The 57,671-nt window shown below is 41.3% G+C and carries 50 protein-coding genes (2 of these 50 cut by a window edge); 29 read left to right on the top strand and 21 right to left on the bottom strand.

Going from position 1 to position 57,671, the window contains the following annotated elements:
* The 4 genes from ACSX1H_RS14005 to folE form a co-directional block, all read left to right on the top strand.
* Positions 1-1,351: the 3' portion of a serine hydrolase domain-containing protein gene (locus ACSX1H_RS14005; RefSeq protein ID WP_439184814.1), read on the top strand. 1,187 nt of this gene lie to the left of the window's left edge; only the last 1,351 of its 2,538 coding nucleotides appear in the window; its start codon lies off the left edge, out of view; it ends in the stop codon at positions 1,349-1,351.
* Positions 1,352-1,501: 150 nt separating this feature from the next.
* Positions 1,502-3,484 carry a glucosamine-6-phosphate deaminase gene (locus tag ACSX1H_RS14000; protein ID WP_439184812.1) on the top strand — a complete coding sequence of 661 codons (1,983 nt, stop codon included), beginning with the start codon at positions 1,502-1,504 and terminating at the stop codon, positions 3,482-3,484.
* A gap of 726 nt (positions 3,485-4,210) precedes the next feature.
* Entirely contained in the window at positions 4,211-4,927 is a 717-nt protein-coding gene (locus ACSX1H_RS13995; RefSeq protein ID WP_439184811.1) for a peptidase associated/transthyretin-like domain-containing protein, read from the top strand.
* Between the two features lie 103 nt (positions 4,928-5,030).
* On the top strand, positions 5,031-5,654 hold the full coding sequence (gene folE, locus ACSX1H_RS13990; protein WP_439184809.1) for a GTP cyclohydrolase I FolE: 624 nt from the start codon (positions 5,031-5,033) through the stop codon (positions 5,652-5,654).
* A 69-nt stretch (positions 5,655-5,723) separates the two neighbouring features.
* On the opposite strand, the gene ACSX1H_RS13985 is transcribed toward folE, so the two are convergent.
* The 6 genes from ACSX1H_RS13985 to menA all read right to left on the bottom strand — a co-directional run bounded on the left by ACSX1H_RS13985 (position 5,724) and on the right by menA (position 12,649).
* Positions 5,724-6,278: an outer membrane beta-barrel protein gene (locus tag ACSX1H_RS13985; protein WP_439184807.1), complete on the bottom strand. Its 555-nt coding sequence runs from the start codon at positions 6,276-6,278 to the stop codon at positions 5,724-5,726.
* A gap of 178 nt (positions 6,279-6,456) precedes the next feature.
* Entirely contained in the window at positions 6,457-7,641 is a 1,185-nt protein-coding gene (locus ACSX1H_RS13980) for a C1 family peptidase (protein ID WP_439184806.1), read from the bottom strand.
* 159 nt (positions 7,642-7,800) lie between these two features.
* Positions 7,801-9,552 carry a glycoside hydrolase domain-containing protein gene (locus tag ACSX1H_RS13975; protein ID WP_439184804.1) on the bottom strand — a complete coding sequence of 584 codons (1,752 nt, stop codon included), beginning with the start codon at positions 9,550-9,552 and terminating at the stop codon, positions 7,801-7,803.
* 62 nt (positions 9,553-9,614) lie between these two features.
* Positions 9,615-10,691 carry an AMP-binding protein gene (locus ACSX1H_RS13970; RefSeq protein ID WP_439184803.1) on the bottom strand — a complete coding sequence of 359 codons (1,077 nt, stop codon included), beginning with the start codon at positions 10,689-10,691 and terminating at the stop codon, positions 9,615-9,617.
* Entirely contained in the window at positions 10,675-11,736 is a 1,062-nt protein-coding gene (locus tag ACSX1H_RS13965) for an o-succinylbenzoate synthase (RefSeq protein ID WP_439184802.1), read from the bottom strand. Before ACSX1H_RS13965 ends, ACSX1H_RS13970 begins: the two co-directional genes overlap by 17 nt.
* 10 nt (positions 11,737-11,746) lie before the next feature.
* On the bottom strand, positions 11,747-12,649 hold the full coding sequence (gene menA, locus ACSX1H_RS13960) for a 1,4-dihydroxy-2-naphthoate octaprenyltransferase (RefSeq protein ID WP_439184801.1): 903 nt from the start codon (positions 12,647-12,649) through the stop codon (positions 11,747-11,749).
* Between the two features lie 294 nt (positions 12,650-12,943).
* On the opposite strand from menA, the gene ACSX1H_RS13955 reads away from it, so the two are divergent.
* From ACSX1H_RS13955 to ACSX1H_RS13930, 6 genes are all read left to right on the top strand, one after another.
* Complete coding sequence (locus ACSX1H_RS13955) at positions 12,944-14,947, top strand: methyl-accepting chemotaxis protein (protein ID WP_439184800.1); 2,004 nt, start codon at positions 12,944-12,946, stop codon at positions 14,945-14,947.
* Between the two features lie 126 nt (positions 14,948-15,073).
* Complete coding sequence (gene murB, locus ACSX1H_RS13950; RefSeq protein WP_439184799.1) at positions 15,074-16,087, top strand: UDP-N-acetylmuramate dehydrogenase; 1,014 nt, start codon at positions 15,074-15,076, stop codon at positions 16,085-16,087.
* 37 nt (positions 16,088-16,124) lie between these two features.
* Positions 16,125-17,192 (top strand): endolytic transglycosylase MltG, encoded by a 1,068-nt coding sequence (gene mltG / locus ACSX1H_RS13945; protein ID WP_439184798.1) that lies wholly within the window; start codon positions 16,125-16,127, stop codon positions 17,190-17,192.
* A 104-nt stretch (positions 17,193-17,296) separates the two neighbouring features.
* Positions 17,297-17,929 carry a hypothetical protein gene (locus ACSX1H_RS13940; RefSeq protein WP_439184797.1) on the top strand — a complete coding sequence of 211 codons (633 nt, stop codon included), beginning with the start codon at positions 17,297-17,299 and terminating at the stop codon, positions 17,927-17,929.
* 22 nt (positions 17,930-17,951) lie between these two features.
* Positions 17,952-18,392: an SPOR domain-containing protein gene (locus tag ACSX1H_RS13935; protein ID WP_439184796.1), complete on the top strand. Its 441-nt coding sequence runs from the start codon at positions 17,952-17,954 to the stop codon at positions 18,390-18,392.
* A 249-nt stretch (positions 18,393-18,641) separates the two neighbouring features.
* Positions 18,642-19,760 (top strand): FprA family A-type flavoprotein, encoded by a 1,119-nt coding sequence (locus ACSX1H_RS13930; protein WP_439184795.1) that lies wholly within the window; start codon positions 18,642-18,644, stop codon positions 19,758-19,760.
* A gap of 153 nt (positions 19,761-19,913) precedes the next feature.
* Here the strand turns inward: ACSX1H_RS13930 and pheT are convergent, their stop codons facing one another.
* Entirely contained in the window at positions 19,914-22,367 is a 2,454-nt protein-coding gene (pheT, locus tag ACSX1H_RS13925) for a phenylalanine--tRNA ligase subunit beta (protein WP_439184794.1), read from the bottom strand.
* A 448-nt stretch (positions 22,368-22,815) separates the two neighbouring features.
* Here pheT and surE point away from each other — a divergent pair, with 448 nt between their 5' ends.
* From surE to ACSX1H_RS13890, 7 genes are all read left to right on the top strand, one after another.
* The gene (gene surE / locus ACSX1H_RS13920) at positions 22,816-23,598 is read left to right on the top strand and encodes a 5'/3'-nucleotidase SurE (RefSeq protein WP_439184793.1); all 783 of its coding nucleotides are present in this window, start codon (positions 22,816-22,818) and stop codon (positions 23,596-23,598) included.
* Between the two features lie 301 nt (positions 23,599-23,899).
* Complete coding sequence (gene lpxB / locus ACSX1H_RS13915) at positions 23,900-25,051, top strand: lipid-A-disaccharide synthase (protein ID WP_439184792.1); 1,152 nt, start codon at positions 23,900-23,902, stop codon at positions 25,049-25,051.
* Positions 25,052-25,055: 4 nt separating this feature from the next.
* The gene (gldF, locus tag ACSX1H_RS13910; protein WP_439184790.1) at positions 25,056-25,787 is read left to right on the top strand and encodes a gliding motility-associated ABC transporter permease subunit GldF; all 732 of its coding nucleotides are present in this window, start codon (positions 25,056-25,058) and stop codon (positions 25,785-25,787) included.
* 16 nt (positions 25,788-25,803) lie between these two features.
* Entirely contained in the window at positions 25,804-27,498 is a 1,695-nt protein-coding gene (gene gldG / locus ACSX1H_RS13905; RefSeq protein ID WP_439184788.1) for a gliding motility-associated ABC transporter substrate-binding protein GldG, read from the top strand.
* Positions 27,499-27,702: 204 nt separating this feature from the next.
* The gene (dnaN, locus tag ACSX1H_RS13900) at positions 27,703-28,830 is read left to right on the top strand and encodes a DNA polymerase III subunit beta (RefSeq protein ID WP_439184786.1); all 1,128 of its coding nucleotides are present in this window, start codon (positions 27,703-27,705) and stop codon (positions 28,828-28,830) included.
* 144 nt (positions 28,831-28,974) lie between these two features.
* Positions 28,975-30,177 carry a tRNA 2-thiouridine(34) synthase MnmA gene (gene mnmA, locus ACSX1H_RS13895; RefSeq protein ID WP_439184784.1) on the top strand — a complete coding sequence of 401 codons (1,203 nt, stop codon included), beginning with the start codon at positions 28,975-28,977 and terminating at the stop codon, positions 30,175-30,177.
* Positions 30,178-30,179: 2 nt separating this feature from the next.
* Positions 30,180-30,623 carry an alanyl-tRNA editing protein gene (locus tag ACSX1H_RS13890; RefSeq protein ID WP_439184782.1) on the top strand — a complete coding sequence of 148 codons (444 nt, stop codon included), beginning with the start codon at positions 30,180-30,182 and terminating at the stop codon, positions 30,621-30,623.
* 342 nt (positions 30,624-30,965) lie between these two features.
* Here ACSX1H_RS13890 and ACSX1H_RS13885 read toward each other — a convergent pair whose 3' ends face one another.
* Together ACSX1H_RS13885 and ppk1 are read right to left on the bottom strand one after the other, a co-directional pair.
* A complete protein-coding gene (locus tag ACSX1H_RS13885) occupies positions 30,966-31,469 on the bottom strand; it encodes a SixA phosphatase family protein (RefSeq protein WP_439184781.1) in 504 nt (167 codons plus the stop codon).
* Between the two features lie 23 nt (positions 31,470-31,492).
* A complete protein-coding gene (gene ppk1, locus ACSX1H_RS13880; RefSeq protein ID WP_439184779.1) occupies positions 31,493-33,574 on the bottom strand; it encodes a polyphosphate kinase 1 in 2,082 nt (693 codons plus the stop codon).
* Between the two features lie 96 nt (positions 33,575-33,670).
* On the opposite strand from ppk1, the gene ACSX1H_RS13875 reads away from it, so the two are divergent.
* Positions 33,671-34,165, top strand: a complete 495-nt coding sequence (locus ACSX1H_RS13875; protein ID WP_439184777.1) for a metallophosphoesterase family protein — start codon at positions 33,671-33,673, stop codon at positions 34,163-34,165.
* A 78-nt stretch (positions 34,166-34,243) separates the two neighbouring features.
* Positions 34,244-34,675 (top strand): OsmC family protein, encoded by a 432-nt coding sequence (locus ACSX1H_RS13870; RefSeq protein WP_439184775.1) that lies wholly within the window; start codon positions 34,244-34,246, stop codon positions 34,673-34,675.
* Between the two features lie 151 nt (positions 34,676-34,826).
* Here ACSX1H_RS13870 and ACSX1H_RS13865 read toward each other — a convergent pair whose 3' ends face one another.
* The 3 genes from ACSX1H_RS13865 to queC are packed head-to-tail and all read right to left on the bottom strand — an operon-like array spanning position 34,827 to position 37,295.
* Entirely contained in the window at positions 34,827-35,696 is an 870-nt protein-coding gene (locus ACSX1H_RS13865) for an NADPH-dependent 7-cyano-7-deazaguanine reductase QueF (protein WP_439184774.1), read from the bottom strand.
* A gap of 55 nt (positions 35,697-35,751) precedes the next feature.
* A complete protein-coding gene (locus ACSX1H_RS13860; protein ID WP_439184772.1) occupies positions 35,752-36,696 on the bottom strand; it encodes a 7-carboxy-7-deazaguanine synthase QueE in 945 nt (314 codons plus the stop codon).
* Positions 36,630-37,295 carry a 7-cyano-7-deazaguanine synthase QueC gene (gene queC, locus ACSX1H_RS13855; protein WP_439184770.1) on the bottom strand — a complete coding sequence of 222 codons (666 nt, stop codon included), beginning with the start codon at positions 37,293-37,295 and terminating at the stop codon, positions 36,630-36,632. The genes ACSX1H_RS13860 and queC overlap by 67 nt, the downstream gene beginning before the upstream one ends.
* 387 nt (positions 37,296-37,682) lie before the next feature.
* Here queC and ACSX1H_RS13850 point away from each other — a divergent pair, with 387 nt between their 5' ends.
* Entirely contained in the window at positions 37,683-37,883 is a 201-nt protein-coding gene (locus ACSX1H_RS13850; RefSeq protein WP_439184769.1) for a hypothetical protein, read from the top strand.
* 201 nt (positions 37,884-38,084) lie between these two features.
* Positions 38,085-38,939 carry a hypothetical protein gene (locus tag ACSX1H_RS13845; protein WP_439184768.1) on the top strand — a complete coding sequence of 285 codons (855 nt, stop codon included), beginning with the start codon at positions 38,085-38,087 and terminating at the stop codon, positions 38,937-38,939.
* Between the two features lie 379 nt (positions 38,940-39,318).
* On the opposite strand, the gene ACSX1H_RS13840 is transcribed toward ACSX1H_RS13845, so the two are convergent.
* From ACSX1H_RS13840 to ACSX1H_RS13830, 3 genes are all read right to left on the bottom strand, one after another.
* Entirely contained in the window at positions 39,319-39,996 is a 678-nt protein-coding gene (locus tag ACSX1H_RS13840; protein ID WP_439184767.1) for a fibrobacter succinogenes major paralogous domain-containing protein, read from the bottom strand.
* A gap of 45 nt (positions 39,997-40,041) precedes the next feature.
* Positions 40,042-40,494: a JAB domain-containing protein gene (locus ACSX1H_RS13835; RefSeq protein ID WP_439184766.1), complete on the bottom strand. Its 453-nt coding sequence runs from the start codon at positions 40,492-40,494 to the stop codon at positions 40,042-40,044.
* Between the two features lie 111 nt (positions 40,495-40,605).
* The gene (locus tag ACSX1H_RS13830; protein WP_439184765.1) at positions 40,606-41,832 is read right to left on the bottom strand and encodes a tyrosine-type recombinase/integrase; all 1,227 of its coding nucleotides are present in this window, start codon (positions 41,830-41,832) and stop codon (positions 40,606-40,608) included.
* Between the two features lie 192 nt (positions 41,833-42,024).
* Between ACSX1H_RS13830 and ACSX1H_RS13825 the strand changes: the two genes are divergently transcribed.
* Together ACSX1H_RS13825 and ACSX1H_RS13820 are read left to right on the top strand one after the other, a co-directional pair.
* Entirely contained in the window at positions 42,025-42,882 is an 858-nt protein-coding gene (locus ACSX1H_RS13825) for a DUF7946 domain-containing protein (RefSeq protein ID WP_439184763.1), read from the top strand.
* Positions 42,857-43,630 (top strand): hypothetical protein, encoded by a 774-nt coding sequence (locus tag ACSX1H_RS13820; protein WP_439184762.1) that lies wholly within the window; start codon positions 42,857-42,859, stop codon positions 43,628-43,630. The genes ACSX1H_RS13825 and ACSX1H_RS13820 overlap by 26 nt, the downstream gene beginning before the upstream one ends.
* A gap of 13 nt (positions 43,631-43,643) precedes the next feature.
* Here ACSX1H_RS13820 and ACSX1H_RS13815 read toward each other — a convergent pair whose 3' ends face one another.
* The 4 genes from ACSX1H_RS13815 to ACSX1H_RS13800 form a co-directional block, all read right to left on the bottom strand.
* On the bottom strand, positions 43,644-44,819 hold the full coding sequence (locus tag ACSX1H_RS13815; protein WP_439184761.1) for a tyrosine-type recombinase/integrase: 1,176 nt from the start codon (positions 44,817-44,819) through the stop codon (positions 43,644-43,646).
* Between the two features lie 273 nt (positions 44,820-45,092).
* Positions 45,093-46,139, bottom strand: a complete 1,047-nt coding sequence (locus tag ACSX1H_RS13810) for a type I restriction endonuclease (RefSeq protein ID WP_439184759.1) — start codon at positions 46,137-46,139, stop codon at positions 45,093-45,095.
* A 117-nt stretch (positions 46,140-46,256) separates the two neighbouring features.
* Positions 46,257-47,432, bottom strand: coding sequence for a PP2C family protein-serine/threonine phosphatase (locus tag ACSX1H_RS13805; RefSeq protein WP_439184757.1), 1,176 nt, complete (start codon positions 47,430-47,432; stop codon positions 46,257-46,259).
* Positions 47,433-47,532: 100 nt separating this feature from the next.
* Positions 47,533-49,974, bottom strand: coding sequence for a TonB-dependent receptor (locus ACSX1H_RS13800; protein WP_439184755.1), 2,442 nt, complete (start codon positions 49,972-49,974; stop codon positions 47,533-47,535).
* A 177-nt stretch (positions 49,975-50,151) separates the two neighbouring features.
* On the opposite strand from ACSX1H_RS13800, the gene ACSX1H_RS13795 reads away from it, so the two are divergent.
* Entirely contained in the window at positions 50,152-50,319 is a 168-nt protein-coding gene (locus ACSX1H_RS13795; protein WP_439184754.1) for a hypothetical protein, read from the top strand.
* On the opposite strand, the gene ACSX1H_RS13790 is transcribed toward ACSX1H_RS13795, so the two are convergent.
* Positions 50,309-50,911 (bottom strand): Fic/DOC family protein, encoded by a 603-nt coding sequence (locus tag ACSX1H_RS13790; protein ID WP_439184752.1) that lies wholly within the window; start codon positions 50,909-50,911, stop codon positions 50,309-50,311. The genes ACSX1H_RS13795 and ACSX1H_RS13790 overlap by 11 nt on opposite strands.
* Positions 50,912-51,139: 228 nt before the next feature.
* On the opposite strand from ACSX1H_RS13790, the gene ACSX1H_RS13785 reads away from it, so the two are divergent.
* The 4 genes from ACSX1H_RS13785 to ACSX1H_RS13770 all read left to right on the top strand — a co-directional run bounded on the left by ACSX1H_RS13785 (position 51,140) and on the right by ACSX1H_RS13770 (position 54,965).
* The gene (locus ACSX1H_RS13785; protein WP_439184750.1) at positions 51,140-52,093 is read left to right on the top strand and encodes an NAD(P)-dependent oxidoreductase; all 954 of its coding nucleotides are present in this window, start codon (positions 51,140-51,142) and stop codon (positions 52,091-52,093) included.
* Positions 52,094-52,171: 78 nt separating this feature from the next.
* Positions 52,172-52,582 (top strand): secondary thiamine-phosphate synthase enzyme YjbQ, encoded by a 411-nt coding sequence (locus ACSX1H_RS13780; RefSeq protein WP_439184748.1) that lies wholly within the window; start codon positions 52,172-52,174, stop codon positions 52,580-52,582.
* A gap of 110 nt (positions 52,583-52,692) precedes the next feature.
* A complete protein-coding gene (locus ACSX1H_RS13775) occupies positions 52,693-54,306 on the top strand; it encodes a thiamine pyrophosphate-dependent enzyme (protein WP_439184747.1) in 1,614 nt (537 codons plus the stop codon).
* A gap of 65 nt (positions 54,307-54,371) precedes the next feature.
* The gene (locus tag ACSX1H_RS13770) at positions 54,372-54,965 is read left to right on the top strand and encodes an indolepyruvate oxidoreductase subunit beta (RefSeq protein WP_439184746.1); all 594 of its coding nucleotides are present in this window, start codon (positions 54,372-54,374) and stop codon (positions 54,963-54,965) included.
* 289 nt (positions 54,966-55,254) lie between these two features.
* Here ACSX1H_RS13770 and ACSX1H_RS13765 read toward each other — a convergent pair whose 3' ends face one another.
* Positions 55,255-55,446 (bottom strand): cold-shock protein, encoded by a 192-nt coding sequence (locus ACSX1H_RS13765; RefSeq protein WP_430809361.1) that lies wholly within the window; start codon positions 55,444-55,446, stop codon positions 55,255-55,257.
* 290 nt (positions 55,447-55,736) lie between these two features.
* Here ACSX1H_RS13765 and ACSX1H_RS13760 point away from each other — a divergent pair, with 290 nt between their 5' ends.
* Positions 55,737-57,671, top strand: the 5' portion of a protein-coding gene (locus ACSX1H_RS13760) for a type IA DNA topoisomerase (RefSeq protein WP_439184745.1). It continues 423 nt past the right edge of the window; 1,935 of the gene's 2,358 nt are visible here — the first part of the coding sequence; its start codon is at positions 55,737-55,739; its stop codon lies off the right edge, out of view.

Here is a 57,671-nt window from a genome sequence, read left to right as displayed (position 1 = left end):
GAACCAGCATGATGAGTTTATTCGAAACAATTTCGAGCGATTGAACTTGTCGCGGAGTCGATTGGGCTTTAGTGTGAATGCGAGTGTTGTTCTTTCGCCTGACTCAGTAGCTAAAATCGACAGTATTGTTTACGATGCTATTCGCAGGCAGGCCACACCTGGTGCTCAATTGCTGGTGGCTAAAGACGGCGAGGTGCTGTTGCAGAAGTCATACGGGTACCACACCTATAAGAAATATTTGCCAGTTAAGGATAGTGACTTGTATGATGTTGCATCGGTTACCAAACTGGCTGTTACTTTTCCTCTGGTAATGCAATTATATGACCAGGGAACACTTAATTTAGATGCTGCTTTGAAGGAGTATATTCCCGATATTGATACAACTGATAAGGCGAACATCACAGTAAAAGAGTTGCTCGTCCATCAAAGTGGTTTAGTAAGCTATATCCCTTTTCATACCAATGCTTTGGATAGGGAATCGCTTCGTAAGCGCCCGCTCTATAGTCGTCATTATTCGCGTATTTATAATTTAAGAGTGGATACCCGGCTCTATCAGAATAAGCAGGCCCGTTTCAGGAAAGAGATTTTTTCAAATGAGGTGAGCGAAGTCTTTAACAGGCAATTGACAGGTAATATGTTCATGAATCAGGCTTATGTAGACTCTATGTACGCAGCTATCTATTCATCGACTTTAAATAAAAAGAAAGAATACAGGTATAGTGATTTGGGATACTATCTCTTGCAAAAAATTTTCGAAAGGGAAGAAGGCGAAAGCCTTGATTCGTTATATTATCGCCGGGTTGCCTCTCCATTAGGGGCTGATAAGCTTTTATATAAACCACTTAAACGATATACTGCAGATGCGCTTGTACCAACCGAAAATGATATGGCTTTCCGGAAAACCTTATTGGATGGCTATGTGCATGATCAGGGAGCTGCTATGCTAGGTGGTGTGGCTGCCCACGCCGGACTTTTTGCAAATGCAGGCGATTTGGCAAAGCTCTCTCAAATGTTGCTTAACGAAGGCCAGTACGGCGGTGTACGGTTTTTTAAGCAGGAAACACTGGGTTTTTTCACGCAAACAGTAAACCATGGTAATCGGCGAGGTTTAGGTGTTGACAAACCCGAATTAAGCCCATCGGAAAACAGCCATGTATCCAGGTTAGCCTCGCCCTCTTCCTATGGGCACACCGGGTTTACTGGTACTATCGTTTGGATTGATCCTGAGCATGAATTGATATATATCTTCTTATCGAACCGTATTCATCCACACGCCTATAACAAAAAATTGATAGAGATGAACGTACGAACTAAGATCCAGGATGTCATTTATAACTCAATGGAATATTAGGTAAATGTTAAACAATTATGCGAAAGCTTCGCTAACTTTTAAACTATTCTAAATTGGTTATTAAAACTTTCTATTTTTTTTATTTTTAATCATTATAAATTGTAAATTTGCAACTATTCTATAACCAAAAAACTTCAATTTAGAGTAGTTATGATAGAAAAATTCAATCAAAAAATTTCGCCAGCAGGGAAATTTAAGAATGAAGGTTATCACGATGATCCTTATTTAAGAGCTTTGATTACAAAGCATGAGAAAATTTCAACAAAAATTTATGGTTCATCAACCGAAGGTTCAGAAGCTGTTGCTGCCGAAATCGCTTCAATTATCAAAATTAAGGAACTCGAAGGAGGGAAGTGTGTTCTTGGGCTAGCTGTAGGGTCAGCACCTAGTGAAGTTTACTCTGAGTTGATTCGTTTGCATAAGGAAGAAGGTTTAAGCTTCAAAAATGTGGTGGTGTTCAATGTAATGGAGTACTATCCAATCGCTCCTGAAGCATTACAAAGCTTCAACCGCAATATCCGTGAGAAATTTTTGAAGCACGTTGATATCTGCGAAGAGAATATCAATTATTTGGATAGCAGCCTGCCTCAGGAAAAGATTTATGATTTTTGCCGCACTTATGAAGAGAAAATTCAGAAAGTTGGGGGCATCGACATGCAAATCCTGGGTATTGGCCATACCGGTCATATTGGCTTAAATGAGCCTGGTTCATCAGGTAACTCATTAACACGCATTGTTTCACTGGATAACATCACCAGAACCGAAGCAGCTTCAGATTTCTTTGGTATCGACAATGCGCCCCGCAAGGCCATTACCATGGGAGTAAAGACCATTTTGAGTGCTAAGCGCGTACGTGTTTTGGCTTGGGGTGAGGGCAAAGCAGCCATCTTGAAGAAAACGGTTGAAGGCCAGATTACTGAAGAAAATCCGGCTTCATTCCTCCAAAACCATGAGAATTGTAAGATGATTGTGGACGAGGCGGCAGCTGCCGACCTCATTCGTGTACAAACACCTTGGTTAATCGATAGCGTGGAATGGGACGATCGTTTAATCAAAAAGGCAGTGCTATGGTTATGCCAGAAAGTGCAGAAGCCAATTTTGAAACTGACTGATCGCGATTACAATGATAACGGGATGGGTGATATTCTGGCCGAAAGAGGTTCTGCATATCAAACCAATATTCGCATATTTAACGAGTTACAACATACTATCACCGGATGGCCGGGAGGAAAACCCAATGCGGATGATACCAATCGTCCGGAGCGTCAATCTCCAGCTAAGAAACGGGTGATTATTTTTAGTCCACACCCTGATGATGATGTAATTTCGATGGGAGGTACCATGTTGCGCCTGGTTGATCAGGGACATGAAGTACACGTGGCTTATCAGGTATCGGGTAGTATTGCCGTGTCTGATGATGACGTTTTGCGTTATCTGGATTTTATTAGCGATTACGCCACTGGGCTGACTGAAGATGATAAGAAAATTCGCGCAGAGTATGACAAAGTGCGTAAGTTCTTAGCTAACAAGAAGCCTGATCAGATTGATTTACCCGAAGTACGTCGTATTAAAGGGCTGATTAGAGTTGGTGAAGCTAAAGCCGGATGTCGTTACGCGAATGTGAAGGATGAAAATGTACATTTCCTGAATTTACCATTCTATGAGTCGGGGAGTGTTGAGAAACACCCAATGGGTAAAGCTGACGTGAAGATTGTAGCCGACCTGATTAAGGAAGTGAAACCACATCAGATTTTCGCAGCAGGTGATTTATCTGACCCACACGGAACGCACCGTGTATGTTTGGATGCCATTTTTCAGGCCATTGATGTGTTGAAGAAAGAAGAGTGGATGAAGGATTGTTGGGTTTGGTTGTACCGTGGTGCCTGGCACGAGTGGGAAATCCACAATATCGAAATGGCGGTGCCAATCAGCCCGGATGAGCTAATGCGTAAGCGAAATGCCATCTTCAAGCACCAGTCGCAAAAAGATGGTGCGATGTTCCTGGGCGGTGATAACCGTGAATTCTGGCAGCGTGCTGAGGATCGTAACCGTGGAACAGCTCAACTTTATAATGAATTGGGTATGGCTGAATATGAAGCTGTAGAGGCCTTTGTCCGTTACGAGTTTCTATAAAGATTAAAAGTCTAAAAGTAAGGTGTCTATTAAGACACCTTGCAAAAATAAAAAGAGGCTACCTTTTGGGGTAGCCTCTTTCTTTTCCTTCTAACCTTAACTCAAATCCAAATCTATGAAAAATCTTAACTCTTATCTATAACATATCAAGATTTAAATAGTTCATTTTGATATAAAAAAAGAGGAATGTTTGACTTTTCAAACATTCCTTCTTCAACCTAACCTTAACCCTAACTTATGAAGAAAGCTTCATAAATCTTTATACTCAATTCGCATTAATAAAGTTCAGTATTAATTAAATCAAATGCAATGATTTAAACATTTTTAACGCGAGTTCGTACTTCTAAACAACAATATGTATTTCCCTAATTGTTTATTCACACATTTTAACAAATACAAATATGCCGCTTTTTTGATTAATTCAAAAGTTTTTCTCTAAAAAAACTTGTTGCACCAATGCTAAACCATTGGTCACTTTTACGAAGATTGACTTAAGAAGTTAGGCATTAGTTCTTTGTCGATAATTGGTGTGGTTTCTTAGTGAGGCATAGTGTTGGAGTTAGGGGAAGTTGTGAGTGAGAGTTTTTATGTAGCAGCTTTATACAGTCCGTTTTAATCTAGTGGGATACACTGTAATGTGAGTCAGGGATCAGTTATTATCCAACCAAATGGACTTTAATTTGTTAGATAGAAAGAGTAATAATTACTAACCTATTTTTTGTTACTATGAAAATCGCTAGGCTCATTATAATGCTACTTGTGGTTCCCTTTTGTTTGCATGCCCAGGAGGAAAGGCAAGATTCAATAAAAATTACCGGTGTCGTTTTTGAAAAAGATAGTCTTACCATCTTGCCGTATTCCCGATTTAATTTAGAAATGAAGGATTATGCTTCTGATGAGAGAGGGCAGTTCTCGTTTTGGGCGCATCAGGGTGAAGTTGTTCGTTTCTCATATATGGGGTTTAAAGACACCTATATTCAAATTAATGACTCTCTGAAACACAAAAACTATCTTCTCGGTGTGTTTCTTTCTCGCGATACCATACAGATTAGTGAGGTGATTGTAACTCCACGTTTCGAGCGCCTCTCTTTAGAAGCTAAAACCATGCCGCTGGTGATTACTCCTGAGATGGCCTATGCCACCAACAATGTGAGGTCGTCAACCCGGCAGGCGCTGACACAGGCGCCATTAAAAATGGACGCAGAGATGAATCAGCGCATGGTGCTGCAGGAGCGCACCTGGAGTACTGTGTATAAAACTCAGATACCACCGAGCCAAACAGTGGGTGTAACCTCCGAAAACCTGGCACTTATGCGTTTATTTATGCCTCAGGATGAACAGAAAATACAGGAGATAACCCCAAGGCCCCTCAATCGGAATGAGCTGGAGCTGATACTGCGTATATACGAGCAACGGACGCAAAAAGCGCTCCCTATCCCATAAAGGACCAAAATGATTATATAATTCAGATAAAAATCAGTTATAATTTAAAAGAAAATAGGCAATTTTGCAGCTCGCAAGAGTATGCTCTATCAAAAATCGCATAATGGAATTTACTTTAAACGGAAATAAAGGGTATTCAAAAGTTGAATCATATGACGATGACACAACCAATGAACTGTCTGTGCATTATCATAAAATAATAGAATCGTTAGGCGAAGATCCATCTCGTGAAGGCTTAGAAAAGACGCCTTTACGCGTTGCTAAAGCCATGCAGTTTTTGACGCAAGGTTACCACATGGATCCTGAGGAAATTATCAAGTCGGCTATGTTTCGCGAAGACTATCAGCAAATGGTGGTGGTTAAGGATATTGAATTGTATTCGATGTGCGAGCATCACATGCTGCCATTTTTTGGTAAAGCGCATGTGGCCTATATTCCCCGGCATCATATTACCGGGTTGAGCAAGCTGGCTAGAGTAGTGGAGGCATTTGCCCGTCGCTTGCAGGTGCAAGAGCGCTTAACTACGCAAATAAAGGAGTGTATTCAAAATACACTTAATCCTTTGGGAGTGGCGGTAGTGATCGAAGCGCAGCACATGTGCATGCAGATGCGAGGTGTTCAAAAGCAGCATTCTGTTACAACCACCTCCGATTTTACAGGAGCTTTTCAAAAGAATCTGGCTACACGGGAAGAGTTTATGAAAATCATTAGTGCCAACCTGCATTAATAAAATACGGAACAAAGAAAGCCCTTCAATATGAAATTGAGGGGCTTTTTTTAAGTTATGCTGTTGGGTTTAAAAAAACAGAACAGCTCCCAGTTGCAGATACTCTGAGCGAAAGTCAGCATCGGTTTGATTAACCAGACCCCAGGTATAGCGGGCCTCAACACCAAGCATCAGAAACTTAAAGCCAATGCCCAAATGTGCTCCTGCATCTATAGTAGAAAAATCGCTTACATCGGTTCCTGGTTCTTTAGTATCAGAGGAACCACCAAGCTTGAGTGCTCCATTAACGCCCCCTAAGGCGTACACTGGACCCAACTTTAGTTTTAACGAAAGAGGGATGCTTAGATAGTGTAATTTTAGTTCTTCATCGCCACTTTTGCCACCTAATTGGAAATATTCAATACCTGAATCCCACTTCAGCAAGGGCACGATGTTATTACTTCTAAAAAAGCCTACATAGAAGCCGTTAAGGGGATCGTCAAAAACTTTACTTCCATCGAGCATGAATATGCTGTTTTGATAACCAGCGCGAATCCCTTTCCCATCCGGGCCATCGTCAGCTTTAAGGTCGAAATTGATGCTCATAACCAGAAGGGTTAGGCAGATAATGTACAAGCGTCTCATAGCAGGTGATTTAAAGTTTGTAAAAAAAAAAGACTAATTTACTCAAAGCTGTTTAGAAAGTAAACCTTTAGTGCTGCATGGTTTCAAATTTAGGAGCTGAGAGCTGCCTTCTGTGAGACAAAAAAAAGGGCTGTCCGGATGAAAACGGACAACCCTTTTTATTAATATCTTATAAAAACTATTTAATACCTAGTTTCTTTTTCAACTCTTTTGTAAGTGCATTTTTATTAATCATGATGGACATTGTTTTGTACTTCACAAAAGCTTCTGAGGCATAGAAGTAGCCATCGTACTTGTTGTTGGTATTCCATGAGTTTTTCACTTTGAAATACTTTGTGCCGTTTTGGTCTTTCACCATGCCGGTAATTTGCATGCCATGGTCATCGGTTGTTTGATAGTTGTCAAACGCTTCCTGACGCATTTCAGCAGTAATTTCTTTTTCTTTTACAGGCTTGTCAAAGCTATACAGCATTTTATTTCTGTCGGCACGCGACATGGTTTCCCAGCGAGAACGTTCTGATCCAGACATTTCTTTAGCATCGCTTTCCGGTACAATGGCAACCCCGTTGGTGTGGGAGAATCCTTTCTCACTCACGTCAGCCGCCCAACCAATCGTGTATCCGTTTTCGAGAGAGTGCTCAAAAATAGTCATCAAATCATCAAGTGTTACATTGTACACTTCGCCCCACAACCAGTTATCGGGCACCTCAATAATAAACGATTCGTAGGTAGGGTGGTGTGTATAGGAGCTTACCTGAATGTAATCATCCATATCCAGTCCTACCTTCTCCTTCATATAGGTTTGAGGCGTGTATGTTTTACCCTCTACCTCAAATGATGCAGGCTCCTCGCCCAGATAGGCATCCAAAACGCCGTTAAAGCCTTTTTTCCAGGCTGTACTTAGTTTTTTGTTTTTATTGGTGATAACTGCGTCAACATAATTTTTTAGCACTGCGTCCATTTCACCATGCACGTGAGATTCTTCGCCATATGCTAATCCATTATAGGCGCTCTCTGGCACCATGCCGTATTTTTTCATTACATACACCACATCCTGAAAGGCACCACCTGGACCAAAATTAAGTGAACCATGCAGACGCACATACTTTTCCGCTTTGTCAGCATAGCAGTGACGCACGACAAACATTTCAGAAAGGTTGCTTGGCTCTTTGCCAATACGAATCATTTCTGATTCGAAAAAACCCAAAGCAGAGAAGCTCCAGCACGTTCCTGAGCGGTGTTGATCCTTCACGCTTGTTGCTTCTAAATCATAAATAGTTTCAAACTGATAGCCTTTTGTTTGGTCTTGCGCTGATAACGACAAACAAACCAGGCCTAATAGCATTGTTGATAGTAGTTTCATAAGCTTATATTAATTGCAAAAATTATCTTGAGATGTGCATATGTTATAGTTATCACTGAAATTCATCAGGACACAAATAAAACAAAGATGCACCAAAAGAATAATGACATAATTCATCCGGAACAAGTTTATTGCAGTGATGTACTTGTTGCTATTGCATTAGTTAGCGGATAGCTGGTAGATTAATCTTTGCCCATCGAAAATCATCTGGCTGGCACTCTCGCGTGGGATACGATCAATCACAAAATCACTTAATACTTCATCGAGTAAATCAAGGTTCTGACGACTTTCTTCTGTATCAATAGCCTGCTCTTGCTCGCGGATCAGCATTATTTTTTCAAAATCCTGTATGCCTTCAATCAGGCGCTCAAACCTTATGGAGCTGCGGGCTCCGGGATAAACGAGGTAGTTGCTGCCTGATGAGCGTTTTTTTTGCCGCGCTTCGGTGAGCGCATGTACGTTCCAGTTGTTAAATTCTTCAATATGGATGCCATCAATTCCCTGTGCTGCGGCATACCAACCAAACCAGGTTGCTTCGGCCGATGGAGAATGTAAAAAGATGTTCGGAAAGCTGCTGGAGGCTTCCAGTTCATAAGACGTTTCGTACCCTTGCTGGTGCCTGATTCTGAACCATTCTTTTAAGTTACTGAACTGAGATGGCACATTGGCTGCATACACATCTTTTAGAAGTCCGGTTGTCCATTCATGGGCCAAAAGCTCCAGCTTAATTTGGTTGTTAATTGAAAAGAGGAGTTCTTTTAGACTGCTAACTTCCTCCGTTTGTCCTTCGTTAACCACAAAAACAGTTTTGCCAAACCAACCGTTTTGAGTCAGGTGGTTGATGATTGTGCTATAGCATTCTTTTAGTATATTTTGGTCACTCTCCATTGAGAGGTTTCTAGTCACCCTTTCGTTGGTAGTTGGGTTCCAAAATGTGATGCTGTTATCAATATCCGGTTCATAGGCATAGCAGTCAATTTGCGATGTGATGCCATTGTTTAAGAGGAAATTCATCCAGCGATCAAAATTGGTAAAATCAGCACTTATTCGGCCATCTGCTTTTTGCACCCATTGGACAAGAGGAGTGTTTGTGTCGTTGTTATGATCAAAAAGATAGGCAGTTATGTTTTTTTGTCCGGCCCGTTTCATTAAGTCAATATATGGCTGTAATGCATCAAAGTGCTGTTTTGTCCACAGAGGCGTATCGTGCCACTGCGCCACCGCTAACGGGTTGATGCACATGTTTGTCTGAAAACGCCATGCTTCCGGGGCTGGTAAATGCTTATCAATAATATTAAGCTCTAGCCTCAGTTCCTGTGGCGGATTTTCTTTGGAGTATACTTTAAGAGCCGTTTTGTAGAGGCCGGCATCCGCATCATGAGGTACATTAATTGTTATCCAAAGGGGTCTTACTGTCTGTTCAGCCATGTCCATGCACGGTAATTCGTCCAGCATATCGGGCAGTAAGGTGGAATCTCTGTCCGTCAAATTCTGAGACTGCTCATTGACAAAGGCCGCATCACTCATGATGTAACGAACAAATCGGGTTTGTATAATCTCTTTATCAATGGTATTGCCTTCTTTGGTCGTAAAGTCACTCCACTCGCACTCCACCTGTTTCACATCGTAAGAACTCCACAGCACCACTTGTAAAGAGAGGCTTTCGCCTTTCCAGGCATTGATGCGTCTATCTTTAATTACTGCCTGCATGGGTACTTTCCCTTTAGGGTACTTGCTGTCCCTTGAGCCAAACGAAAGGTGCAAACCACGGCCGGTAGCCTGCCACATTTCCAGGTTCTTTTGGTCGGGATCAGATGGCTCTTTAAAAGTGGAATAACTAATAGGTGGCCTCTGGTTAAAACATGCTGCCGTTAAAATACCTAATAAACTAACAATCAAGTACCTTCTCATTCTTCAGATAATTCAATAAATACAAACAACAAATATAGCATTTTGGCGGGAGCAAGGCTGCTTCAGCACAATAGTTCGTGTAATTTTACTCGCTGGATTTTTCCGGTTTCAGTAAGTGGCAGCTGTGGCAATGTGATAAGCTCCTTAGGTACCTCATATTTTGACAGCATTGAGAAGTTAAAGTCATTTAAGCGAAGGGGCAAATCGGTTTCTATGACTAAAACGACTTTTTGGCCCAGAAGTCTATCCGTTTTCCATGATATGGCAAAGTTGTGGCTGATGTATGGGGTGAGTTTGCTCTCAATACGTTCGGGCATTAGTTTAATGCCGCCAGAGTTAATGATATTGTCATAGCGTCCTAAAATACGAAATTCATTAGCATGGACCTGTTCAACAAGATCGTTGGTACATAACAGTTGTTCATTAATATCTGAAGGCAATATGCACAAGCACCCCCGCTCATCAACATCGATGTTTAGGCCGGGTAATAGCTTAAATAGATTATTATCATTTTTAAGGTTGCGAAGCGCAATATGCGAAACGGTTTCGGTCATTCCGTAGGTTTCCCATATTTCTGTCTGCAAATTATTTAGCTGGTTTGTGGTTGAAGGATGAACACTGCCTCCGCCAATAATGAGTTTCTTAATGGCGTTAATTTTTGAGGGGGAGTTTGCTAGGGCAATTTGCAACTGCATGGGCACCATGGCTGCAAAGTCAATTGACTGGTTGTGGTTTTGCAATGGATTAACAGAAACATCGCCCAAAAAGAGGTTCAAGCCACCCACTAGTGCTCGTATCAACATCATTTTACCTGCAATATACTTGGCCGATAGGCATAGCAAAGCGCTGTTGCCTTTTTGGAGATCGAAAAATTCAATCGTCCGTTTGGCCGAGTGAATCATCGCCTGTTTCTTAACTTCAATTCGTTTGGGCTGTCCTGTACTGCCCGACGTTTGGATGCTGATGAATTCACGTTCATCAAACCATTCCTGAAGGAATTGTCCAATGTGGTGGTTGGCTTCACTATCTGTTCGTAGTAGGTGCTCCGAAAAGCGTATAATAGATTGAATGCCCGACAACACCTGTCCCTCAACAGTTAGAGTGTCATATGTTTTATGGAGGTTAGAGTTCGTCTTCATGGTCATTGAAAATAGTGTCCCAGCATTTATTGGGATCATAATATAATCCTTCTCCTTTCAAATACAAAGGCGAGAGGACGTTATTGCTAAAAACCTGACCGGTACCTAATCCCTGACGGAGCGGATTGTCTTTGGTGGCCACCCAATGCGCAATGGCGTTGAGACCCACATTGGCTTCCAGTGCAGAGGTTGCCCACCACTGTATATTATTGTCTTCGGCAACCGTGATCCATTCATCAGCAGCTTTCAATCCACCTACTAGGCTTGGTTTTAGGATGATGTATTGTGGTTGGATGTCATTAATAAGGGCTGCTTTGGCCTGTGTGCTGTGCAGTCCAATGAGCTCCTCATCCAGTGCAATAGCCAAGGGCGTCTGCCGGCACAGCTGGTACATGGCTTCGTGCTGACCGGCTTTTATGGGTTGTTCAATCGAATGTAACTTAAACTTCGCAAGAGCATCTAACTTGCTCAAGGCCTCACCTGGTGAAAAGGCTCCATTGGCATCCACGCGCAATTCCAACTCATTTTCGGAGTAGCGTTCCCGTATAAATTTAAGCAGCTCCAGCTCCCTGGCAAAGTCAATAGCTCCCACTTTTAATTTGAGACATGAAAAGCCCGACTGTAGCTTTTCCTCTATCCGTGATAGCATTGTGTTGGCATTGCCCATCCATATGAGGCCGTTAATAATTATGGGCTGGTTTCCTTTGCAGAATTCACCTTGGCTCAACTCGAACGGGTGGCCTTGTTCAATACCCATAAAGGCTGTTTCCAAGGCGAAACGCAGAGCAGGAAAATCTTTTAAGGTCGAATGGTAGTTGGTGACGTAATCGTTAATGTTTTGACATACCTGTTTAATCTTATTCTCCAGTTCTGGTGTATCATCAATGCTTAAGCCAGGAATAATTGAGCATTCACCGATGCCAACTGCACCGTCTGCATCCTGTACTTTTATAAACCAGCTGGGTTTTGATGTAAGAATTCCTCTGGAGGTGCCTCCGGCTTCCTTAAACATCATGTTTTGTTTCTTTAACCAGGCTTTCATCATAGTTAGGCTATTACATTATTAGTCCTGTGCCAAACAGTAGTACAAACGCAAGCGTTGATAGCGCTAATTTTTTTAACTCAGGGTCCAGGGCATCAGCTGTGGTAGCTTTACGCACAACAATGAGGTGCCGAACGAAAAGGGGAATACTTAATATAAACAGGAATCTGTATGCATGGGCGCCATTCAGAATTACAAAGGCTAATGAAAGAAGCAAGGCGCCAATAATTAGAACATAATGGTAGCGTTTTGCCCATACCAAGCCATTTTGTACTACGAGTGTGTTTTTATTTGCCAGCTTATCACTTTGCTCATCGCGCATGTTATTAAGATTTAGTACGCCGGTGCTTAATCCACCAACGGCCAGAGCTGGAAAGATAACGGTCCATTCCCATAACTGGCCATGTAAATAAAAGGAACCGGCCACTCCTACGATGCCAAAAAATATTAATACAAAAATGTCGCCTCGTCCTTTATAGCCATAAGGGTTTTTGCCCATTGTATATTTCATAGCGGCAACAATAGAGGCTATGCCAAGCATCACAAACAGGAGGCTCTTAAAGTTGTGAGCATTTCTAAATGCCGAAAAAATTAGCAATAATCCTGATACTAAGGCTAAGGCAGAGAAGCTGCCAATGGCCACTCGCATGCTCGCTGCTGATATTGTTCCGGATTGAACCATGCGTTGTGGGCCCAGCCGTCCCTCGTGGTCGGCCCCGTTGATTGTATCGCCATAATCGTTGGCCAGGTTTGATAAAACCTGTAAGAACAAGGTGGTTATCGAAGCCAAAAGCAATATCGACCAGTTAAATACATTAAAAAACTGAGCTAAGAAGCCACCCATTATTATTGTTGAGAGTGCCAGAGGGAGTGTTCGTAGTCTGAAAGCACTAACCCAAGCGCGAATGTTTGCCATAATACCATTTTAGCACAAAAGTAAATATTTGGAATTAAACAAAGCGATTTCGGCCTCTGAATTCCCATTGGTGAATAGGGGAGCGCTTGGTAGAACAATAGCTGCTTAATGGAAACATCTGAAACTTAACTGGTAGTATTTTTATTTTGCTCATAAGGTACTTGGCGGATGTCAATAAGTTCTTTAACACATAAAAACAAAATTTCATCAAAAAATACAACATGCCTTGTATTATTTACGTAATATAGATTTGAAAATGTGGGAATCTTTAACATAACCGTAAAAGATTTAACTATGAAATGGAATGACTTAAAGCTAAGTAAGAAGTTTTTCCTTGCTTTTGGTGTAATTATTTCCTTATTGCTAGCAACAGGCATGTGGGCTATTTGGGGAATTAATGGAATTGTAGATAATGCCTCTGAGTCAATTGATGGCAATAAACTGCGCAGCGATCTGGAAGGGAAATATGTTGATCACCTTATCTGGGCAAAAGAAGTAAATCGCTTATTAACGGATAATACAGTTAAAGAGCTGAATGTGCAAACCGACCATCATCTTTGTGCTTTTGGTCAGTGGTATTACGGAGATGGTCGTGCGGAGGCGCAGCGTTTAGCACCAGAACTCACATCTTTTTTTGATGAGTTTGAAGAGCCTCACAAACACCTGCACGCTTCGGCCATTAAGGTTGAAGATGCGTTTACGCAAATGGATTGGCATTTGTCGCTGCAGCTAAAGCAAGCAGAGCTCGACCATATTAATTGGATGAATAAGGTAAAGGATGCCATCTTCATCAAAAACAGCCGAAGCATAAATGTGACTAAAGACCCTGCACAATGTAATTTTGGTAAGTGGCTGGCTTCCGATGAGCTCAGGCAGTTGATAAAAGATCATCCCGATATCCAAACGTTTATTAATAGCATAGTTGAGAAGCACGACAAGTTACATACCAGTATCTATGTGGCCGAAAACATGCAGCGTAAAGGAGATAATGCGGGGGCGCGTAATTATTTCAATGCCACAATTATGCGAAATACTGAAAGCGTGCTGGCTGAGTTGAACCAATTGGGGCAATGGAGTGCCGAACACCTGGAAGGGATGGATAAAGCCAATTACATTTATCAGAATGAGACAATGGCGCATTTGGAAACAATGGGGCAGCTCTTCGATAAAACCATTGAAGAATCCAAGAAATATATTCTCACCGATAATGTTATGCTGAGTAAGGCCGAAGGGACACAAACGGTTGTGATGATATTTATTATTGTGGCAGTTATACTTGCCATAGGTTTGGCACTTTTTATTACAGATAGTCTGGTTAAACCCATTAAAAAATCACTTCATTTTGCCAATACTGTGGCTAAAGGGGATTTAACAGCAAAAGTGGATATTGAACAGAAGGATGAGATTGGGCAGTTAGCCAGTGCCTTGGTGAATATGGCAACGCAGTTGCAAAGCATCATCACAAATATCAAAACAGGCTCTGATAATCTGGCTGTAGCCAGTCAGCAGCTAACAGCTGGTGCTCAGCAGATTTCCAGTGGAGTAAACGAGCAGGCGGCTTCAGCCGAAGAAATTTCCTCCTCGATGGAAGAAATGACCGCCAATATTCAACAAAACTCAGCCAATGCCCATCAAGCGATGAAGATGTCGAAAAAAGCATCGGATGCTATGAGTGATGTAGCAGCGGCTTCGGAAAATAGTGTAAATGCGTCGGTTAATATTAATGCTAAAATTAAAGTGATTGTTGAGATTGCGCAACAAACAAATATACTCGCGTTAAACGCTGCCGTTGAAGCGGCTCGTGCCGGCGATAGCGGCAGAGGATTTACAGTTGTTGCTGCCGAAATACGAAAACTGGCTGAGAAAAGTAAGGAAGCCGCCAGCGAAATTGTCAGCCTTGCTAAAACAGGTGCTGAAATATCAGAAAGTTCCAATTCGCTGTTGAGGAAGATCATTCCTGACATTAATAATACTTCCAATTTGGTACAGGAAATAGCCAGTGCCAGCATTGAGCAGGAACAGGGTGTTAATCAGGTTAATGCAGCCATTCAGCAGTTTAGTATGGTCACTCAGCAAAACGCCACGTCAGCCGAAGAAATGGCGGGCAGCTCAGAAGAGTTATCCAGCCAGGCAGCGGAGCTGGACGATTTGATTAAGTACTTTAAAGTTGAAGAAGCGTCTTCGATAAAACTAAATGATGACAGTCAGCAATACAGAAATTACAGCGCTCCCAAGCCGGAGTCGAGTATTGATGAGTTAAGCAAAGCTGTTAAAGAAGAGGAGTATGTTAGTATGTAATTCGAGTTTTTAGTTGATAAGAATAGTTGGGAGGGCATTGGTAGCGCTCCCTTTTTTTGCGATTTTTTTTAATCAAAAATTCCCTCTCTGGTAATTCTTTTATCTTTGCCTTTTCAACTTCAAAATATGATTCAAATACAACAAAACTTTAATCTAAAAACCTATAACACCTTTGGATTTGATGTAACGTGTAGCCACTTTTTGGCTTGCCAGACTGCAGATGAGGTGCAAGAAGCTTTGGTTTACCTGAAAGAAAAAGGCCCGAATTATTTGATTTTGGGCGGGGGGAGTAACGTTTTATTTCGTAACAATTTTGATGGGCTAGTCATTCACCCTGTTATGGATAGCATACAGGTGGTGAGAGAGGACGAGGAACACGTTTGGCTTGAGGCAGAAGCAGGGGTGGAATGGGATCGGTTTGTTGAGTTTTGTATTGATAATCAATGGTATGGTCTTGAGAATTTGTCATACATTCCCGGAAATGTTGGTGCGTCGCCTGTTCAGAATATTGGAGCATACGGTGTGGAAGTAAAAGACTGTATCGAATCAGTAAAAGGGTATTTTATAGATGACATTGTGCCTTTTGAGTTAGACAATAAGGCGTGTCGGTTTGCTTATCGGCAAAGTATTTTCAAGGCAGACTTAAAGCATAAAACCATTATCACTTCGGTTGTATTTAAGCTCAATAAAAAGGCTTCATACAATCTCAATTACGGTCCTGTTAAAGAGGAGGTGCAGAAAAGAGGAGCAATTACTCTGCAGAACCTTCGCTCAGCGATTATTGACATTCGGAAGAGTAAGCTCCCCGAGCCTGATGAGTATGGAAATGCCGGTTCTTTTTTTAAAAATCCGGTGATCGCCAATGAGCAGTTCACCCTTCTTCAGAAACAATATCCAACAATTCCCGGTTATCCTATGGAGCCGAGTCTTGTTAAGGTGCCGGCGGGTTGGTTGATAGAGCAGGCCGGATGGAAAGGGAAATCATTTGGTCCGGCTGCTGTTCATAACAAACAGGCACTGGTGCTCATTAACATTGGAGGCGCCAGCGGGGATGACGTGATGCAGCTGGCAGAAAAAATTATTGGTGAAGTGGCTGATAAATTTGGCATCACCATCGAACCGGAAGTCAATATTGTTTGATTTGTAAATAATTGATATACACCATTAAGAGAAAGTTATGTCTATTAAGCAACGAAATAAAAAAGCCCGATCGAATAAGCTATTTTTACGCCTGTTCTATTTGCTTATTCTGGTAACTCTTGGTGCTCTGCTGCTGGGGCGCTCGTTTTACAATAAAATATTCGACCCTAATGTGATAGTTAAAGAAGGACATGAGTATTTCTATATTCCAAGCGGCTCTGATTTTGAAGACGTTTATGTCGCTCTTGAAGATGGCGGTTACCTAAAAGATGCCAGCTCCTTTAAGTGGGTTGCACAAAAAAAGAATTTCACGGCCGTTAAGCCAGGCAAGTATAAGTTGATTGATAATTGGTCGAACAATCAGTTGGTTAACACATTGCGTTCCGGAAATCAGGTGCCGGTGAGAGTTACTTTTAACAACATCCGAACAATGCCTGAACTGGCCGGTAAAGTAAGCCAATATCTGGAAGCGGACAGTGTGAGCTTTTTAGCTGCTCTTTCTAATGAGCAATTGTTTAAAGATTTGGGTTTTGACAAGGCCACGGCGCCCGCACTTTTCATCCCTGATACCTATGAGCTTTGGTGGAATACAACGCCCGAAAGCTTTATTAAGCGGATGCATAGTGAGCACAATAAATTTTGGACCGAAAAACGGCGCCAGAAGGCTAAGGCGGCGGGCTTAACACCGACAGAAGTAAGCACGCTGGCTGCTATTGTGGATGAAGAAACCATCAAAGCTGATGAAAAGCCAATGGTGGCAGGGTTGTACATTAACCGACTGAATAAAAATATACGTCTTCAGGCTGACCCGACTGTAAAATATGCCTTGGGTGACTTTAGCATTCAACGGGTTTTATCCAAGGATTTAAAAACTGATTCGCCATACAATACATACATTTATGCAGGTCTGCCTCCGGGACCGATTCGTATTCCCTCAGTATCGGGTATTGAGGCGGTCTTGAATTATACCCAGCACGATTATTTATATATGTGTGCCAAAGAAGACTTTTCGGGCTACCATAATTTTGCCAAAACCTTGAAACAGCATAATATAAATGCAGCGAAGTTTCGTCGGGCCCTTAATGCACAACGCATCTATCGGTAATATAATATCCGCCAACTCACTTGTGGTTGATGGGTTAAAGGCTTGATTTTTTATCTATAAATTGCCTACCTTATGTCGATTGAATGTCATATAAAAAAGGCACTATGGAATCCGATAGACGTAAATTACTGATGGCAATTCGTGACCACCTTCAGGTGTGTTTACCAGCTACATTGCAACTGTCAGAAATAGCTGAGGCTCTTAGTTATCAGCAGGAAGACTTTTTGAAATGGATACCAACAACTGATGCACTCTTGATTAATTTGCTTGAACTGCAGAGCGATGAGCTTCGTGAAGTTATGGATTTTGATAAATACGATTCAAGAAGTGCCGTTGATAGCATGATCATTAGCGGACAGGAAATTTATGAGCGATTTGAGCAGCTATCGCCTGCTAAATACCTCTTTGTCCTTAAAATGAATCCGGATTTATACAAGCGTTGTCAGGCCAAAAACTTTATGCTTATTGAGCAGCATTTGCGCAATAATCTGGAAAAAGGAATTGAAAGTGGCGAGTATCGCAACGATGTTGATAATAACGAAATCATTGACAAGTATATGCAGCGAATTAAAGCAATTCATTCACCGGATTATTTAAAATCAGAGCATTTTACATTTGCCAATATTTTTACAAACATTTTTGAAGATTACTTAAAAGAAGTGGCAACAGAAGAAAATTGGCACTATTTTCGCAAAAGAAAGCAATTTTATGAGGCCATCAGCTTTGTTAATAGGTAGTAACATTAAAAATAGTAAACACATGCAATTATTAAAAATCTTAACACTAACTGTTCTTTCTGCTTTTGTAATGTCGTGTGCGTCGCTCAACGGCGGTTCGTCAAGTTTTGATGATAGTGACAGCCCATATGTTAAAGAAGAAACCACTCCGGTTGTTAAGAAAAAGGAGTCGAAAATAGTTGTAAAGGAAGAAAAAGTTAAAGTGGTTGATGAGCAAGAGCATGAAGTTTTTAAATATTATGTTATAATTGGCTCATTCCGTGTATTGGAAAACGCTCAAAATTATAAGCGTCAGCTGCTCAATGAGGGGTTTCTGCCCGTTTTGCTCGAAAATGAAAATGGCTTGTACCGCGTGTCTGTATCGGCTTATAACGAGGAAGATCCTGCTCGTAAACGAATTGGTGCAATTCGCACAGAGTATGACAAATATGATGATGTGTGGCTTCTGATACGCCGCATATAACCATGGCAGTAAAAAGGATAAAAGCCGATACTTTCGTGTCGGCTTTTCCGCGCTCAACAATGATTTAATCATCAGATAAGGTGCATTTTATTCTTTCTACTCAGCAACTTTTTCTATTTTTGCGCATTCAAATACCGAAATAAATATCATACAACATAAACCAAACAAGAAATGTACAAACCGGTAAATCTCTCGGAAGATATTTTTTATGTGGGTGTCAACGATCGACGTACAAATTTATTTGAAAATATGTGGCCACTCGAGCGTGGAGTATCCTACAACTCTTATGTTATTGCCGATGAAAAAGTAGCGATTATCGATACTGTTGAGGCTGGTCATTTTGAAAAATGGATTGCTAAAGTCAGAGCCATTCTAAAGGGTCGTAAGGTTGATTATTTAGTAGTTAACCATATGGAGCCGGATCATTCTGGTGCTATTCGTATTCTCACAGAACTGTATCCTGAAATGAAAATTGTTGGTAACAAAAAGACTGTTCCAATGATTGAGGGGTACTATGGAATTACCGGGAGCTTTGAGATTGTAAAAGAAGGCGATTCTATTGATTTAGGGAAAAATAAACTGACTTTCTATACTGTTCCGATGGTGCACTGGCCCGAGTCAATGGTCTGCTTTGAAGAAAGTAATCGTATTTTATTTTCATCAGACGCATTTGGTAGTTTTGGTACCTTAGATGGTGGTATTTTTGATGATGAGTTGGATTTTGAGCACTATACTGACGAGATGCGTCGTTACTACTCTAATATTGTTGGCAAATATGGCAATCCGGTACAGAAAGCTTTGCAGAAACTCGAAGGTTTAGATATCAGTATGATTGCTCCGTCTCACGGACCTATCTATCGTGAAAATATAGCTCGAATGGTGGAGATGTATGACCAGTGGAGTAAATATGAAGGCGAAGAAGGTGTAGTGATAGCCTATGCATCTATGTATGGTAACACAGAGGAGATGGCTGAGGTTACTGCCCGAGCTATTGCAGAAAACGGAATAAAAAATGTGCGCGTTTATGACGTAAGCAAGACACATCCATCCTACATTATTTCCGATGTTTTTAAATATAAAGGTATAATTCTAGGTAGCCCGACATACAGTAACGAACTGCATCCTAATATGGAAGCGTTGGCTCTTAAACTGGAGCACATGGGAGTGACTAATCACTACTATGGCGTTTTAGGCTCGTTTACATGGGCGGGTGCATCAGTTAAAAAATTGCGCGAGATTGCTGAGACTCTTAAGTGGGAAGAGGTCGCAGAGGCTGTAGAAGAGAAGCATGCCTTGAAAGAAGATAAATATGAAGCTTGCTGGCAACTGGGTGTTGCTATGGCTGAAAAGCTAAAGGCGGACAAATAATAGTGTCGTAGTGAAAATATAAGATAGGCTGCTCAATATTGTTGAGCAGCTTTTTTTTGAAATAAATAGAGAGAGGAATAGAATTGATTAACTAAAAAAGGGTAGCGACACTGTCGCTACCCTTTTTTAGTCAGTTCGAAATGAACGAGTATGTTATTTTCTAATCAAAGCACCTAATTCTTTTTCATATGTGCTCATTAGTTTATTCATAATCTTATCAATTTGCTTGTCATTCAGTGTTTTAGTTTCGTCCTGAAGGATAAAGCTAACCGCATATGACTTCTTGTCAGCACCAAGCTTTTCTCCCTCAAATACATCAAACAGTGAAATGCGTTTCAGTAATTTTTTTTCTGTTTTTTGAGCAATGGCTTTTACCTGCTCAAATTTAACATCTTTATTAAGCACGAGCGCCAAGTCTCTTTTTACCTCAGGGAACTTAGATATTTCTTTATAGGTTACCGTCTTCTTGCTGCTTTTCTTCAGGATAATGTCCCATTTTATTTCAGCAAAATAAACTGGCATGTCAATATCAAATGATTTGAGCAGTTTGCTGTTAACCAAGCCAAAATCAATGACTGAACTATCTCCCTGCATCAGGCTGATGCCTTCTGTAAACAGGTCTGATTGCGTCATTTCCTCTTTAAAGTCGGCAAATGAGAGCCCAAGACGCAGGAGTAGATTCTCAAGCAGATTCTTAAGGTCAAAGAAGCTAACCTGTTGCTCAGGAGTGTTCCAGTTGCTTGCCGCCTTATTTCCTGTCATAAATAGCGCCAGTCGCTGCTCTTCACTGTAATTATTTAAATCTGTTTTATCGCCACCGGTATTGAAATGGTAAGTATTGCCAAATTCAAACAGTTTTAAATCGCTGTTGCGGCGGTTAATATTGTGAGCGATAGACTCCAGAGCTCCAAACAGCAATGTTTGACGCATGCCGTTCAGATCGTTGCTTAGCGGGTTAGCCAGTTCCACAACACTTTGGCGTGGGTAGCTTTCCAGCGATTCGTAGTAAGCTGCTTTGGTGAGTGAATTACACATGATTTCCGAAAAACCCTGGGCAATTAACTGGTTAGCCAATTGATTTTTTAATTTGTGGTCGTCAGGCTTTTGCGAGTATACAATTGTGCTGTTTACGGTGGAAGGCATTTCTATGTTGTTGTAGCCATATACCCGCAGTATTTCCTCAACTACATCGGCTTCGCGCTGCACATCTACACGGTAAGGCGGCACCGATAACTTCAGACCTTCTTCAGTTTCGTTGATTATCTCAATCTCCAATGCACTTAAAATGTTTTTGATCGTATCATTGGAAAGTGTCTTGCCAATCAGTCTGGCAATGTTGCGATAGCTCACGTCTACCGTGAAATTTTCAATCTTTGTTGGGTAGATGTCAATAACCTCACTCGATATACTGCCTCCTGCCACTTCTTTGATTAGCAAAGCTGCTCGTTTAAGTGCGTACACCGTCATATTTGGGTCAACTCCTCGCTCAAAACGGAAGCTGGCATCGGTGCTTAGAGTATGGCGTTTCGCCGTTTTTCGCACCCAAACAGGGTTGAAATAGGCACTCTCAAGAAATACTTTATTCGTTTTTTCACTAACGCCGCTTTTGATGCCTCCAAAAACGCCAGCTATGCACATGCCTTCGTTAGCATTGCATATCATCAGGTCTTTGTCTGACAGCTCACGTTTCTCCTCATCAAGTGTTTCAAAAAGGGTCCCGTCGGGCAATGTTTTTACAATCACCTCGTTGCCGGCTATCTGATCACCATCAAACGCGTGCAGTGGTTGACCCAATTCATGCAGTACAAAGTTGGTTACATCAACAATGTTGTTAATGGGGTTCAGGCCAATTGCTTTTAAGCGGTTCTGTAACCATTCGGGCGATTCTTTTACTGTTACATCGCTGATTGTTACACCACAGTAGCGCGGACATGCTTCAGTGTTTTCAACCGTTACTTTTACCGGATAACTGTTGTTGTCGGCTTTGAAAGCATCCACCGCCGGCAGGCTTAACTCCACATCATCCTGATGCTGCTTCAGATATGCGGCCAGATCGCGTGCTACCCCATAGTGAGATGCCCCATCAACGCGGTTAGGCGTAAGGTCAACTTCAATGGCGATGTCGTTTTCAATTTGGAAGTAATCTTTTGCCAAGGTGCCAGGCACTGTATCCTCGGGGAGCACCATTATGCCATCGTGGCTGGCACCAAGTCCAATCTCATCTTCGGCGCAAATCATGCCCATCGATTGTTCGCCCCTGATTTTAGATTTTTTGATGGAAAAGCTTTCGTCACCGCTATACAATACCGTACCAACCGTGGCAACCACTACTTTCTGACCGGCTGCAACATTGGGCGCACCACATACAATAGGTAATGGTTCGTTAGCTCCAATGTTAACGGTAGTAACACTTAACTTATCGGCGTTAGGGTGCTTTTCGCAAGTTAAAACTTCACCAATTACCAGGCCTTCTAATCCACCTTTAACTGATTGAACTTCTTCCATGCCACCAACCTCGAGTCCTAAGTCGGTTAGAATTTCAGATACCTTTTCCGGTGCTAAATCAATATTGAGGTAGTTTTTTAGCCAGTTGTATGAAATATTCATTCGTCTAAAATCATTATAGGTTGAACATCAAAATGATACATTATGTGTATCGGCAGCCTCTTTTTTAAGAGCAAACAAAAGTAATGATTTTGAGGGCTGTAAACTAATTATTAGTAGGTGTTTTTAGGATTGAAACAGGAGATTATTAGCATTAGGTCTTTTTATGTGTTAGATTAGTTGCCACTAAAAAATAGCAATCTTTGATAGAGTAAGGTCCGAAATATGGGTAATTTTACCTGTTCGATACGGATTGTTTTTGTCTGTATTTTTCCAATAATCTATTGGGCCGAATGTTGTAGTTAAATTACTGAGGATGTGAGGTGAGTGTAGACGCGCTTCATGCATGTTATTCTGTGGTATTGCCGGCAGAATCGAACTAATTAGACTGCATAGTTTATTGGATATTGTTGATTATATCTATCTTTGATAGGCTAAAATTAATCTATATATGTTGAAAACAGAGAAGGAAAAACCATTGATTTTGGTGACCAATGATGATGGAATTAAAGCGAAGGGGCTGGAAGCACTAGTGAAGATGTTAAAGCTTATTGCCGAGGTGGTGGTAGTGGTGCCCAACGAATCGTATTCGGGCATGTCGCATGCCATAACGGTTAAAACCCCATTGTATGCCAAGCTGGTTAAAGAAAAGGAAGGGCTGAAGTTATATAAGGTTAATGGGACGCCGGTAGACTGTGTTAAGTTGGCGCTCAATGTGTTGCTAACTAAGAAACCAGATTTGTTAGTTTCGGGCATTAATCATGGAACAAATTCCAGCATTAGTCTGCACTATTCAGGAACTGTTGGAGCAGCGCGAGAGGGCGCCCTTAATCAGATACCTGCAGTTGGCTTTTCCCTGCTGAATTATCAGCATGATGCTGATTTCACAGAGGCAGTGAAAGTGGCCGAACATGTTGTGAAGTCAATGCTTTCTGACAAGCTCCCTCAAGGAACGTATTTGAATGTCAATATTCCCGACATCAACCCTGTAAAAGGAGCCCGGGTAGCGCGTCAGAGTAAAGGTCGTTGGGTAGAGGAGTTTGTTTCGCGACAAGATCCGCGGGGACGAGACTATTATTGGTTGACCGGTCATTTTGAAAACTTGGAGCCAGAAGCTAAAGATACAGATGAGTATATGCTCAATAAGGGATATGCATCAATCGTTCCCTGTCAGTTGGATGCTACCAACTTTAACCTTTTATCATACATGAAGGAGCAAAGTTATGAATTGTAAGTGTAACAAGTTGTATGTCGGGATGCTGGTGGGACTTATACTGCCCATTGTTATGTCATTCGCTTTGTATTATTTTCTATATCGGGGCGATTTAATGTTTTGGCCATTTGTGCATCAGATGGTTAAAATGGGAAGTATTGGCAAGCTTTTAAGCATCAGTGTGCTGCCAAATTTAGTGGTCTTCCTTATTGCCATAAATAAAGAGCGATTGCTGGCGGCCCGGGGCATTGTTACAGCCACAGTATTGTATGCAATTCTTGTGATTGTCCTTAGATTTTTATTATAAAAAACACAACACCGTATGCGTTATTATATCATTGCGGGTGAAGCTTCAGGCGATTTACATGCTTCTAACCTGATGAAAGCTTTTAAAGCTCAGGATGCCAATGCCGATTTCAGGTATTGGGGAGGCGATTTAATGAAAGAGCAGGGGGGAATCCTTGTTCGTCATTACAAGGACACCGCTGTTATGGGGCTTTGGGATGTATTGATGAACCTGAACTCGATAAAAAAGAATTTCAAGCTGTGTCAGGATGATTTGCTAAACTACCAGCCCGATGTGCTGATACTTGTTGATTATGCCGGCTTTAACCTGCGGATGGCAAAGTTTGCTCATGCACACAATGTGCTGGTTTATTATTATATCTCTCCAAAAATTTGGGCCTGGAACCAGAAACGCGTTAAAAAGATCAAAGCAACCGTTGATCGGATGTTTACCATTCTGCCTTTTGAGACCAAGTTCTTTGAAGAGCACGGCGTAGAGGTACAGTATAGTGGGAATCCGGTATTGGATGCGATTGATAACCGGGCCAATAAAGGGGAGTCTTTCGAAGCTTTCATAGAACGCAACCAGTTGGATAGTCGGCCAAAGGTGGCATTGCTTGCCGGAAGTCGAAAGGGGGAAATCAGCTATAACTTGCCCGATATGTTGCAAATGGTCGAAAAGTTTCCAGATTATCAGTTTGTAATTGCAGGCGCTCCCTCTTTTTCTGTGGAAGAGTATCAGCCCTATATTAAAAACAAAGACGTAGCGGTTGTTTCTGGGCAGACCTATCAGCTGCTGCAGCAGGCTCGCGCAGCCTTGGTTACATCAGGTACTGCAACGCTGGAAACAGCATTACTCGACTGTCCACAGGTTGTGTGTTACAAAATGTGGGGCGGTGGATTTACCGATTTTGTGGCCAAAAAGATACTCATCAAAGTGCCCTATATTTCATTGGTTAATCTGGTGCTCGATAAGGAAGCGGTTCTTGAATTGTTTCAGAGCGATTTTTCATTGGATAAGCTGGAAAAAGAGCTCGGTTTGTTGTTGCAGGATGGGGAACGTCGGCAGCAGATGCTGGCAGATTATGCCGAGTTGCATCAACGGATGGGTGGTCCCGGTTCCAGTGCGCGCACTGCGCAGCTAATGCTCGAAGCCTTAAAGGAAGATAAACCGTTGAATAAAAGTTAAACAGATGTTAGCACTATTTAAAAAAGAATTGGTTACTTTTTTTAGTTCTATCACCGGTGCTCTGGTTGTTTCAGTCTTTCTACTCGTCACCGGTTTGTTTTTATGGGTAATTCCCAATGATTTAAACATCCTATATGGTGGTTATGCCACACTGGACTCCTTGTTTTATTTGGCACCTTGGGTTTATCTTTTTCTTGTACCGGCCGTGTGCATGCGCTTGTTTGCCGATGAGAAAAAGATGGGTACATTGGATGTGCTGCTCACGCGCCCTATATCGACTATGCAAATAGTCATTGGTAAATTTATGGCGGGTTTGGCCGTTGTGTTAATTAGTTTGTTGCCTACGCTTATCTTTGTGTATAGCGTATATCACCTGGCCAACCCTGCTGGTAACCTGGATATGGGAGGAACCTGGGGATCTTATATTGGCCTTGCTTTTCTGGCAGCTGTTTATGTTGCGATTGGCCTGTTCGCTTCGTCACTCACCGATAATCAGATAGTTGCTTTTGTGTTGGCGGTGTTACTGTGTTTTATGTTCTATTCCGGATTCGATTCTTTGGCTGTTCTCCCTGGTTTGGGGGCTTATCGCGAACTCATCAGCTACATTGGTATTGATAGCCATTACCGTTCTTTAAGTCGCGGGGTAATCGATTCACGGGATGTTGTGCATCTGTCGTCGCTCGTTTTTTTCTTTCTGTATATCACCAAAATGTCATTACGGCCTTCAAGGCGATAAATTCTGATAGTATCCTATGAGTGTAAGTCTAAATCATTCTAATAAAGCGGTTCAATTGCTGATTGTTTTTTTCGGTATGGTTGCAATCGCCTGGTTAAGTCATCAAGTGTTTTTTCGCATCGATCTCACCTCCGAAAAACGCTATACGCTCACTAATACAACGCGGCAGTTTATGCAGGATCTTGATTCAGAATTATACGTCAAGGTTTACCTCGAAGGCTCTTTAAACAGTGGGTTTAGTCGTTTATCCAATGCCTCCAGAGAAATGCTGGAGGAGCTAAAAGCTGAAGCCGGTCGCAGTATGCAGTTTGAGTTCATTAATCCGGATGAAAAAAGTGCTAAAGAAAAGAAAGCATTGCTTGAGGAACTGGCTGAATATGGGTTTGAAGCGCAAACAGTTTTTGAAACAGCAGAAGATGGTCGTCAGATACAGTCCTTTGTGTTTCCATACGCATTGGTGTACTACAAAGAGCGAATTATTGGCGTCAACTTACTGGAGAACTTGCCATCACGCAGCGGATTAGAGAATATCAATATATCTATCGAAAGTCTGGAGTACAAGTTTACGAACGCCTTTAAGCGATTATCTGTTGAAGATAAGCCGCGCATTGCTTTTTTAGAAGGTCATGGCGAATTGGATGAGCTGGATGTAATTGAAGCCACCGATGCGCTCTCTGAATACTATCAGGTAGAACGGGGGCAAATCGGTAATGATGCTTCGGTTCTGGATCCTTACGAATTGGTTATTATTGCCAAACCTTCCAAAGCATTTTCAGAAAAAGATAAATTTGTTCTGGACCAGTACCTCATGCGGGGTGGCCGCTTGTTATACCTGATTGATGCGGTGAATGTAACGCTGGATAGCTTGCGAAAGGCTCCTCAAACCATTGGGTTGTATAACGACGTGAATTTGGATGACCAACTTTTTAAATATGGAGTAAGGGTAAACCCGGTGCTTATTGAAGATGTTCAAGCCGGTCGCATTCTAATGAATGCCCGTCCGCAAGGGCCACCTCAGCTAGTGCCTGTTCCGTGGCTGTATAGTCCTTTATTGGCCTCAGCACAAAATCATCCGGTCACGCGCAATATTAACTTGGTAAGAGGCGGTTTTACCGGAACGATAGATACGGTGGGAGTGGGCTTAAAACTGCAGCGACAGGTTTTATTGCGTTCCTCTCAATATACTAAAGTGAATCAAACTCCCGTGTTTATTACGATGGCTGACATTAATAAACCACCCCGCCAGGAGGCGTTTAACGCGCCTTACCAAACCGTGGCTTTGGTTCAGGAAGGTGTCTTTCCATCGGTTTTTACGAATCGACAGGTGCCTGAAGGCTTATCGGCCGTTAAGCGCGTACTAACCGAAAGTAAAGCGACGCGGCTAATGGTAGTGGCCGACGGAGATATTATTAGAAATCAGGTGCGCTTTAAGTCTGCCAATCCTCAAATTTTACCCTTGGGCTTCGATGAAGGCTCCGAGCAGGTGTATGGCAACAAAGACTTTATTATCAACGCGGTAAATTATTTGTGCGATGATGAGGGGTGGATGCAACTAAGAGGTCGTCACCTCACATTGCGTTTGCTGGATAAGCAGAAGCTGGCTGAGGGCACCCTTTGGTGGAAATCTTTAAACGTAGCCGTGCCTGTTTTACTCGTAATTGTGTGTTGTGTTTTATTCATTTATTTCCGCCATCGGCGTTATGGGAGATAGGTGATATTAGCACGCTGAAGCAAGATAAATTATTTTAAAAGGCTGTTAATAACTACTGAAAAGTTAGTTGGAAGACTATTTTGATAAGCACTGTTTTTTAGTATCTTGCAGCTTATGAATCGTTTCATCTAAAAGAACAGGTGAAAACGTTTAATTAGCTGTTTTTTTGATATATTTGATAAAAACTAATAACTGAATAATCATATGAAATTTGTTGTTTCCAGTACAGAATTACTAGCGCACCTGCAAGCTATTAGTCGTGTGATTAGCAATAAAAGCACATTGCCTATCCTCGATAACTTTTTATTCGACCTGAAAGACAATAAGCTGGTACTAACGGCATCGGATCTTGAGGTTACTATGGTAACTTCGCTGGAACTGGACAACGCCGATGGAGAAGGAATCATCGCCTTGCCATCACGCATATTGTTGGAAACATTAAAGAAATTTCCTGAGCAGCCTTTGAACTTTGATATTAACATGGATACTTTCGGGGTTAATATCATTACGGAAAAGGGTAAATTCAGTATTGTTGGGCAGGATGGAGCAGATTTCCCTGAGCTGCCGCAGCTGGATGTTGACAAAAGTTCAAACCTGCAGGTGCCTGTTGATCTACTGGAGGCAGGTATCAATAAAACCCTCTTTGCCACCGCCGATGATGAATTACGTCCGGTAATGAATGGCATTTTGGTGGAGTTGTCGCCAGAAAACTTAACGTTTGTGGCTTCTGACTCTCATAAGCTGGTTCGTTACAGGCGGCTAGATGCGAAAACTGATTTTTCGGCTTCATTCATTCTGCCTAAAAAACCAGCAGGGTTATTAAAAAATGTGTTGCCAAAAGAAAGTGGTGAAGTGGTTATCGAATTTGATGATAAAAATGCCTTTTTCACCTTGCCAAATTATAAATTGGTGTGTCGCTTGGTAGAAGGTAACTACCCAAGTTACAATGCAGTTATTCCGCAGGATAATCCTTATAAAGTGATCATTGATCGTAATGAGTTTCATAATACCTTAGGGCGCGTGTCCATTTTTTCCAACCAAGCCAGTAACCTCGTTAAGCTAAAGCTAACGTCAGGCGAGATGGTGGTGTCGGCACAGGACATCGATTTCAGTATTTCGGCTCACGAGCGTTTAAGCTGCCAGTACGAAGGAGATGACATGGAGATTGGTTTTAAGTCAGGGTTTTTAGCTGATATTTTAGGTAACTTAAACTCAACAGATGTCATTCTGGAACTTTCGGATCCATCGAGAGCCGGTATTCTTTTACCGTTTGAAAATGGGGAAGATGAAGATGAACTGATGTTGCTTATGCCAATGATGATCAACGTATAATATTTGTTTGTACTAAATAGAAAGGCCGCTGTATTTTGTATGCAGTGGCTTTTTTTGTGCTATTTAAATAGAGTTAATGGGTTCTGCTTAGTCAATAAAAAATCGTATTTTTGTGCGCTAATTTGCAAGAAAGGAGATTATTAGATGCAGAAAAAGAAAGTCGTAATTGGCCTGTCAGGGGGTGTTGATTCCAGTGTTGCAGCTTATGTCCTGAAGGAACAAGGGTATGACGTGATAGGTCTGTTTATGAAAAACTGGCACGATACAACCGGCGTGCTAAAGGCCGATTGTCCATGGCTCGATGATCAGTTTGATGCCAAGGCCGTAGCAATGAAACTGGGAATTCCGTTTCACACGGTGGACTTAAGCGATTTCTATCGTCAGCGGGTAGTGGATTATATGTTTGCTGAATATGAAAAAGGCCGTACTCCAAATCCGGATGTGCTTTGTAATCGGGAAATTAAGTTCGATGTCTTTATGGATAAAGCTCTGGAGCTGGGTGCTGATTATGTGGCGACCGGACACTACTGCCGTAAAGAAACCGTTGAGATTGACGGTAAAGAGGTGCATCGATTACTGGCCGGAAGTGATGATAATAAAGATCAGAGCTATTTCCTGTGTCAGCTAAGCCAGGCTCAACTGGCCAAAGCTTTGTTCCCGATTGGCGACATTGTTAAGCCCGAAGTGAGGCGCATTGCCAATGAGCTTAATTTAATTACAGCGCATAAAAAGGATTCGCAAGGCATCTGTTTTGTTGGCAAGGTAGACCTGCCCGTTTTTCTGCAACAAAAACTCGAACCTAAGAAAGGACGTGTTTTTATTATTGATAAAGAGAGTGAACTGTTTGAGCGCGACTGGAGCAAAGCGGAGGGGGCTCATCCTGCTGATTCTGATTTGGAAGAGTTATCGCAAGCTTATGCCTTCCATCCTAAATATGGAAAGAAAATCGGCGATCATAATGGCGCTCATTTTTATACCATTGGTCAGCGTAAAGGACTAAATATAGGTGGTTTTCCCGAGCCGTTATTTATTATTGGCACAAATGTGGAATACAACCAGGTGTATGCCGGAATGGGTAAAGAGCATCCGGGTTTGTTTCGAAAGGTATTACGTATTTTGCCCGATGAAATTCATTGGGTTCGCGAAGATTTGGCCATGCAGGTTGGCGAATCGCGGCGATTAAATTTGAGAATCCGCTACCGTCAACCTCTCCAAAAAGGTGTATTGCACCTGCGTGAAAATGGCATGTTTCTGGTTTTTGATGATCCGCAAAGGGGTATTACGGCCGGGCAGTTTGCGTCCTGGTACGATGGTGATGAACTCATTGGGTCTGGTGTAATTTCTTAATCATGAAGAGTTATAATCCAGAAATGCATACCGCAGAGCATGTGCTGAATCAGACCATGGTTCAGCTATTTGCTTGTGATCGCTCTTTTTCCAATCACCTGGAACGTAAGAAATCGAAGTGCGACTACCATTTTAAGCGGTCTTTAACGGCCGATGAGGAGCAGGCAATACACCAAAAAGTCAATGAGGTACTCTTGCGGCAGTTAGATGTTACAGAGGAGGTGGTGACGCGTGAAGAAGCTTCTGTATGGTTTGATTTAAGCAGGTTGCCAGATGTTCCTGAAGGCGATAAAATTAGAATAGTAAGAGTAGGTGATTACGATGCGTGTCCATGCATAGGCGAGCATGTAGGTAATACGAGAGAAGTAGGAGAGTTTATAATGGGCTCAACTTCATTTGCTGAAGGCGTATTACGTATACGTTTTAAGCTGAAAAGGCCTCAGTGAGTTATTCTGAAGACATTCGATATAAAAATAAAAAATGCCGTTCACATTGAACGGCATTTTTTTGTTCATTATGGCTATTGCAATTGTAAGTACTGGTAATATGGGCAAAAATATGCAAATATTTTATTTAGACAAAATAAAAATAACGCCCAATCAGCTGTGTTTCATCGACACTTTAAAAGCAGGGTGTCGACGTATATTAGAAAGGGAAGGTGGCGCACCAAAGATTTGTTTTGTTCCTTTTTTTGCGCAGACAGGTTGTTAGTTTTGTGAGTCCAATGGTTCTAAAGTTAGGATAGACAACTACAGACTCTGTAATTTGGAGGTTTTAGAAACGGTGATTTATTTGAGTAGTTTCGGACTGGTAAACCACTTTATTTTACCTTCCCGTGCATTGATATCTTCCCAGTTAATCGCATCAAATGCGATAGCAATGGTACCAGTAGTAGGAAAGTGCAGGTAGTCGCTGTCTGTTAAGGTGATGGCAGACATGGCAATTTCCGGGTTATGCCCAACAATCATGATGCATTCATGCTGGTCGCGGAATTGTGCCAAATAACTAAGCAGTTCTGATGTTGTGTAGCCGTCGTATAAAAATTGTTCGTGCTTAACGCTGCTTTTATCAATGTGAAAAGCAGCGGCGAATATTTCTGTGGTTTGTTCTGCTCGTTTGGCCGTGCTTGTAATGAGTAAATCGGGTTTAATAAGGCGTTGCACCATGTCGCTCGCTACTATGGTGGCATCGTTAAAACCTCTGGGTTTTAAAGCCCGTTCAAAGTCGCTTTTGGAACTGTTATAAGCAAGTTGCTCCGTTTTGGCATGTCTGGTTAATATCAGTGTTTTCATGGCTGCGTTCGTTAATGTCTGTTTTATGAATTTTTGCGCACAATCTTATCAAGTTGCAGTAAATATTGGTAAAATGCCTGTTGAGCTCTCAATGGTTTTTTATTGCTTTCAACGCGCACGTTATTAAGGTGCTCGTCGATGTTTCTAACTTTTACATTGTCTCTTAGTTGCATTTCCAGCATGGTTAGTATTTCTGCTTTTAGTTCCGGCTGTTCAATCGGAAAGGCTGTTTCGATGCGTCTGTTGATATTGCGATTCAGCCAGTCGGCCGATGATAAAAACATTTCGGTATCATTGTTATTGCCAAATACCCAAATGCGGGCGTGCTCCAGATAGCTGTCTACTAATCGCAAAACCCGGATGTTGGCGCTGTAGGGTTGATTGGGAACCAAACAACAGATGCCTCTGACAATTAAATCAATTTTAACGCCGGCCTGGCTCGCCTCATAAAGCTTACTGATAAGGTTTTTGTTCTGAATGCCATTCATCTTCAAAAGGATATAGCCTTCCCTGCCACTTTTGGCCAGTTCAATTTCGCGGTTAATGCGTTTCATTATCTGCTTGCGCAGGTTGATTTGCGTTATTAACAGCTTATTGAGCTTAGGTTTCACACTTTGGTCCTCGAGGTAATTAAAGAGGGCTTCCATGTCATCGAGGTAGGCATCATTACACGTAAAAAAGCCATGATCGGCATATAGCCTGGCCGTTTTCTCATTAAAATTACCCGTACTTAAGTAGGCAAAAGAACGTTTGCGTACGCCATTGGATCGGCGAATGGCTAAGGCCATTTTAGCATGTACTTTCAGTCCGGGTATACTGTAGATTATCTTGATGCCGGCTTTCTCCATTTGGCGGGCAAAATACAGGTTGTTTTCCTCGTCAAACCTGGCTTTCACCTCCACAAAAACGGTGACCTTCTTTTTGTTATGGGCCGCAAAAATTAATGCACCAACTACCTCTGAGTTACTGGCAACACGGTACTGCGTCACCTTAATCTCATCCACTTTGTCATCGGTGGCAGCCTCTCTTAAAAACTGGATGACATAGTCAAACGAGTGGTAAGGGTAGTGCAACACGCGCTCTTTTCGTTTGATGGCCTCAAACATTGAACCGGCCTCTTCGAGCTCAAATGGCTTAATGGGCTTCGGTGCCTGCCACTCAAGATTTGGTGCATAGGGGTTGGGAAAGGAAAAGAAGTCGTGCAGGTTTTGGTAACTGCCTGTTTCAACCAGTTCTATGGGCTTAATATCAAATGATTTCATTAAAAAATCCAATACATCCAGAGGGATCGCCCGGTCGTGGTGTAATCCAGCTGGTGTACCTGTTTTGCGTAATGCCAGGTTCTTTCTTATTTTTTCTACCAAATCACCCCAAAATTCATCTTCAATACCTAAATCGGCGTTGCGGGCAATTTTCACGCCCCAGCTTCCCACTACGTCATAGCCGGGGAATAATTCTGGTAAACCATACCTCAAGGCATCATCCAGAAACATGAAGTGGTGCTGGTTATCAACCTGAGGCAGTTTGATAAAACGGGGATGATCATTTGTGGGCACTTTAATAAGGGCATAGCGCGCCTTTCGTTTTTTGTATCTATCTGCGTCTTTCTTCTTTTTTCGATACAGTTTAACAGCCAGGTAGAGACGGTTATCCCGCATGAAGCTCTTGGTGCCCTTATTGAGCAAAACAGGCTGACAGTAGGGGATGAGTTCCGTGTTGAAAAAATCATCGATAAACTGCATGTGCTCGGGTTTATTGGAGTACCCGTCCAGGTGCAGCACAATGCCTTTTTCTTCCATCAATGGCAGTATCTGGCCTTTAAAGACATGGCTGTATTCCATCCAGTGTTGCCCAACAATGGTATTGATTTCCTCCAGCACTCCTTTGGCATCGGGAATGTCCGGATAGCTTTCAGGGTGCAGCGTTGCATTGCGATATTCGGCAACACGCACTTTATAAAACTCATCCAGGTTGTTGGAGTAGATTGCCAAAAACTTTAGCCTTTCAAATAAAGGTAAATTTGTATCTTTTGCCTCTTCCAGTACCCTGTGGTTGAAAGAAAGCCAGCTGATATCACGATTGAAAAACTGTTGTTCGAGTGGCATAGTCTATTTCATCTTCTTGCTTAAAAATATTAAAAATAGGGTAGATTTGACAATGATTTATCACATTTCAGAAGGACTATGATCAGAATAGGATTAATGTCAGATACGCATTCGTATCTGGATGAGCGATTTAGTGAGTTATTTAAAGATGTGGATGAGATATGGCATGCAGGCGATATTGGTGATATTCGGGTGCTCGACGAGCTGCGAAAGCTAAAAAAAGTGCGGGCGGTCTATGGGAATATCGACGGAACAACTATCAGACAGGAGCTGAAGGCTCATGAGCGTTTTAAGTGCGAAGAGGTGGAGGTGTGGATGACTCATATCGGAGGGTATCCTGGTAAGTATGATAATATGGTGAAAGCCACACTCTATAGCAGGCCGCCAAAGTTGTTTATCAGCGGCCACTCTCACATACTGAAAGTGATGTACGATAAGCAACTCGAATTATTGCATTTAAATCCGGGAGCTGCTGGTATATCAGGTTTTCATGCGGTTCGAACGGCCTTGCGTTTCGCAATTGATGGCGAGCAGATTAAAGATATGGAAGTGATTGAGCTTGGGCCAAAAGCTGTTAAAAGTCAGGGATAATAAAGGGCCTGAAATGAACATAAGTTCATAATTAAATGTAGCTTTGTGTCAGCTAAATATTTAAAAATACAATGTATTATGGCACTTTCAACATTAAAAGTGGGAGCCAAGATGGACAAAGGCTTTCGCACTGAAATACAATGCTCACATAACTTTGTGGTTGATCAACCAAAACCGGTCGGTACCGATGAAGGACCTAATCCTATGGAGATTTATTTATCTTCGATACCGGCCTGTATTTGTGCAATTGGTCGAATAATTGCTAATCAGCAACGTCTGCCAGTTAGAGGTATTAGCGTTCAATTGGAAGGAGATATTGATAAGGATTTCTTGCTGGGTAAAACAGAGGAGGGACGTGCCGGTTTTGTCGAAATAAGAACTTTCGTAGAGATTGATGCGGATATGACGACCGAGGAGAAAAGAGCCTACTTGCACGCAATTGAAAAGCGTTGTCCTATAGCTGACAACACCGCTTTCACAACCAATTTAAAAACCGAATTGATTGGATAAGCACAGAATGGAGGTGGCGCAACGCTGCAGCCAATGAGTAGAATGTGTAGGCAGTGAGGTGGACTGCCAATAGAAGGTATTTTAAGAGCAGTCAGATGTGCTATGAGTGCATCTGGCTGCTTTTCTTATTACGCATTATTTACGATTGGAACTACTGTCTGAGCAGCTTGTCTGATAAAGCCGAAGCATTCACCAGATGCGTTGGCAGCAGCCGTTCATGACTAACACGAACCGGGCAAATATCAATCCCACCTCGACGGGTGTAAATGCAAGTTACTGCTAATTCATCAGGGGAGAACTGGTCCCATAAACGCTTATAAATCATCTCGCAGATTTCTTCATGAAAATGGTTTTCGTTACGGATGGATACCATGTATTGCAGCAGATTACTAAGTTGTGGAAGGTGCTGACCTTTTATGTAGATGTAGGCACTGCCCCAATCGGGCTGATTGGTTATTTTACAGTTGCTCCGTAGCAGGTGTGTAGCTATTTTAAGTTCACCACTTTGGTCCGATGCCTGAAGTAAAGCGGGATGTTCATTGAAATGGGTAAACTCCATATCATCAGCCGGAACGCTATCTTCCAAAAGTTGGAAGTCTTTAAAATCGTATCCGGCAGATGCGTCTTCATGATTAAAAAAATGAAGTTTCACATCTGTTTCGAGCAATTGGCTTAAGTCTTTTTTTATGGTGAACAGTACCTCATTCAACCCCTCTTTTGCTGTGTCACCAAAGCGGTGCATGTTAAAGGAGTTGAGGTATAGTTTAAATGATTTACTTTCAACAATGCTTTTATTGGTAGCCGGATAAACCACTTTTAGCAGGCCTGTAACGGGCAGGCCTTTATTGGTTAGGAAACTCAGTTCGTAGGCATGCCAGGTATCAAAACCAATAAATGGTAAGCTGTTTTCGTGCAGCTGGTATTGAGTGCGATTGAAGTGACGGGGCACCGCCACTAACATATCAGGCGCATATTGTTGAGGATAAGCGACCTGCTTGCCTAAAAATTTATCTTCATTCATTATCCTACTTGCTAATGTTGGTTTTTACTAAGTACTAGTGGCTTTGTGTAACTTTTTAAACTCCCGATTTGCTTCCAAACAAATCAATGTGCACACGTGGACAAAAACGCCAGCCATTTTCAATAGTCATCTTCAATACCAATGGCACCGACTTGCCAACTTCTTCTTGTGTGGTGCCTAAAGGCATTAGCATGATGTCATCAGCTTTCCAGTCTGTTAATACTGCCAGGTAGTCCGATTTAATTTCCAGATAATCATCTGATTTGCCCACCACAAATTTTAGTTGTAGCTCCTTATCACTGCTGTTGCATAAATCAATATACGATTGCAGCACTTCAATATTTCTGCGTTTCTGGTTATGAAACTTATAGGGGCCAGCCTCCGTCAGCTGGTAGGCCGCCAATTTTTCAGGGCTTGGTACGGAGTTGCTTAGTTTAGGCGAGAGGCTAAACAGGTCGACCCACTGCGCCACATTGGCATCGAAAATGGTGCCGTTCGACTCAATAGTTATATGCACCTTTAGCTCTTCCTTAAGTTTTTGACAAAGGGGTGCCAATGCCCGTTTTTGAAGCAATGGTTCGCCACCACTTATGACCACGTGTCGCAAATGGCCCAGGTTGTGCTTAATCCAGTTAAATACTTCATCAGTACTTAACTCAATAATTTCATCGGGATGAAAGGAGGCATAGGTTGTGTCGCAACGGCAAAAACTGCCATCTTCCATTTGCCAGATGCAGCGTAAATTACAACTCGACAAGCGCACAAATAGTGAGGGCACGCCTGCCAGTTTTCCTTCGCCCTGAATTGTGCCGGGTATCTGTAATTCCGTTTTTGGTGCCTCCGGCATCTGTTCACCCTTGTGATTTTTCACTACCGGAAAAACACCTTCTTTGGCTAATACCAACTTCTCCATTATCTTCTCTGCTTCAGGTTTTATAAGGCTGTATCTATTACTCCAGCTTCGGCAAACGCCTTGGCTCTTAGTAGGCAACTGTCGCATGTGCCACAGGGTTTTTCTCCGCCCCGGTAGCAACTCCATGTCAAACCGAAGTCAACACCAAGTTGCGCGCCCAGTTGTATTTCTTCGGCTTTGGTTTTATGAACAAAGGGTGCATGTATTTTGATGGGCATGTTCTTTTCGGCGCCCATAACAGTGCCCATGTTGATGGCCTTTTCCATACTGTCGATAAATTCCTGGCGGCAGTCAACATAACCTGAGTAGTCCACTTCGCTCACGCCGATAAAAATATCTTGGGCACCAATGGCTTCAGCTAAAGAGGCTGCTACAGAGAGAAATACCATATTGCGGGCCGGAACGTAAGTAACGGGGATATCTGTTCTGTCTACATTGCCATCTTCCACCTCTAGCTGGCTGTCTGTTAGAGAGGAGCCACCCCACTTATCGAGCTTTAAAGTCACAATTTGATGGTTGGCCACTCCAACGGCTTTTGAAATGGCTTTGGCCGCATCTAACTCGCGATGGTGGCGTTGTCCGTAATCAAACGATATGGGATGTAGCTCAAAACCTTGGCTTTTCGCCAGGTATAAGGCCACCGCAGAATCTAATCCCCCGGATAATAATACGACTGCTTTTTTCATGTTTATAAACTTAAACAGCAGCAATCAACGGTGTAATAAAACAGAAGAATAGCAGCAACGGCTGTTGCTACCATTAAATGGTTTTTGTCTCCTAGTTTTATTTTACAACAGGATGGTTGCGAACTGTTGACTGTAAAATATTTAATTCCAGCAACTTACGTTTGTGTTATTTTGCACTGTGTAGGTTGCTGTGTATGATTGCTCACAGTATTCAATCTTACATGCGCAAATATACAACAAATTTACTTATTGATTTGATTTGATATAAAGCAAAACTCAACTACAATGTTTTAAATCTGAAACGTCAGAGTAACCGAGGAGTTCTCTTCGATGGGAGGGGTGTCAAGCCCTAATGTAACCATATCACAAACCAAATTAACAACAACTATGAAATTAGAAGTACCAATTACAAATGACATTTACAATGAGCTTGTCTTACAAGCCGAAGAGTTTAATGCTCCTATCTGGGTGATGGCTCATGCTGTATTAAAAGGCTGGGCGGAAGAACGAATTGAAGACCGCAGATTGTGTGCGGTTGTTGATGAGTTTAGAGAAGCTTTAGATAGGGGGGATTACTCTGATGAATGAAAATTCAACTACTAAGACTCTTTTTCAAGGCAAAGGTAAACAAAAGCATTACTACCTTTACAACGGGGAAAACTATATGAATATGAAAGAGCTTTGCTTTGCCTGTGGAATAGGTAGCAGAGCTTTCCGTAATAGAGTTAAGAAGCGCATAATTAGAAAGATAATCATTGACAACTAAACCAATTTCAAGACTAAGAAGTTATGAAAACCAACAATACAACCCAATACTACACTGTGAAAAATGAATTAAGAGGTACTGAGAATCCTTTTTTGCTTATGGATGCAGAAACAATCAATTCAGGAATGGATATTGCATCCTTAGGTTTACTTGTTTGGTTACTGAATAGAAGTAGTGACTATGTAATCAATAAAAACTACTTGGCTAAAAACAGTAACGAATACTTCGGAGTTGGAAAGTCACGTTTCTATGCGGCTTGGGAAAAACTAGAAGAAGCAGGGTATATTATATCAAAAGATAAGAGGCATGGCAACCTTAAGAGAGGCACTGATTATTCAATCTACGAGAAATTAGATAAAAGTGTACTTACAACTACATTTGGACGAAAACCTGATTTTGAGATTTCCGAAAACGAGGTACTACCTAGTACAGATACACCTAATAATACTAGTACTACCGGCTCATTTAATCATGTGCCGGACTCTTTCCCTGAGATAGCTGAATGTGCCTCTGTTTTTAAATCGTTTGCTGAAGCTGATGCAGAAGATGGGTGGGAATCGGACGCTCATATGCTTTACTACTCTGTACATTATTTAAATATCAAAAACGGTGCTGACATTTCTCATTACAAACCTAATTTAAGAGATTTAAATCGATTGAATAATGCATTAGATAAGCATGGTGTTCAAGGTTGTATTCAGCGGATTGCTGAGCGGTTTGGAACTACGAAGCACAGGATATTAAATCCTTCATCGATATTCAATGATGTTTCGGATACAAGAGATATTAACAAGCCAGATTATAAAGCCAAAGTGGTTGTTAATGATGAAGATGAGGCGAAGAGTGTGAACGATTCTGATGAAACTATAGATGTCTAATAGTTTACAAAATCAGTCATTACTCTGTGAAAAGATTCTAATATGAGATTCAGAACCAATTAGGTTGTGAAGATAATCAGTAAATTACTGAAAATGTGTGGGTATTACAGTCAGTAAGCAGATTTAGTCTGAAATTTGGTCTGAAATGCCCATTTTTTATGCGTCTTTCCAAAGGGGTGGGGTGTTCTTTGTCAGTTTTTTCACTTCCCAACACCTTTCAGCCGGGGGCTTATTAGTGATAGGCAAGCTGTTTGACGAACAATCATTATATAGATGATAAGAATTAAGCGAGTACGTTAAAGTCACCAAACTATGGCTTCAGTGTACTCGCTCTGTTTTCTTCTCTTATCAAATTCAACTTCAACTAATGATTGATTCATCACTTGTCTTTCATACACCGAACATTAAGGTAAGCTAACTCCTTATCACTTTCGGTATAAAACATACGGGTTTCTTCGAAGACAATGCTATAAGACTCATCCTGATAAGACTCATGTTGTGTTGATGACCAAAATTTAGCCCATTCGCCAATGTAATTAGAGCCACCGTGACTATTATAACCTCCCGGTAACGCAGTAAAACCGTATTCATCTGTTGCGCCATCATTGGGGTTATTCCAATGTAATGTTCCAACTTCCCTTAGTTTACTGCTTGCTACATCATCACCGCCTACATAATCTATTAAGATGGTCCAATCCTGCTTTGTTGGTACTCGCCAGCCGTCGGGGCATAACTTACCTGTTTCAACAGTCTTCCAGTTGTACATAGGACCATAGATATCTTTGTAATTGATATCATCTTTGTAAAAACTATAGGCTGGGTAGGTAATGTTGTCCTCACTAATTTCTACCAAAGGAATGGAAGTTCCATCGTTAAGCTTAGATGCTTTTAAATTCTCCGTCATCCATATCTGCTCACCAATGATGACCGTTTCATAGGTGTTATTATCAACATCTGTTACTGTTGTTTCAGCTTGTTGTGGTTCTTCTGCGCTGTCTTTAGAGCATGAATACAGGATAGAGCAAATAATAGCCAGTAAGAATAGTGTGTTTTTCATTTTGACTTGATTTTAAGTTAGAATATTCGAATATACAAATCTATGTTAAATCATCCCTTCATCTGCAAACGAATAATACGATTCATTGGTAATGATAAGATGGTCAAGCAAAGCAATATCCATGGTCTCGCCCGCCCTTTTTAGCTTTTGGGTAATCCTTTTATCTACTTCGCTCGGCTCTGTGTTTCCTGATGGATGATTATGGGCAATGATGATTGACGATGCGTTGCAGAGCAATCCGACCTGATATATTAATCGAATGTCCATTATACAACCCGATAAACCTCCAATTGATAGTAAGTGATAACCAAGTACCTTGTTGGCTCGGTTGAGTAGTAATAGATAGACTGCTTCTTTTAGTTCAATATCAATGCTCCACAAGTTACGGAATAGGTCAGCTACATCATTTGAACATGTCACTTTCTTTCTATCTGCTGCTTTAATGCTGGTGCTATATGACACCTTTACTTCTGCTAATTCAGTTTTGATTTTCTTCATTTCAACTACCTCCGCCCTGAGGATTTATTTAAGCAATGGGCATGCTTTGTTTTTTTCTCCACGGACGTAACGGTAATTTTGAACCATTTCGTGATTAACAAACAAGGGAAGTTAATCCCCTTGAAAGAATGCTGACTTCTTTAACCTGCCAATTGATTCTTGTTCACTTATTCGAATATAACGTTCGAAAGATGCAAGTGTCTTATGACCTGTTATCTTCATTATATCAACAGGTGCTGAGCCGCTTTTTAGCAAGTTAGTTGCTAACGAACGTCTAGCTGTGTGTGAAGCGATGAGTCTGTATTTGGGAATCTTTCTGTGGGTAAGTTCGCCACCACGCAATTCCTCAACATCAATCATTGTATCAATGCCAGCCTTTTTAGCAATCTGTTTGATAACGGCATTTACCGTCTGAATAGGAGGCAAAGCAGGAAGATTGTCCTTGTATTTACACTTTAACTGCTTTACAATTGGATGAATGGGAATGCGTGCTACTGTCTTTGTCTTTGTTGTGCTGATAGACATTACTCCATCCGTTTCAGTGTGTAAATTAACCTTGCTCCAATCTGAATAGCGTAATCCGGTAAACGCTCCAATGAGGAACCAATCACATACAATCTCTTCTAGTCCTTTTAAAGTGAGGTTCTTGATGCAATCCAATTCATCCAGATTGAGATATACCTTTTCAGAGCTCCCATTTCTTCTTACAAACCGCTTGTAATCCTCATTCTTGTGTAATCCTTCCATTGCTGCCTTATTCATTACCGCTTTGATGTTTTTCCACTGAATAGAAATGTAATTTGCGGATAAGAATCGGTCAGTTTCAGTACCATTTCTATTCAATGCCTTTCGGTTCTTTAACCAGCTATTATAGCTTTCGTAAAAGCCCATATTTATTTCTTCAAAGCCTGGCTTTTTCTTTTTGAAGTAGGACTTTAAGAGCTGAAATGAGTTATTTAGAGTAGCATAATTTGACTTGTTTTGGATGAAGCTAACATCGGTCACTTCCTTGAAGTAACTTAAAAAATGATACTCTATAAAGCGTGTTTTAGGTGCTTTACCTATCAGCTCTAAGTACTTTAATTTGAGGTTTGACTTGCTTAGTTGATTATTGATGTGAAGGTAATTGACCGCCTCATTCATTGCATTTTCAAGCCTACCAAGCTCAGAATTAACATTGATGCCGTTGTAATGCAGTGATTTGTTTTTGGGACGTTGTTTTTTTGAATTCCATTGTTTCTTATCAACCTTCATCCGAGTGGAGAGTCGCAATACATTCTCATCCAACCAATGAGTAATGTATATAAATCCATTCTTTGTGTTAATAAATGATGTCATAATGCAGTTTTTTATTCATGATTGACATGAAAATGGAGCTATTTCGTTATTAATTGTAGCAGGTGTATTAAACACAAAGGCATATAGTGAAGGTGTTTTTGTTTAGCGGCTTATGAAAATGCATATAATTATGTACTTTTATGGAGATGTTTTAGTGTTATTTAATTTGAAGTGTCTCATTTTTTAGTACATATGATTGAAAAAGAATTGACGTTTGATATACGGTATACTGGTGGGGATGCCGAACAAAATAAGCTTAGTTTATATGATGCAAGTACCTCAATACTAGGTCTAGCCAAAGCATTAAATATTACAGCGCATACGCTTGTAACCAAAGGGGATGTGAGAGTAAAGGGTGCAAGTGTGCCAGATGTTAAAACATTTTTACATCCCCCAAAGAAAGGGAGCTTCATCGAGACTGTCTCTGTTGTGTTTGGTGATCCTGCAGTTGTGGCAATTGGAGGAAGTGTTATTGCTTCTGCTTTCTATGCTATGCTTGAGTACTCATGGAAAATAGCAACCGGTCAAGATGTACAACCCACTAATCCTACGGTTAAGAAGATAATAGAGAAGAATGATTTGATTGATTTAGCATTGTGTGATGTGCTGGAAAAACCTTTGCAGCAAATGCATCGACCCATAACTAGAGATTCAGATATGAAGATTCAAGTTCGTAGACCTCGGGTAGGTAAGGTCATTCAGTTTGACTTTAATACTAAGGAGTTTGTTAGTTCAATCAATGAGGTCGGTCGCAGAAGTGGTATAAAAGGGAATGTTACAAAATATAATATTATTACAGGTTACGGAAGGATATATGTGGATGAATTAAATAGAACGATTCCTTTTAATATTGATAGAAAAGAATTAACGCTCTTACAAGAATCTATAATAAAATGGTCACTATATCAATCCTCTGCCAATGATTATGAAGTGAGTAAAATTCTAATTACAGCGCGAGTAATCAATGATAAACAAAATCAAGTTAAGCGGTATACGATTGTTAAAGCAAGTAAATTTGAAAGTAATGAGGCTAACGAGGAAGTCGTTTAATAAGGTAGTTGTTGTGTTGCGTTCTCCAATTTTTGCATTGGTTTTCGCGATTGTGCTTGGAGGTATTCCGTATATGTCTGTTAGTGAAAAAGTTCCGTCGTATAGTGTGGGTGCTGAGCGCGTGCTAGCTGATGGAGGAGAACTTGATAGGGACTTTCGCTTCTTTTGGAAGAAAAAGGAGCTTGATAATATTAAACAAACATATCTAACCGTTTGGAATGATGGGGAGGTTTTTGTGGATTATAGTGACTTCACAGATAGTTTTCCTATTACTTTTGAGTCAAAGTCGGGTGAAGTTGAAATATATGACGTTAAAATAGTTCAGGTAAGCCGAAAAGATATAAAAGTTGATTATAAGATTGTTAATGAGGATTCTACTCGCCTTGTTGAGTTTAAATTTGTTGGAGATGATGCTTTGGAGGAGGATGATGGCTTTAAGGCAAGGGTAACATATTCATCCCCAGGGAAGGCATCGTGGTCTTTGAATGGTAGGGTTAAGGGGGCTCGAAATGGATTAGGATTTGAGGAGATGTTCTTAGTGAAATCAGATAAAACGTTTTTGACTAATGTTGTTTCCATTCTTCTATTACTTGTTGTTATTGTTCGACTGGTTGTTGGTTGGATTAAGGAGCAAGCTTTTATTCTTAAAACTTGGGAGCTTGTGTTTGTTTTGTCATATATTCTAATACTTTATGTTATTCCATTCATCTTTTCAACTACTAGGGAGTTTAGTTGGATAGATATCTGATGTCTTACTTACTTTATGTGAAGTACCTGTGTCCTGCCAATCTTTTTACACCTTCTTGTATGGATATCCTGATGTACTTTTCAAAGTTTGCCAAAGTTGTATGGCCTGTAATCATCATTACGTCGTATGGATTAGCTCCTTCTTTAATTAGGTTAGTGGCGAATGAACGCCGTGCGGTATGAGAACTTACTTGTGATGGTTTTGGTAGCTTTGCCATTGCTGCAATATCCTTTAAGATTTTATTGACGATGGGGTTTGCTGGTCGCTTTGGAATGTCATCGCCCCACTTGTCCCAAATGTCCTGAACTGTCTTAGCGATTGGTATAGAAATTTTACCGGATGTTTTTTGAGTTCGGATGACTAAGTATCCATCTTTTACATTTGTCGGGATTGCTTTATTCCAATCTGACCACCTGAGTGCAGTATAACAGCCAATTATAAAATAATCTCTGACCACATCTTGTACGCCAGTAAGATTAAGTGCTTTTATGGTGTTGATTTCTTCTGGAGTGAGGTAGATGACATCATCTTTAGGGGCATCATAATTGCGCTGAAATGATTTAAAGCTGGTATTGTTGTGCTTTCCTTCTGTTAATGCCGCATTCATTACGGTTTTTAATATCTTGATTTGGTCCATGATATAGTTATTGCTATATCTCTTATTGGTGGGTTCGCCATTTCGGTCTAAACAATTCTGATTTGCCATCCATACAAGGAATTCACGGTAGAAGCTAACATCTATGTCCTGGAATGTAGGGTTGATATTTTTTTGAGAAAAGTATCTTTGAAAGTGTTTCTTTGTTAGGATGTACTGCTTAACTCCCCTGGTAGGATTAGGTTTGTTTGTGAGGTAATTAATATGTTTATCCCAATAATTGAATAGGAAATCATCTGGTTTGATTTTTTTATTCTCAGAGATTCTTACAAGTTCTTCGTAGCGCATTGCTACTCCTATATGACCGCCGCTCTTAGCTTGTTCAAATGCCTGATTCATCATGTCTAAGAACAAGCTCAATTTGGGGCCTATTCTTTCCCCTTTCTCGTTTTTTGCTTTGTAAACTGGAAAGTTCTTAGCTGAGTCCCAATCTTTGGCATTACGAATCTTAATCCCAGTTGATTTTCTTACAGAATCATTACCAACATACTGAACTACGTAAATAGAATTCCCTCTTAGTTTTAATGAAGCCATAGATGTTAATATTATTTTACCTGCACATATTACCTGCACACTGTACCTGTTCTACACCTATCTCAAAGGGTATTTATGGTTATTGTTAAATACAAATATACTCATAAGTATCTGTAAAATAGGTGATAGTGTTGTTTGGTAAAACATTGTGTGAAAACAGGATGGTTGCGAACTGTTGGTACTTTAAATACGGGGCAAAGATAATGAAAATTAGCTTACTGAGGACTGGTGTTTTATATATTTAAAAAGCAGCCTAAAAAGACTGCTTTGTTTTTAATTTAGATGACGTAATACAGTGTCAATTAATTTATCAGAGAAGTTGTAGATTTCATCAAGGTTGTTAAGTTGTATGCGTTCCTCCTTTTTGTTTTCATCAAAAATACCAATGTACTTTTTGTTACCGTTTAAGTGCAGTCTGCAAATCGGTTTTCTATTATTGTCATCGACGAGAATCCCAAAATAGGACTGTGTGTCTCTGAATACAACTCTTTCAGCTTCTATTTTGGTTCTAACAATTGATCTTACTATGTGATAGCCCTCAATTTCTTCCTCTGTTGTTAAAACTTTATTTTCTTCCACCTTTTCCTCTGTTTCGATGGTCGTTTCTTCCTCTTTTTTTAACGCGGCATGTAGCCTCTCGTTAACAATTTCTTTTATGGATTGATTAGTTGCTTTTTTTACAATGTTAGTTAATTGTTCAAGTACTTTTGCAGTAATTTTACCTGAGTAAATTTGTTTACCAAAAAATCTTACGAACTCTTCAGATGGTTCGTTAAGTTCTTTTTCCAGTATTTCCTTTATTGCTGATGAATACTTCAGTTCACTGGCACTATCAATTATTTTATCTATATCGAAATTTGATTTTTGAAATTTCTTGAGTTCGTTAATCTCAAAATCTTTAATGTTTTCAAAATCAATAACAAGAAAGGGTTCTGAGTCCATTTTGTTGGATTCCTCCAAGTCAGTATAGAAGCGATACTCTGCGCCATTTGTAAGTAAACCAAATCTTGCTTTTGTTACATGAAAATATCTGTGGAGTTGAGAGTTATGTACACTAAGATTTTCTTGCCAATGCTTACATTCAATTATCATTATTGGGTTATTTTCCTGAAGGATGGCGTAGTCCACCTTTTCTCCTTTCTTTGTGCCTATATCAGCTATAAATTCAGGAATTACTTCCATTGGGTTAAAAACATCATAACCAAGTAACTGTATGAAAGGCATGATGAGGCCATTTTTTGTTGCTTCTTCTGTAAGAAGCTTGGGTTTGAGAGTTAGCACCCTTTCAGTAAAGGCCTTCAGGTTTGATGAAAAGTCCATTGTTTAGAGTTTATTAGTTATTAATAACCCCTAATTTACAAATAATTCGTTTGGTTATACATATTTGTAATTATTACAGGAACTTATCTTCTGTTTAAGTGGAGTTTTTCGTATGTTTTATAATCTTATTCCAATAACCAGCACATCATCAATCTGGTCGTTAATGCCCTTCCACATATCGAAGAAGTTGCTGAAGATATTCAACTGTTCCTGCATGGTATAGTGATGGTTTTCTAGCAGCATGTTTCGAAAGCCTTTTTGCATGAGTTTTTTGTCATTAGGTCCGCCAAACTGCGAAGGAAATCCATCTGTATACAGGTAAATGCAATCGCCTGTTTTGTAGGGGACTACATGGTTTGTGTACGGCTGATTGATTTCACCAATAGATACCGGCATATGATCCGCTTCGTAAATGGTCATTTGTTGGTCGCGCACCAGCAGCATGTCGTTAAAGGCACCGGCAAATTCAATTTCATGTTTTTGGGTGTCGATGGCTACAATACTAATGTCCATGCCATCTTTCACTTCGCTATCTTCGTCTTGCCGCAGGGACGAAATTACTATGCGTCGCAGTTCATTGATTATTTCGGCAGGTTGATGGATGCCATTTTTGCCAACTATTTCGTGGAGGTAGGCAACGCCAAACATGCTCATAAAGGCTCCGGGCACGCCATGACCGGTGCAGTCGGCCGATACGATGATGAGTTTATCGCCGGCCTGTTCAGCCCAATAGAAATCGCCACTAACAATGTCTCTGGGTTTTAAAAGGATAAAGTGTTCGGGCAATATCCTGTTTAGAAACTCTTTGGAAGGCAGGCTGGCATTCTGAATCTTTTGGGCATATTCAATACTATCGGTTAATTTTTTGTTTACCGTTCGTATCTTATTCATCAGCCGTTGGTTCTGATCCCGCGCCATTTTTATGGATAGCTGGGTTTTAACCCGGGCTTTCAGCTCCAGAATATTAAAGGGTTTGGTGATGTAGTCGATGGCGCCGGCTTCGAAGCCTTTTAGGATGCTTTCGGCGTCATTTTGTCCGGTGATAAATATGATTGGAATGTCTTTCGACTGTTCGTTGCTTTTGAGTATCTGGCAGACTTCGTACCCGTCTAACCCTGGCATAATCACATCTAAAAGGATGAGATCGGGCTTGTTTCTCGAAAAGGCAATCTCCATCGCATCATCGCCATTAGTGGCAACAACAGTATTATACCTGTTCAGTGCTTCCGACAGAATTTCTAGATTAACCGCAGAGTCATCCACAAGCAATATGGTTGGGGCGAGTTGTGTCATTTTATAGATTCCCAAAATAAATGTAACAGGTAAATTTACGTAAAAATCGGTTTAAAGTTCTGTTTTATTGCAAATGCTGTTGATCTGGTTCGAAATATCTTTAAAATGATGCGGCTAATTTAAGGTTGAGGCGCCTTGAAGTAAGGTAGTTGGGGACTGCATACTGGCGATTGTGTATGTCATTCACCCAATAGTAGGAAATGGTGTTACTAATGTTAAACAGGTTGAAAACTTCAAGACTGATCCAGCAATTTTTTACGAGGCTGTGTTTTTGGTTGAGCCAGCCGGTTAAATCTTTGGAGAACCCAATGTCCACCCGTCGGTAGGCTGGCATGCGGTTGACGGCCTGGTAGCGGGGCGAATTGGGTGGACCAAATGGTAAGTCAGTGGCAAAAAGCAAGTTGAGGTTAACTCTGAAATCAGGGTTACTGGGCAGATAGTCCTGAAAGAACAATGAGAAAGAGACGCGTTGATCGGATGGTCTGGGAATGTATCCCGGATAAACGATGGTTGGCTGGCCTTCCTCATCTGTTGTTAAATAAAAGTCATCCAGCAAATCTTCTTCTGTTTTCATCAGTGAGAGGTTGGCCCACGATTCAACGCCTTGAACAAACTCGCCGTGTACTTTAAAATCAATACCTGCTGCATAGCCTTTGGCATTGTTGTGGCCCAAATAGCGAATGCGTACGTTATCAATTTGATAGGGGTTGAGGCGGGTCATATGTTTGTAGTAGCCTTCGGCAGTGAACTTAAACTCCCGCTCCATGGCTTCGAAAATATGATCAAAGCCACCAACCAGTTGAATGGATTTTTGTGCCTTGATTTTATCATTGATGGAGCCGTCAGGACGACGTATTTCCCGGTAGAAAGGTGACTGGTAATAGATGCCGCCTGCCAGTCGGTAGCGCGTTTTAATGGCCGTGTTTGGGTAGTAAAGTAAGTTAATTCTGGGACTGATGAGGAATTCGTTGTTAAAGTCCCAATAGTTGGTTCTCACCCCGGCATTAACAAGGATATAGCCGTTTTGTGTTTGAAGTTTAAATTCATCCTGTACATAGCTGGTGATGCGATTACTGCGCGTGGTGTTCTCGCTGTTGTAGCTGTACATTAATCTTACTTCTTTATCGGAATAGGGAAGCGAGTAGTCGGCCGAGTCGCGCATTTCCCATTCGTTGATGTAGTCTTTAAAATATTCGTGTTGGTATTTCAGCTGCCAGGTTATCAAATGGTTTCCTGCTGTATGTTGCCCTTTAATGGCCAGGTTTTGAATACTGCCCAATAAATCGTTGCGGGCATGTTCGAGGTTAGTGCCAACTCCAATATTCTGGATGCCATCTTCTTGTGGGTTAGGTGTAGAACCGTCTAAATTCTCAATGTTTTGCAACCAATATTGGCCCATAATGTCGTAGGTAACCTCCTCATAGGTGCGGTAGCCCATAGCCGTTAACCTGTAGCGGTGTTCACTATTGGGCGAGAAATTGAGGGAAACCGCGCCCAAACCAGTTTGAAACACATCTTTTTCACGGCCCTCAAAGTAAACCTTTAGCTTTTTAGCCTCGTTGATGGTGCCAAAAGAGGTTTCTCGATCGACTGGTTGAAACCGGTAATTATTTTCGGAATAGTAGCCCAGGGCTTCCAGTTGCCATTTATCACTCAGCTGATAGGTCAGAAACGTCTGAGTGTCGAAGAAACTGGGATTATAATCGCCGCTCACATCCAAAGAACCCAGGAGGTATTGGTTGGTTTTGTATCGAACTCCGGCAATAGCCGTGAACCGTTTATCTTTTGAACAGCCTTCAAGGTGTGCAGAAGCACCCAGCAGACTGGCGGATATACTTCCGGCCAATTGTTGGGGTGTCTTGTAGCGTACATCAAGCACGGAGGCCATCTTATCGCCATATTGGGCCTCAAAGCCCCCCGGTGAAAATTTAAGTGATGAAATCAGGTTGGGGTTGACAAAGCTTAAGCCTTCCTGCTGTCCGGAACGAATTAAGAAAGGCCGATAGATTTCAATGTCATTGACATAAACCAAGTTTTCATCGTAGTTACCTCCTCTAACGCGGTATTGAGAGCTTAGCTCGTTATTGGATGATACGCCCATTTGACTCTTAACAAGGCCTTCAATATTGCCTCCTCCGGCATCGGGCAGGCGATGCGTTAGTTTTGGATCGAGACGGGTAAATGACTGCTCCGTCCTTTCACCTTCAATATTCACTTCTTCTAAACTTTCTTGCTTAAGTAATAGTGTTAGCTTTATCGATTGAGCTTCATTTATGGTGTTTATTCGGATGCTTTTGGTGTGATAGCCGATGGATGAAACCTGCAGTTGGAACGGTAAATATTGATTGGTGATAAATGAAAATTCTCCCTTTTCGTTGCTAACGCTGCCGGCTCTGCCGCTCAGAATACTAATATTTGCGAAAGGAACAGCGTTATTGAGGCTATCGGTTACAATTCCTGAGACTGTTATTTGTGCATGTGCAAACTGTGCGCATAGCATCAACGACAATAAAGCCCAGCAGGCCAAAAGGTTTTTCTTCACTTGGTTCGTTTTTTATCATAGTGAATTAAAGGCCATCGTCAGCTATTACTGATGCCGGACCATTTAAAACTCGCATAAAAGTATAAAGGAATTCTTTTACAGAAAAATTAATGTAATAAGGCTAAATCCCTTCGTTAAATACTAACGAAAACAATCCATTTTTCGTATCTTTACTATATGGAGACACGAATAATTGACAACCATCCTTCCCTTAAAAATTCGGACGAGCGTTTTAAAAAAATGCTCGATGCTATGGTTGTATCCTTCCAGATCGAAGGCATTCATTTTTCAGATGAAGAACTTCAAAAAATGGCCGCGCAAGTGGAGGATGAACTTAAAAAATAGCACTTATTATTTGGGTCATGGGTTGGTAATTGTGTTCAGCAGCCGACTGAACTGCAATGATGTAATCCTTGAACTGGCGTTGGGTAATTTTATAGAATCCTAAAAAATCATAGCCTTGTTTAATGGCCATCATGTTGGCCAAAATGCGTGCTACTCTTCCGTTGGCCTCTCTAAATGGGTGGATAAAGAGTAGTTCGGCATGCACTTTGGCGATGTCTTCTATTAAAGCCTGTTTGCTCGGGTAGTAATTGGGTAGATGTTTCAGAATCTGTTCGTCGAAATCATGACATATTTTGGGTAAAAACTTGGCGGTGGGAAACAGAAAGCCGCCTTTCGTCATGTTGACCTGTCTAAGTTGGCCGGCAAAGCCATAAATCTTATGGAGGGAAAGAAAATGAATGCGCTGGATATAATTAAAAGTAAATTGGGTTTGGGTAGTCAGTTCTTCCAAAAGCAGATATTGAGCCTTGAGAAAGCCTTCAAATTCTACTTTATGAATGGCCTCAATGGTGGTTATGCCCAATAAATTTGGTAAAACATCGTGTTGTCCATCATCGCCGGGCACCTCATATTTCGAATGTAAATAGGGCATAATCTTCTATTGGACCAATCAAATTACCTTTAAAAATACACTTTGGCAAGCAAAAAGTCATATTGGCTTTGATTCAGAATGATTTTATCTTTACCAATGGAGAGAAAAATATTGAGATTATTGAACTGTACCAGGTGGTTTTCATTAGTGAATTATGCCGAAAGCAGAACGCTTTGAAGTGCTATTTAGTGAAGTCCAATAATGAATAAAAAAATGTAATACATCAGTATGAAGAAAGTTTTAATAATGCTGGCAGTACCACGCTGTCAATTCGAACAGGTTTTACCCGAATGGGAACTTGTGTATCCCAGCAATGAGTTTTTTACTCATGATGAGCTCATGACGAAGGCAGCAGATGTAGATGCCATTGTTACGGTATATGGCAATAAATTGAGTAATGAGGTAATTGATGCTGCACCGAAGTTGAAAATGATAGCCAACTTTGGAGCAGGTTATGACAATATTGATGTGGAATATGCCACAAAAAAAGGCATTGTGGTTACTAATAGTCCGGATCCGGTAACCGAACCAACGGCAGAGTTGGCCATGGGGTTAATGATTGCCACAGCTCGTCGTATGGGTGAAATGAATACAATGCTTAAAAACAAAGAAGCCTTGAAGTGGGGAGTAATGCGTAACCTTAGCACAACGCTTGTGGGTAAGCAATTAGGTATTGTTGGTATGGGCGCAATTGGAAAGGCACTTGCCAGGCGCGCAGTGGCTTCAGGTATGCAGATTGTATATCATAATCGCAAACAAGTGGATGCTGCTACAGAGCAGCAGTTGGGGGCCAGGTACGTGCCTTTAGATGAGCTATTAAAATCATCGGATGTTGTTTCGCTCAATGTTCCACTTACAGCCGTAACTAAAAGAATGATTGGGGAGAGGGAATTGGCGCTGATGAAACCAAGTGCTTACCTGATTAACACAGCGCGTGGCCCCGTGGTCGATGAGGCGGCTTTGGTGACTGCATTGCAGAATAAAGAGATAGCAGGAGCAGGGTTGGATGTGTTTGAAAATGAACCAATCATACCAGATGCTTTGCGGGAGTTACCCAATGTAGTGCTAATGCCGCATTTGGGCACGGCCACGCATGAAACACGTGGAGAAATGTCTCTTTTGGTTGCTGAAAATATCAGGTGCTTCTTTAATGGAGAAACGCCGCCAAATAGGATAAATTAAAAGTAATTTATTCTTTCTGGGTGATAGATTGATACATGATTGTTGAAATATTTAAAGAGTGTGTAAAGGGTTGATTATATGATTAAACAGGTAGAATTAGTGCTAAAACCCTATGCGAGAGGTTTCCATTTGATAACAAATGAGGTGAAGGCGGCTTTACCCAAGCTACCCGAAACGGGGTTAGTAAATGTGTTTATTAAGCATTCTTCAGCCGGATTGACACTCAACGAAAATGCAGATGCAACGGTTAGAGATGATTTTGAAACCGTTTTTAATAAGCTTATCAAAGAGGGAGATGCTGATTATAAGCATACTCTGGAAGGACTGGATGATATGCCTGCTCATATAAAATCGTCGCTTGTTGGGGTGTCGCTAAGCATACCCATAACTGATGGTTGCTTAAATCTTGGTACCTGGCAAGGGATTTATTTATGTGAGTTTAGAAATTATGGTGGGCCCCGGCACTTGGTAGTTACGATTTATTATTAAGAACGGTTACAAATTGTAAGCGGTGATAAATGTCATTACTAGGGGGTTTAGATATTTGTTATTTAGCAATCAGAAGCAAATAAGTGATAATATAAAACCAAATAAACACAATGCAAAAGTTATTATTGTTAGGAGATGAGGCCATTGCTCAGGGGGCAATTGATGCCGGATTATCAGGTGTTTATGCATACCCTGGTACGCCATCTACCGAAATTACAGAGTTTATACAAGATTCTAAAATCGCTCAAGAACGGCATATTCACAGTAAGTGGTCGAGTAATGAAAAGACCGCTATGGAGTCGGCTTTAGGAATGGCCTACGCCGGAAAGCGGGCCATGACGTGTATGAAGCACGTCGGTTTGAATGTGGCCGCAGATGCTTTTATTAATGCTGCCATAACCGGTGTCAATGGTGGGTTTGTGGTGGTAGCAGCTGATGACCCTTCTATGCACTCCAGTCAAAATGAGCAGGATAGTCGTGTGTACGGTAAGTTTGCAATGATTCCTATTTTGGAGCCGGTTAATCAGCAAGAGGCTTACGATATGACCTATGCGGCCTTTGAGATGTCCGAAAAATTTAATGTGCCGGTAATGATACGCATTACCACACGCCTGGCGCATTCAAGAGCTGGCGTAGTGCGCAAACCCATGTTACCGCAGAAGGAGCTAAGCTTGCCCAAAGATCCAACACAGTTTGTTTTATTGCCAGCTATAGCCCGTCGTAACTATAAAAAATTGCTTGAGACACGTCCGAATCTGGAGAAGATCTCAATGGAATCTCCTTACAATACCTACACCGATGGTAGTGATCGCTCATTAGGTATTGTTGCCTGTGGAATTGCCCACAACTATCTGATGGAAAATTTTCAGGAGCGAGAACTCAACTATCCTGTTCTGAAACTTTCTCAGTACCCAATGCCTCGAAAAGATATTGAGCGGATGGTAGCTGAGTGCGATAAAATTTTAGTGCTGGAAGATGGTTATCCTGTTATTGAGGAACTCTTGAAAGGTTATCAGGAAGCGGGAACGCCTGTAACGGGGCGCCTTGATGGCACCTTGCCCCGCGATGGTGAATTGAACCCAAATATTATTGCATCAGCACTCGGGTATCCTATCGAAGAAGGAGCCACTGTGCCTGAACTGGTAGTTGGTCGTCCGCCTGCAATGTGCAAAGGATGTGGGCACATCGATGCTTACAAAGCCTTAAATATTGCCTTGGAAGAATATGGTCCGGGACGCGTTTTTGCCGATATTGGCTGCTACACTTTGGGTGCTTTGCCTCCGTACAATGCCGTGAATTCATGTGTAGATATGGGAGCTTCAATTACAATGGCTAAAGGTGCAGCCGATGCCGGTTTACTACCTGCTGTTGCCGTTATCGGGGACTCTACTTTTACGCACTCTGGAATGACAGGTTTGCTGGATGCAGTTAATGAAAAAACTCCAATCACCGTGATTGTCTCTGACAACTATACAACCGGAATGACCGGAGGACAGGATTCTCAGGCCCTGGGTCACCTTGAGCAAATTATTGAGGGGATTGGGGTTGATCCAGAGCACATTCGGGTGTTTAAGCCAACAGCAGCCAACCTGGATGAGATGGTGAAGATTATTAAAGAGGAGTTTGACTATCAGGGTGTGTCGGTGATTATTCCTCGCCGCCAGTGTATTCAGACGCTGAGAAATAAAAGTCTGGTGTTAAAAGTTAAAGAGTTAGGATTGTAACAGATTAGTGCTCGTATTTGAGCCTGTTGGTATAACGGGGCGGGCATCATAAAAAAAACAAAGCAATGAAATCAGATATAGTTTTAGCAGGGGTAGGCGGACAAGGAATTTTGTCGATCGCAGCAACTATTGGCATGGCTGCCGTAGATAAGGATTTACACCTGAAGCAGGCTGAAGTTCATGGTATGAGTCAGCGTGGTGGGGATGTGCAGTCACATTTACGCGTTAGTAGTAAGCCCATTTCCTCCGATTTGATTCCAAAAGGAAAAGCTGACTTAATTCTCTCAGTAGAACCAATGGAGTCATTACGTTATTTGCCCTATTTGTCGAGCAAAGGGTGGTTGGTTACCAATACGACACCATTTATCAACATCCCAAATTATCCGGAGTTGGATGTTGTTATGGCAAAGATTGCTGAGCAACCAAACCATGTGGCCATCGATGCGGATGCGATAGCAGCTCAAGTTGCATCTAAACGTTCCTCAAACATTGTGATGCTGGGGGCAGCATCTCTATTTATCGATATTGAATTCGGAGCTCTGGAAGAAGGGATTCGAAAAATATTCGGGCGGAAAGGCGATGCTGTTGTGGAAGCTAATATTAGTGCTTTGAGGGCTGGTCGTGCTGCCGCTGAAGAGGTTTTGGCGAGTCGTAATTAAGCTCACACAATTACAACCATAAATTTGTGGGTGGCTACTAAAGTGTAGCTACCCTTTTTTATGCTTTGTAAATGTATAGTCCTGGCTTAATTGCTCTGCAACTGATTATTTCCAATAGGCCTGGTGTTTGGGGCTAAAGTTGATTCTGGTTAATGGTTGTTAATTTTGCTTGGGCAAAAGAGTTGTTGTATGAGTCTTTGTTATGGTAACAGCAAGGCATTGTTTTGACCAAAAAAAAGCTGCTTCGAAAGAAACAGCCTTTAATAATCTCATTAAATATAAATCTAATCTATGCTAGTTTTACATTTACCGCGTTTAAACCCTTACGGCCTTCTTGAAGCTCGTAAGTTACTTCGTCATTTTCTTTGATCTCATCGATAAGACCTGTTACGTGCACAAAATACTCTTTGCTGCTTTCTTCATCTTTAATGAAACCATAACCTTTAGAGTCATTAAAGAACTTAACTGTACCTTTATTCATTTAAAAAAAATTGTGAGGCATTGTTTTTATTAAGGAGCCTCTTGTAAATAATTGTTCAGGAACAAATGTAGGAACATTTTTTACATATGCTCAAATTTTTTGCAGATATTACACAAAAAAAATCAAAAATCTGGTTGATTGTTCCTTATTGACTGATTTCAAGCTTTTTTTACGTAACAGTTATTTATGAAATAAAGGGTTTACTTTTCATTGTTAATAACTCAATAAGCTGCAGTGAAAATTAATTTTTCAGGAAATAGTATATTCGCTATTTATAATAGTGATGCCTCATGATTGTTTGTATAGCCGAAAAACCAAGTGTAGCCTTCGAAATTGCCCAAATTGTTGGAGCAAAATCTAAGCGTGATGGCTATTTTGAAGGTAACAATTATCAGGTGACCTGGACATTTGGTCACCTATGCACCCTGAAAGAGCCCCATGAATATTTGCCTGAGTGGAAACGCTGGAGCATGGGCTGGTTGCCCATGATTCCCTCGCGCTTTGGAATCAAACTCATCAATGATTCGGGTATACAAAAGCAGTTTAATGTTATAAAAAAGCTGGTAGCAGGTGCCGATGAGGTGGTTAATTGCGGGGATGCTGGGCAAGAGGGAGAGCTTATTCAGCGTTGGGTTCTGCACAAAGCAGGAACCAAGTGCCCGGTAAAACGCTTGTGGATATCCTCATTGACAGAAGAATCCATTCGCGAAGGTTTTGAGAAGCTGCGTTCAGCCGATGAATTTGCTAATTTGTATGCGGCCGGAAGCTCGCGGGCTATTGGCGATTGGTTATTGGGGATTAATGCAACCCGCCTGTATACACTCAAGTACGGCCAGCAGGGGCAGGTTTTGTCAATTGGGCGTGTGCAAACCCCTACTTTGGCTTTAATTGTTGAGCGTCAAAAAGCCATTGATAATTTCAAGCCCGAACCTTTTTGGGAGTTGAAAACAAAATATAAAGAGGTAGTTTTTTCGTCCACTAAAGGTCGTTTTTCTCAAAAGGAAGAAGGAGAGAATTATTTAGAGACAATCAGAGAGAGCGATTTTGAGGTAAAGGATTTCTCTAAAAAGAAAGGTAAAGAAGCTCCTCCGCGCCTGTTTGATCTTACGTCACTACAGGTGGAATGTAATAAAAAGTTTGGTTTCTCTGCCGAGGAAACTTTGAAGACAATACAGTCACTTTACGAAAAGAAATTAACGACTTATCCTCGCGTTGATACCACTTTTCTGAGTGAAGATATCTATCCGAAAGTGCCCAATATATTAAAAGGGATGAAGGATCATCAGCATTTAACAGAGGCTTTGTTAAAGGCCAAGCTAAAGAAGTCGAAAAAAGTGTTTGATGATAAGAAAGTAACCGATCACCATGCCATTATTCCAACGGGTGTTTCCGCGAATAATATGAGTCGTGATGAAAAGCTGGTATATGAACTGGTTGCTCGTCGGTTTATTGCAGCTTTTTATCCGGATGCAACAATCTCAAACACCCAGGTTATGGGAGATGTCAATGGCGTAGAGTTTAAAGCAACCGGTAAGCAATTATTGAATCCCGGCTGGCGCATTGTGTTTATGGACGGCAAAGAGGAGAAGAAGCCCGATGATATAATGCCTGAGTTTAAAGTGGGAGAGAAAGGACCGCACGAGCCCTTATTAATAGAAAAGGAGACTCAGCCTCCCAAACCGTATACCGAGGCAACGCTTCTGAGAGCAATGGAAACAGCCGGTAAACAGGTGGATGATGATGAGCTGCGCGATGTGATGAAAGAGAACGGAATTGGACGACCATCGACCAGAGCGGCAATTATAGAAACCATTATTCGGCGGAAGTACATTACCAAAGTGCGTAAAAATTTGCATCCAACAGTAACAGGTATGCAATTGATTGATACCATACAGAATGAGTTGCTGAAGTCGGCCGAGCTAACAGGTATTTGGGAAAAGAAATTGCGGGAAATTGAGAAAGGGCAATACGATGCCGGCGAGTTTATGAATGAACTGAAGCAAATGGTGTCCGACATTGTTTTTCATGTGAAGCACGACCGGCGCGAAAAGAAGATTGAAGTCGTTGAAGAGGAACAAAAAACTGTCGATGAGAAGCCCAAACAGAAGACGGCTGTACCTAAAACCTTATTGTGTCCACAATGTGAGAAAGGGCAAATGTTAAAGGGCAAAAGTGCCTGGGGGTGCTCGCGTTACACAGAAGGGTGTAAAACGCTTATTCCATTT

The sequence above is a fragment of the Carboxylicivirga taeanensis genome, from assembly GCF_051851475.1.
Taxonomy (GTDB): Bacteria; Bacteroidota; Bacteroidia; order Bacteroidales; family Marinilabiliaceae; genus Carboxylicivirga; species Carboxylicivirga taeanensis.
The sequence above is the reverse complement of the archived record's forward strand: the minus strand, read 5'-3'. Positions and strand labels throughout refer to the sequence as shown.

Excerpts from the sequence above, each read along its gene's own strand:
- ACSX1H_RS13870 (WP_439184775.1), top strand. The coding sequence starts at position 34,244 with ATGGCACTTTCAACATTAAAAGTGGGAGCCAAGATGGACAAAGGCTTT.
- ACSX1H_RS13935 (WP_439184796.1), top strand. The coding sequence starts at position 17,952 with ATGCAATTATTAAAAATCTTAACACTAACTGTTCTTTCTGCTTTTGTA.
- mltG (WP_439184798.1), top strand. The coding sequence starts at position 16,125 with ATGTCTATTAAGCAACGAAATAAAAAAGCCCGATCGAATAAGCTATTT.
- ACSX1H_RS13785 (WP_439184750.1), top strand. The coding sequence starts at position 51,140 with ATGAAGAAAGTTTTAATAATGCTGGCAGTACCACGCTGTCAATTCGAA.
- lpxB (WP_439184792.1), top strand. The coding sequence starts at position 23,900 with ATGCGTTATTATATCATTGCGGGTGAAGCTTCAGGCGATTTACATGCT.
- ACSX1H_RS13865 (WP_439184774.1), bottom strand. The coding sequence starts at position 35,696 with ATGAATGAAGATAAATTTTTAGGCAAGCAGGTCGCTTATCCTCAACAA.
- ppk1 (WP_439184779.1), bottom strand. The coding sequence starts at position 33,574 with ATGCCACTCGAACAACAGTTTTTCAATCGTGATATCAGCTGGCTTTCT.
- menA (WP_439184801.1), bottom strand. The coding sequence starts at position 12,649 with ATGGCAAACATTCGCGCTTGGGTTAGTGCTTTCAGACTACGAACACTC.
- ACSX1H_RS13810 (WP_439184759.1), bottom strand. The coding sequence starts at position 46,139 with ATGGACTTTTCATCAAACCTGAAGGCCTTTACTGAAAGGGTGCTAACT.
- ACSX1H_RS13840 (WP_439184767.1), bottom strand. The coding sequence starts at position 39,996 with ATGAAAAACACACTATTCTTACTGGCTATTATTTGCTCTATCCTGTAT.
- ACSX1H_RS13850 (WP_439184769.1), top strand. The coding sequence starts at position 37,683 with ATGAAATTAGAAGTACCAATTACAAATGACATTTACAATGAGCTTGTC.
- surE (WP_439184793.1), top strand. The coding sequence starts at position 22,816 with ATGTTGAAAACAGAGAAGGAAAAACCATTGATTTTGGTGACCAATGAT.
- pheT (WP_439184794.1), bottom strand. The coding sequence starts at position 22,367 with ATGAATATTTCATACAACTGGCTAAAAAACTACCTCAATATTGATTTA.
- murB (WP_439184799.1), top strand. The coding sequence starts at position 15,074 with ATGATTCAAATACAACAAAACTTTAATCTAAAAACCTATAACACCTTT.
- ACSX1H_RS13955 (WP_439184800.1), top strand. The coding sequence starts at position 12,944 with ATGAAATGGAATGACTTAAAGCTAAGTAAGAAGTTTTTCCTTGCTTTT.
- ACSX1H_RS13780 (WP_439184748.1), top strand. The coding sequence starts at position 52,172 with ATGATTAAACAGGTAGAATTAGTGCTAAAACCCTATGCGAGAGGTTTC.
- ACSX1H_RS13965 (WP_439184802.1), bottom strand. The coding sequence starts at position 11,736 with ATGATGAAAGCCTGGTTAAAGAAACAAAACATGATGTTTAAGGAAGCC.
- ACSX1H_RS13775 (WP_439184747.1), top strand. The coding sequence starts at position 52,693 with ATGCAAAAGTTATTATTGTTAGGAGATGAGGCCATTGCTCAGGGGGCA.
- ACSX1H_RS13825 (WP_439184763.1), top strand. The coding sequence starts at position 42,025 with ATGATTGAAAAAGAATTGACGTTTGATATACGGTATACTGGTGGGGAT.
- gldG (WP_439184788.1), top strand. The coding sequence starts at position 25,804 with ATGAGTGTAAGTCTAAATCATTCTAATAAAGCGGTTCAATTGCTGATT.
- mnmA (WP_439184784.1), top strand. The coding sequence starts at position 28,975 with ATGCAGAAAAAGAAAGTCGTAATTGGCCTGTCAGGGGGTGTTGATTCC.
- ACSX1H_RS13970 (WP_439184803.1), bottom strand. The coding sequence starts at position 10,691 with ATGAAGACGAACTCTAACCTCCATAAAACATATGACACTCTAACTGTT.
- dnaN (WP_439184786.1), top strand. The coding sequence starts at position 27,703 with ATGAAATTTGTTGTTTCCAGTACAGAATTACTAGCGCACCTGCAAGCT.
- gldF (WP_439184790.1), top strand. The coding sequence starts at position 25,056 with ATGTTAGCACTATTTAAAAAAGAATTGGTTACTTTTTTTAGTTCTATC.
- ACSX1H_RS13830 (WP_439184765.1), bottom strand. The coding sequence starts at position 41,832 with ATGACATCATTTATTAACACAAAGAATGGATTTATATACATTACTCAT.
- ACSX1H_RS13975 (WP_439184804.1), bottom strand. The coding sequence starts at position 9,552 with ATGAGAAGGTACTTGATTGTTAGTTTATTAGGTATTTTAACGGCAGCA.
- ACSX1H_RS13845 (WP_439184768.1), top strand. The coding sequence starts at position 38,085 with ATGAAAACCAACAATACAACCCAATACTACACTGTGAAAAATGAATTA.
- ACSX1H_RS13795 (WP_439184754.1), top strand. The coding sequence starts at position 50,152 with ATGGAGACACGAATAATTGACAACCATCCTTCCCTTAAAAATTCGGAC.
- ACSX1H_RS13860 (WP_439184772.1), bottom strand. The coding sequence starts at position 36,696 with ATGCGACAGTTGCCTACTAAGAGCCAAGGCGTTTGCCGAAGCTGGAGT.
- ACSX1H_RS14000 (WP_439184812.1), top strand. The coding sequence starts at position 1,502 with ATGATAGAAAAATTCAATCAAAAAATTTCGCCAGCAGGGAAATTTAAG.
- ACSX1H_RS13770 (WP_439184746.1), top strand. The coding sequence starts at position 54,372 with ATGAAATCAGATATAGTTTTAGCAGGGGTAGGCGGACAAGGAATTTTG.
- ACSX1H_RS13765 (WP_430809361.1), bottom strand. The coding sequence starts at position 55,446 with ATGAATAAAGGTACAGTTAAGTTCTTTAATGACTCTAAAGGTTATGGT.
- ACSX1H_RS13890 (WP_439184782.1), top strand. The coding sequence starts at position 30,180 with ATGAAGAGTTATAATCCAGAAATGCATACCGCAGAGCATGTGCTGAAT.
- folE (WP_439184809.1), top strand. The coding sequence starts at position 5,031 with ATGGAATTTACTTTAAACGGAAATAAAGGGTATTCAAAAGTTGAATCA.
- ACSX1H_RS13995 (WP_439184811.1), top strand. The coding sequence starts at position 4,211 with ATGAAAATCGCTAGGCTCATTATAATGCTACTTGTGGTTCCCTTTTGT.
- ACSX1H_RS13980 (WP_439184806.1), bottom strand. The coding sequence starts at position 7,641 with ATGAAACTACTATCAACAATGCTATTAGGCCTGGTTTGTTTGTCGTTA.
- ACSX1H_RS13820 (WP_439184762.1), top strand. The coding sequence starts at position 42,857 with ATGAGGCTAACGAGGAAGTCGTTTAATAAGGTAGTTGTTGTGTTGCGT.
- ACSX1H_RS13815 (WP_439184761.1), bottom strand. The coding sequence starts at position 44,819 with ATGGCTTCATTAAAACTAAGAGGGAATTCTATTTACGTAGTTCAGTAT.
- ACSX1H_RS13985 (WP_439184807.1), bottom strand. The coding sequence starts at position 6,278 with ATGAGACGCTTGTACATTATCTGCCTAACCCTTCTGGTTATGAGCATC.
- ACSX1H_RS13805 (WP_439184757.1), bottom strand. The coding sequence starts at position 47,432 with ATGACACAACTCGCCCCAACCATATTGCTTGTGGATGACTCTGCGGTT.
- ACSX1H_RS13875 (WP_439184777.1), top strand. The coding sequence starts at position 33,671 with ATGTCAGATACGCATTCGTATCTGGATGAGCGATTTAGTGAGTTATTT.
- queC (WP_439184770.1), bottom strand. The coding sequence starts at position 37,295 with ATGAAAAAAGCAGTCGTATTATTATCCGGGGGATTAGATTCTGCGGTG.
- ACSX1H_RS13885 (WP_439184781.1), bottom strand. The coding sequence starts at position 31,469 with ATGAAAACACTGATATTAACCAGACATGCCAAAACGGAGCAACTTGCT.
- ACSX1H_RS13790 (WP_439184752.1), bottom strand. The coding sequence starts at position 50,911 with ATGCCCTATTTACATTCGAAATATGAGGTGCCCGGCGATGATGGACAA.
- ACSX1H_RS13835 (WP_439184766.1), bottom strand. The coding sequence starts at position 40,494 with ATGAAGAAAATCAAAACTGAATTAGCAGAAGTAAAGGTGTCATATAGC.
- ACSX1H_RS13930 (WP_439184795.1), top strand. The coding sequence starts at position 18,642 with ATGTGGCCACTCGAGCGTGGAGTATCCTACAACTCTTATGTTATTGCC.
- ACSX1H_RS13940 (WP_439184797.1), top strand. The coding sequence starts at position 17,297 with ATGGAATCCGATAGACGTAAATTACTGATGGCAATTCGTGACCACCTT.